Here is a 57,671-nt window from a genome sequence, read left to right on the forward strand (position 1 = left end):
TGGATTCTTTGTCGCACCACTGCCAGCCGATCACATGGGTGCCGTTGTGAGCGATGAGCACGCACCATCCGTTGAAGTAGGTGCCATCAACGATGACTTGCCGGTGAACCTCCCCGGTCGGGTCAGGCTGCGGGACTTCGATATCCCAGCACCATGAGGTTCTGCGTCGGAATGTGCGGGGGCTATAGGTGTGCCGGGGCATCGAGGAGGGGCCCAGTATCCAGCTGATGAAGTCAGTGATCTCAGCCCTGCGGGTCACATCAGTCCGGGACTGAGTGGCCGAGGCACCGCAGTTCTTGCACCGCCACCGCGTCCGCCCAGCGCTGGTCTTGCCGTTCTTAACCAGCTTGGTGCCGTATACACCACAGACCGGCTGATTCGAGGGAGGAGTCACCCCACATGCTTTCAAAGCATGTGCAGGCCCCTACATCCCCGCTATATCAACGATCCCCGGCCGTGCTGTACACACATTCTGGCCTATAACTCTGAGCTACAACAGATAACGAATGTAGTTCATTTATCGGGGAGTGTCCCCGTTCCCAGGAAGGCAGCGCCCCGTATGGTCGAGCTGATCATCCACAATGCCCGCATCCGCACGATGACAGCGGCCAGCGATGCGGCGATCGTCGCCGACACCGCCGTGGCCGTGGCCGACGGCATGATCCACGCCGTGGGAGGCGATGCGGAGATCCTCTCGCACGCCCGTGACGAGACCCGGATCGTCGATGCGGCCGGGGCGACGCTGACTCCCGGCCTCATCGACTCCCACTGCCATCCCGTCCTGGGGTGCTCCGCGACGGTCGGCATCGACTTCGGGGGCATGACGGATCTGGAGTCCGTTCGGGCGGCCATCGCCGAGGAGGCTTCCCGGCTCGGGGCCGGAGAGTGGATCCTCGGCTGGAATCTCGACTACAAGGCCTTCGAGACAGCAGGAATCCGCGGGGATCACTTCGACGGCGTCACCGGCGGGCGCCCGTTGGCCGTGCGCTTCTTCGACATGCACACCGGACTGGCCAACAGCGTGGCGATGGAACGTTCCGGCGTCGACGGAACCGAGACGTTCGCCGACGCCAGCGAGGTCGTGGTGGACGAGGACGGCACGCCCACCGGTGAACTCCGGGAGATTCCGGCGTACTCTCTCGTCTTCGACGCGGTGCCCCAGGGACCAGCTGAGGAGCTGGCCGGCATGGTCCAGACCAAGTTGCTGGAGATGGCGGCCAGCGGGGTCACCGGCGCCACCATCATGGACGGCGATCGGAAGACCCTGACCACGTTGCAGGCGTTGGAGGAGCTTCCCGGTGGACTGCCCGTCCGCCTGCAGGTAGCTCTGTGGCATCACCCCGGTGACGATGACTCCGCCGTCGCGCAGCGGATCGCGCTGCTGAGCAGCTCCGGCCGCCGCTTCCGCGTGAGCATGATCAAGATGTTCATCGACGGGGTCATCGACGGCGGCACCGCCTGGCTCCACCAGCCCGACACCCACGGGGAGTCCGCCGAGCCGTTCTGGCCCAGCGTCGACCGCTACGCCGAGGTCGCCGAGGCCTACCACCGGGCCGGATTCCAGCTGGCCACGCACTCCTGCGGCGATGCCGGCGTCGCCCACGTCACCGAGGTCTACTCCCGACTCGACCCGTCAGCCGGCTCCGGGGCACCGCATCGGATCGAGCACCTGGAGACGATGACGGACCATGACGTCGATTCCCTTGTGGAGGCCGAAGTCGTGGCCTCCATGCAGCCGCTGCACATGCAGTGGCGGGAGGCGCAGGGCACAGACCCGTGGGCGGCCCGGCTGGGGGAGGAACGAGCATCCCGTGCCTGGCGGGTCAAAGACGTCCTCACCGCCGGGGGGCGGATCGCGTTGGGCTCCGACTGGCCGGTGGCCGAGAGCGACGCCCGCCTCGGACTTGCCTGGGCGCGCCTCCGTCGCCGTCCCGGCCACCCCGAGAGCCCGGTCTTCGAGCCTGCTCAGCGGCTCACCGGTGTCGAGGCGCTGCTGGGGTACACCCGGTGGGCCGCCGAGGCCCTGGGTCGTGCCGACCTCGGCACGATCACTCCCGGGTCTCAGGCGGACCTCGCGCTCTGGGTCGCCGACCCGGTCGAGACCGACCCCGACGAACTCATCGCCACCCCGGTGCTCCTGACCACTGTGGCAGGGGAGATCATCCACCATACCCAGGAGGTCACATCATGAGCACAGCATCTACGACGGTCAGCGAGACTCCCGCGCTGAGACGCAGTCTCGGACTGCCCTACGCCGTCCTGTTCGGTCTGGCCTACATGGTGCCGCTGACGGTCTTCACCACCTACGGCATCGTCAGCACCATCACCTCCGGGCACCTTGCACTGGCCTACATCATCACCTTGACCGCCATGCTGGTCACCGCACTCAGCTACGCCCGGATGGTGAAGGCGCTGCCGGTGGCGGGATCGGCCTACACCTACACCCAGCGCTCCTTCGGGCCCAACCTCGGATTCCTCGTGGGCTGGTCGCTGCTGCTCGACTACCTCTTCCTGCCGATGATCAACTTCATGATCATCGGGCTCTACCTCAACGCGGCGATCCCCGCACTGCCGGCCTGGCTGATCATCGTGGCCGCCATCGTGATCGTCACGGCGATGAACGTGCTCGGCATCAAGGTGGCCGCCGGCTTCAACAGCATGCTCGTGGGGATCCAGGTGGTCTTCATCGTGGTCTTCGTGATCATGAGCGTCGTGACCCTCACCGCCCAGGACGCGTCCATCGACCCGCTGGCGCCCTTCGCCAACGAGGAGTTCCAGTTCGCCGCGCTCATCGCCGGCGCCGCGGTGCTGTGCCTCTCGTTCCTCGGGTTCGATGCGGTCTCCACGCTGTCCGAGGAGACCAAAGACCCCACCCGCACCATCCCGCGCGCCATCCTGATCTGCACGTTCAGCGCCGGTCTGATCTTCATCTTCCTCTCCTGGCTGGGGCACCTGGTCTTCCCCGACTGGACGGCCTACAGCTCCGTGGACACCGCGGCCACCGATGTGATGGCGCGCGCCGGAGGGGCGTTCCTGGTGGCGTTCTTCACCGCCGCGTTCATCTCCGGCGGGGCGGCCTCCGCGACGGCCTCCCATGTCTCCGTGACCCGCATCCTCTACACGATGGGCCGCGATGGCGCGATGCCCGGCCGAATCTTTGCCGTGCTGCACCCGAAGTTCCGCACGCCGTACCTGGCGGCGCTGGCCGTCGGGGCCGTCTCACTGCTGGCTCTCGTGCTGCCGTTGGAGCTGGCCGCCGCCATGATCAGTTTCGGAGCGCTCATCGCCTTCACCTTCGTCAACCTCTCCGTGATCAAGTACCACGCGGTCGACAGGGGGCGCCGCCACGGCGGAGACCTCATCCGGTTCGTGGTCCTGCCTGCGATCGGCGTGACGCTGTGCCTGTGGCTGTGGACCTCGCTGTCCCCGGACGCCTTCATGGTCGGTCTCGGATGGGTCGGCGTCGGCCTGGTCTGGTTGCTGGTGATCACACGGGGCCTACGCCGGCCGGCGCCCACGATGGACCTGCAGGAGGTGGAGGACTCGGTCGTCCCCAGCAGCTAGTGCCGCCCCGCACAGAGACGTCCCCTGCGGGCCAGCCGTTCACGCGCTGGCCCGCAGGGGACGTCTCTGTGTGAGGGTGGCTGTCAGTAGCCGCGGTCGACCCACTCCTGGAGGAAGGGCTTCTCCTTGTCGATACGGGTGGACTCGCCGTGTCCGGGGAGCACCTGCGTCTGCTCCGGCAGCTCCGCGAAGATCCGGTCGCTGATCGACTCGATGATCGTCTCGAAGCTGCTGTGGGACCGACCGGTGGCCCCGGGACCGCCCTGGAAGAGCGTGTCGCCGGCGAAGAGCACCGACCCGCGGGACCCGTCGGTGTGGGGGAGGTCCTCCGCATAGAAGCAGGTGGAGCCGGGCGAGTGGCCGGGCGTGTGGACTGCTGTCAGGCGCGTGTCGGAGACGGTGAAGACATCGCCGTCGGAGATCTCCACATCAGGACGGGCATGGGCATGGACCTGCTCCCACAGGACGTGGTCGGCCGGATTCAGGTGGATACGTCCGCCGACCTTGCGCTGGACGTCGAAGACCTCACGGATGTGGTCGTCATGGCCGTGGGTGAGCAGGATGCCCAGGACCTGGCGGTCTCCGACCTGCTCCGCCACAGCCTCGGCGTCATGGGCAGGATCGATGATCAGCACCTCGTCGTCGTCACCGACGAGGTAGACGTTGTTCTCCACCTCCCATGTCCCTCCGTCCAGGGAGAAGGTGCCTGCGGTGATCAGGTGTTCGATGCGTGCCGTGGTGGCCATCGGGTGGGCTCCTCTCAGCCGATCTCGACGACGCTGCGCAGCACGTCGCCCTGGTTCATGGTCTCGAAGGCCTCCTGGACCTGGTCAAGGCGGACCCGCTCGGTGACGAACGCATCGAGGTCCAGGCGCCCCTGGCGGTACAGATCCACCAGGTAGGGGAAGTCTCGACTGGGCAGACAGTCTCCATACCAGGAGGACTTCAGGGAGCCGCCCCGGCCGAAGAGGTCGATCATCGGCAGCTCCACGCTCCACGAGGGATCAGGGACGCCGACCAGGACCACCCGGCCGGCCAGGTCACGTGAGTAGAAGGCCTGCGTATAGGTCTCGGGCCGGGCGACGGCGTCGATGACGACGTCGGCGCCATGGCCTCCGGTGAGCTCACGGATGGCTTCCACCGGATCGGTGCCACCTGCCTCCACGGTGTGGGTGGCGCCGAGCTGCCGGGCCTGCTCCAGCTTCCGCGGGTCGAGGTCCACGGCGATGATGGTGGTGGCTCCGGCCAGTCGCGCCCCCGCGATGGCTGCGGTTCCCACGCCTCCGCAGCCGATGACGGCGACCGACTCCCCGCGGGCCACCTCACCGGTGTTGATGGCCGCCCCGATCCCGGCCATCACCCCGCAGCCGAGCAGCCCTATGGCGGCGTTGTGCTCGTCCTCGGTGTCCTCGACGACGGTGCACTGCCCGGCAGCGACCAGCGTCTTCTCTGCGAACGCTCCGATGCCCAGGGCCGGCTCCAGGGGAGTGCCGTCGGCCAGCGTCATCTTCTGCGTGGCGTTGTGGGTGTTGAAGCAGTACTGGAGCTTGCCGCGGCGGCAGGCACGGCACTCGCCGCAGACGGCGCGCCAGTTCAGGATCACTGTGTCCCCGGGGCTGACCGACGTCACCCCCTCGCCGACGGCGGCGACGCGGCCGGTGGCCTCGTGCCCGAGCAGGTAGGGGTAGTTCTGGCCGATCATGCCCTTCTGGTAGTGCTGATCGGTCTGGCAGACGCCGCAGGTGAGCACATCGACCACGGCCTCCCCGGGGCCCGGATCGGGGACGACGATCTGCTCGACCGTGGCCGGCGCGTCCTGAGCGGTGACGACCACGGCGTTGACGGTATAGGGCATTTCAGGGGCTCCTCTTCAGGCAGGTGACATCGTTGGTGGCAGGTGTGGGCGGCGGATGAGCCATGGTAGGCCCGCCGAGGGGAGAGGGTTCAAGACCTCATGCGCGAGGCGCTGGGGTCGAAGAGGGGCTCCTCGGCCACGCGCGCCCTGAGGCGGCGGCCGAAGTAGGACGCCTCGACCTCGGTGCCCGCGGCAGAGTGCTCCGCGGGCACCCAGGCGTAGGCGATCGACTGTCCGGTGACATACCCCTGGTCCGCGCTGGTGACATAGCCGATCGGTCGGCCGTCGTCGCCCGCCGCATAGACGGGCTCATGACCCATGAGCACCTTCGACGGGTCCTCCAGCAGCAGGCACACCAGCTTGCGGCTGGGCTGGTCGGCGCCGATCGCGGTGAGCTTCTCCGCCGCCGCACCGCGGACCGCGAACTCGATGCCGGCCTCGTGGGGAGTGTGCTCGCGGGTCATGTCGGTGCCCCACAGGCGCATGCCCTTCTCCAGGCGCAGGCTTTCGAAGGCGCGACGCCCCACCGGGAGGATGTCATGGCGGCGCCCGGCGCCGATCAGGACATCCCACAGGTGGCGGCCGAACTCGGCCGGTGCATAGAGCTCCCAGCCCAGCTCCCCGACGTAGCTCAGGCGCATGGCCAGCACTGGAACGCCGGCTACGTGGAGCTCGCGGCTGCGGTAGAAGCGGAACGCCTCATGGGAGAGGTCCTCGTCGACGAGGCCCTGGAGCACCTCGCGGGCCTGAGGTCCCCAGAGCCCCAGCCCGCATGACCCGGAGGAGGCGTCCCTTAGGTGCAGCGCATAGGAGCGTTGCCTCATCATCATCTGGAACCAGGCGGCGTCGAGGTTGCCGTTGACTCCGAGGTGGTAGGTCTCCTCGGCCGTGCGGGCGATCGTGATGTCCGAGAGGATGCCGCCCCGTTCGTCCAGGATGAGCGCGTAGACGATGCTTCCCACCGTGCGTCCGACACGGCGGCTGAGCAGACCGTCGTCGGCCAGGCCGTCGAGGAACTCCGTGGCCCCGGTGCCGGAGAGCTCCCAGCGGGGAAGAGAGGACATGTCCACCAGGCCCACAGACTCGCGCAGGCGCCTGGCCTCGACCGCGACGAGCGGGCTCCAGTACTGCGCCGACCACTGGTCGCGGGTGGGCAGGGTGGCGTCGCCGAGCATGGGGACCGCGGGACGCATGTCCGGAAGGGTCGCATTGGACTCGTACCACAGCGGCCTCTCCCAGCCGTTGGCCGAGCTGAACGACGCCCCGCGCCCCCGCTGCCGCTCGTAGAAGGGGGACGTGCGCAGACCCCGCAGACGCAGAGTCGTCGCGCGGGGGTGGACGATGTCGTAGACCTCGTCATAGGACTCCTCGCCCTGCTCGCGGGCCCAGCGCTGGGATGTCAGAAGCGGGTCGAACCGGGCGACGTCGAGGCCGTGGGTGTCGATGCCGGGATCACCGGTGGTGAGCCATTGGGCCACCACCTCGCCGACGCCGGCGGACTGGGTCACCCACACGGACTGGGCCATCCAGAGGCCCTCGATCCCGGGCACCGGTCCCAGCAGTGGGCCGCCGTCGGGGGTGAAGGAGAAGATGCCGTTGAAGCTGAGCGAGTCGTCCAGCGTGGTCTCGCGCAGCTCGGGGAGCAGACGCTGGGCCTCCACCCATGAGGCCTCGAAGTCCTGTCGCGTGAACGGGTGGATGGAGGCCTGCCCGCCGTGCCGGAGGATCTGCTCGGGGCTTGCGATTTCATGGTCCGCCACCGGAAGGGGGCGGTGCTCGTAGGCGCCGATCGCGATCCTCGAGCCCCATTCGCGCAGGTACATGCCGTGATCCTGGTGCCGGATCATCGGCCGGGCGACCTCGGTGGCGTCGTCGAGCCCCGCGAGGGATTCGATCGGCTGGCTGAAGCCGAATCCGTGCTCGACCGGGAGCATCGGAATGTCCATGCCCAGCAGCTCGCGGGCCAGCTTCGGCCCCCAGAGTCCGGCGCAGGAGATGACGATGTCGGCCTCGATCACCTCTGGTTCGGCGTCGGAGCCGACCGGGACCGTCTCGACGCCGGTGACGCGGGTGCCGGAGCGACGGATTCCGGTCACCTGCGTCTCGCTGACCAGTCGCGCCCCGCCGGCCTGGGCGCGTCGTGCCTGGAACTCGACGGCGCGAACACCCTTGACCACGGCGTCGGTCGGTGTGTGGAGGGCACTGAGCACTGTCGAGGTGTCGATGTCGGGCCACAGGGCGGCGACCTCCTCGGGGGTCAGCAGCTGTGCGGGCACACCCCAGGACTTCGCAAAGTCATGCCGGCGGTGCAGCTCCTCGACACGTTCAGCGGTGGTGGCCAGCTCCAGGCCGCCCACGCGTTTCATCACCCACTGTCCGTCGACCTTCGCGCCGTCCAGCTTGTCCAAGGTGCGCTGGGCCAGCTCACACATGGCCTTGTTGGGCGAGGTCTGGAACACGAAACCTGGGGCGTGGGAGCTTGAGCCGCCGGTCTCGAACAGCGGACCCTGCTCGACGACGGTGACGTCCGTCCAGCCCCGCAGGACCAGTTCGTCGGCGACGGCGGCGCCGACCACTCCCAGGCCGATGATGACCACACGGGAATCGTGCGGAGCAGTGTGGTGCGACATGCATCCTCCAGGCGTTGCATATTAAGAAACGAGATGTTCTGTGCGCAACCAGCCTAGAGGCCGTGTGTTTTATGGCACAAGGGGTTCACCCTGGGTGTTTCCTGAATCGTGGCCAGCTCAGCCTCCGAAGTACCCCATCCTGACCTCCAGGGTGCGAGCCTCCCTCTTGAGCGTCTCGGCGAGCTCGGCGAAACGTGATTCCGGCAGCCGGAAGGACGGGCCGGTGATCGACAGGGCGGCGGCCACCTGGCCGTCCTTGCCGCGGACGGGGACCGCCAGGGCGTTGATGCCCTGTTCCCACTCCGCCACGGCGGAGGCCCAGCTGCGATGCCGGATCGTCTCCAGCTCACTGCGCAGGACTTCCGGGTCGGTCATGGTCATGCCGGTGAAGCTGTCCAGTCCGCGCTCCACGAGTCGGTCGAACTCGTCCTGGTCGGCGTGGGCGAGCAGGATCTTTCCAGTGGATGTGGCATGCAGGGGGCCGCGCTGTCCGACGTACTGATGGCTCACGCTGAGCATCTGGTCGTCCGCGGCCTGGATGATCGTCACGGCGTAGCCGTCGTCCAGGATGGCCACGTTGACCGTCTCCTGAAGCTCCAGGGCCAGGGCGTCGCAGCAGGCCTGGGCGTCCTTGGAGAAATCCATCTGCGCCGCCACTGAGTTGGCCATGTGCAGCAGGGTGATGCCGAGCCTGAAGGCGCCCCGTTCGCGCTCCTGTTCGACGAGCCCGTGGGCCTCCAGCGTGCCGAGCAGTCGGAACGCCGTGGAGCGGTGCACGTCGAGCTCCCGGGCGATCTCCGCGATCGTCAGAAGCGGCGACTCGCTCAGGAGTCGGAGGATCTGAGCGGCGCGGTCGACGGACTGGATGCGAGTCAGGTTCTCGGACGTCATGAAAAAACTCCAGATTCTTCGGATGGCCTCTTGACGCACCCCTCGTGGGCAGTGAAGCATAGGTCACACAACGTGTTGCGCACTATAAATCATGTTGCGCTATTAGCAACACTAGGTGAAACCGGTGGTGATGGCAAATGAGTGTCCGCGTCTGTTCCCTGCAGGACCTGACTCCAGGAGAAGGTCTGCGCATCGATTCTGTGACTCCGCCGATCGCGGTGTTCCTGACCGAGGACGGCCAGGTGCATGCGATCGACGACACCTGCACCCATCAGGAGGCCTCCTTGGCCGCCGGATGGTTGGAGGACTGCCGAGTAGAGTGCCCTCTGCACGAGAGCACGTTCTCCCTGCTGACCGGAGACGTCGACCAGCCGCCCGCCAAGCGCGGTGTGCGGGTCCACCAGGTCGAGGTCCGCGGCGACGACGTGCTCGTCGAGCTGTCCCAAGATGCACCGAATCTTCCCCCGGGGGTGACTGTCTGATGCTGGACTCATCGATGACCATGTACGGAGCGGGACTGCCCGTCGACGGGCACCTGCTGATCGTGGGAGCCGGCCTGGCCGGTTATCACGTGGCGCGCGGAGCCCGGGCCAACGGGCACCAGGGCCCCATCACGGTGCTCGGGGACGAGCTCCACCCGGCCTACGACCGTCCTGCGCTGAGCAAGGCGTTCCTCAGCGGAGCGGCGGGCATCGAGCACCTGGTGCTCGACGACCCGGAGAATCCGCTCGATGTCACTTGGTTCGGCGGAGCCGCCGCCGAGCGCCTCTCCGCGGAGCCCCTGGGAGTCGAGACCTCCGACGGTCGCTTCCATGACGCGGACGCGGTGGTGATCGCCACCGGCGCGCAGGCCTCCCGGCTGCCCCTCTCGGGTCAGGCCACCTTCGTGCTGCGCAACATCGATGACGCCCTCGCGCTGCGCAGCAGGGTCGTCGAGGACCAGCGCATCGCCATCGTGGGCGGCGGGTTCCTGGCGCTGGAGGCCGGAGCCACCTGCGCGGAGCGCGGGGCTGCGTCGGTCACCGTCGCGGCAGGTGAGCACCACCCGGGGGCCGCGCGTCTGGGGGCGCCCGTGGGCGAGGCCGTCCGGCTGCTGCACGAGCGCCGCGGCGTGCACTTCGCGCCGCCGAGCCGTGCGGCCTCGGTCCGCGACGTCCCGGGCGGTCAGGAGCTCGTCCTGGCGGACGGCCACACCGTGGAGGCAGACATCGTAATCTGCGCCATCGGGGCGACCCCCGCGACCGCCTGGCTGCGGGACGGGGTCCTCAGCCTTGACCCCACCAGCGGAGCAGTCCTCTGCGACGACACAGGATTCACCGGGATGCCCGGCATCTGGGCTGCGGGGGACTGCGCGCAGTGGGCCTCCCAGGCCTCGGGCCTGCGCCCCGTGGGCCAGTGGCAGGAGGCGGTCGAGCAGGCAGGCATCCTCTCCGCCTCGCTCACCGGCGCCGCCCCTGCGCCGTTCCAGGAGCCGTACTTCTGGTCCGAGCAGTACGACGTGAAGATTCAGGGAGCCGGTCGGATCAGCCAGGCCGACGAGGTACGGGTGATCGACGGCAGCATCGAAACTGCCGATCTGCTGGTCAGCTATCTCCGTGAGGGCGCCGAGGTGGGGATTCTCGGCTTCAACCGCCTTCGCGAGGTCAAGCGCTGGCGCAAGCAGCGCCAGGTCCGCGCGGCGGACGTGCTGGTGGCCTGACCTCCGACCCGGTCCCGACACCCAGGAAAGAGAGAACACGCACCCATGATCATCGATCACTTGGACGAGCCCCTTCCCGGATCCTCATTGCGGCCGACCCCGCCGGGCGTGGCCTACACCGATCCTGAGATCTTCACCCAGGAGCAGGCGGAGATCTTCGAGAAGCAGTGGAACTGTGTGCTCCGCGCGGACTCCCTGCCGCAGGCCGGCACGTGGAAGACGGTCACCGTCGGCCGCGAGGAGATCATCGTCGTCCGCACCCGGAAGGCCGGCATCGCCGCCTACTACAACGTCTGTCGCCACCGCGGCATGCGCATCTGCACCACGGGTGAAGGACGCAGCAAGACCCTGAAGTGCGGGTACCACGCGTGGACCTACGCCCTCGAGGGGGAGCTGGTCGCCGCACCGAACCTCACCTCGATGCCCGATGTGGACCAGGAGGCCTACGGACTCCGCCCGGTCCACGTCCGGGAGTGGCTGGGCTACGTGTGGGTGTGTCTGGCGGAGGAGCCGCCGAACTTCGATGAGGCCGTCCTCGGTGAGGTCCGCACCAGCTTCGGCGAGGTGGAGTCCATCGACAACTACGGCATCGAGAACCTCGCCTGTGGCGAGACGAAGACCTACGACGTCCAGGCCAACTGGAAGCTCATCATCGAGAACTTCATGGAGTGCTACCACTGCGCGACCATCCACCCGGAGCTCACCGAGGTCATCCCGGAGTTCGCGGACGGCCTGGCGTCCCAGCGGAAGGACGGCGTGGTCCACGGCGCCTCGTTCGGCGACGAGATCACGGGCTTCACCGTCGACGGTTCCTCGGGCGTGGCTGAGATTCCTGCGATCGCGCCCGACCAGGAGCGCAAGTACTACGCGATCACCGTCCGTCCGCAGGTCTTCATCAACACGGTGCCGGACCATGTGATCATCCACCGGATGTTCCCGGTCTCGGAAAGCCGGACGATCGTCGTCTGCGACTGGCTCTTCCTTCCGGAGGTGGTGGAGAAGATCAACGCCGGAACCCTCGACGTCTCCAAGTCGGTGGAGCTGTTCCACCGGGTCAATGAACAGGACTTCGAGGCCTGTGAGTACACCCAGCCCTCGATGTCCTCCAGCGCCTACACCTCCGGGGGAGCACTCGTTCCCAGCGAGCATCACATCAGCGAGTTCCACGACTGGTGGTACGCGGCGCTGGGATGGCGCGCCCCCGAGCAGGTCCGCGACGAGCAGACGACGGCGGCACAGGCCTGAGCATGCCCATCAGTGTGTTTGACCTGTTCAGTGTGGGGATCGGTCCGTCGTCCTCGCATACGGTGGGGCCGATGCGGGCAGCGCGCCGGTTCGTGGTCGAGGAGCTGCCTGCCGGTGACGACCTGGGCGGCTTGGCTGAGGTCCGGGTGGACCTCTATGGCTCCCTGGCCGCCACCGGGCAGGGGCATGGGACCTTCGATGCGGTGCTGCTGGGCCTGGAGGGCTGGGACGCAGAAGCGATCCTGCCCGAACAGGTCGAGGAGCGGCTGGCCGATATGCGGGCCACGGGGACGGTCCAGGTCGGCGCCCAGGTGGGGCGCCGGGTGGATGTGGCCCTGCGGGTGGAGGATTTCGTGCAGCGGCCGTTGACGTTTCTGCCGCAGCATTCCAATGGGATGGTGCTCACCGCGGTCGATGCTGCGGGGGCTCAGCTGGCGGAGCAGACGTATTTCTCCATCGGGGGCGGGTTCGTGGTCACCGCGGCCGAGGCGGAGGCGGCCTCTCTGGGTGAGGTGGTGGAGTCCACGGAGGCGGCGGTGCCGTATCCGTTCACCACGGCTGCGGAGTTGATGGGCCATTGCCGGGATGCTGGGCTCTCGGTCTCGGAGGTGATGATGGCCAATGAGACGGTGGTGCGTTCCGAACAGGAGGTCCGGGCAGGGGTCCTGCATATCTGGGCCGTCATGGAGGACTGTAAGAACTCTGCGCTGGGTCGGTCGGGGGAGCTGCCGGGTGGGTTGAAGGTGCGGCGTCGTGCCCCGGGCTGGCATGCCCGTCTGACCGAGCAGGATCCGGATCGGTCGTATGCCTATTGGCAGGAGTGGGTGAATCTGGTGGCTCTGGCGGTCAATGAGGAGAACGCCTCGGGCGGCCGGGTGGTCACGGCACCGACCAACGGGGCCGCCGGCATCATTCCGGCGGTGGGGTTCTACGCGACCCACTATGGGCCGGGCGGTTCGTTCATCGCGGCGCAGGATCGCCAGGAAGCGGTGGTGCGGTACCTGCTGGCTGCGGCGGCGATCGGGGTGCTGTACAAGGAACAGGCGTCGATCTCTGGTGCTGAGGTGGGGTGTCAGGGGGAGGTCGGTTCGGCGTCTTCGATGGCGGCTGCGGGGCTGTGCGAGGTGCTCGGGGGCAGTCCGGAGCAGGTGGAGAATGCCGCGGAGATCGCGATGGAGCACAATCTCGGGCTGACCTGCGATCCGATCGCGGGGTTGGTCCAGGTGCCCTGCATTGAGCGCAATGCGCTTGCGGCGACCAAGGCGGTCAATGCGGCGCGGATGGCGTTGATGGGTGATGGCCAGCATCGGGTCTCGTTGGACGAGGTGATCGTGACGATGCGTGAGACGGGGGCGGATATGTCCTCGAAGTACAAAGAGACCGCTCAGGGCGGCTTGGCGGTCAACGTCATCGAATGTTGAGACCCACGCAGTGAGCCCCACGCAGTGACATCCCCGACGTGACAGTGACATCTTCCCGGTGACGCGGCAGAGAAGACGCCGCCGGGAGACGACGACAGGTCGGGACGGACCGACCACAGAAGGAGCCGGAGACATGAACGACACCCTCGCCTCGCTCCGTCGAGACGACCCAGACATCGCTGCGGCGATCGACGCGGAGCGGCAGCGGCAGTCCGACACGCTGGAGATGATCGCGTCGGAGAACTTCACCTCACCAGCGGTCATGGAGGCTCAGGGCTCGGTCCTGACCAACAAGTACGCCGAGGGATACCCGGGAGCCCGCTACTACGGCGGCTGTGAGCACGTGGACGTGGTCGAGCAGATCGCTCTGGACCGCGTGCGGCAGCTCTTCGGCGCCGAGGCGGCGAACGTGCAGCCGCACTCGGGAGCCCAAGCCAATGCCGCGGTGTTGGCCGCCCTGCTGCAGCCCGGAGACACGATCCTCGGCCTCGACCTGGCTCATGGTGGTCACCTCACCCATGGCATGCGGCTCAACTTCTCCGGTCGTCTCTATGACGCTGTGGCGTATCAGGTCAGCGAGACCGACCACCTCATCGACATGGAGGAGGTCGCTCGGCTGGCCCGCGAGCACCGGCCGAAGCTCATCATCGCCGGCTGGTCCGCCTACCCTCGACAGCTGGACTTCGAGGCGTTCCGTCGCATCGCCGACGAGGTGGAGGCCTACCTGATGGTGGACATGGCCCACTTCGCGGGCCTTGTGGCCGCAGGGCTCCACCCCAACCCCGTGCCGTACGCAGATGTGGTGACCACCACGACCCACAAGACCCTGGGTGGACCGCGTGGTGGAGTGATCCTCTCCCGGGCGGAGCTGGCCAAGAAGATCAACTCTTCAGTGTTCCCCGGTCAGCAGGGCGGTCCTCTGGAGCACGTCATCGCCGCCAAAGCCGTGGCGTTCAAGGCCGCCGCCGGGGAGGCGTTCCAGGACCGCCAGCGGCGCACCGTGGAAGGTGCCCAGATCCTCGCGGACCGCTTTCTGCAGCCGGACGTGGCGGCCTCAGGCATCACACTCGTCAGCGGAGGCACCGACGTGCATCTGGTGCTGGTGGACCTGCGCCACTCGCAGCTGGACGGCCGGCAGGCGGAGGACCGGCTGCACGAGATCGGCATCACGGTCAATCGGAACGCCGTGCCCTTCGATCCGCGCCCGCCGATGGTGTCCTCCGGGCTGCGCATCGGTACCCCCGCACTGGCGACCCGCGGCTTCGGTGCCGAGGAGTTCCGCGAGGTGGCAGACATCATCGCCTATGCGCTGGCGCCGACCCTCACCGCAGGGGATCGCGTCGAGCTCAGTGCGAGAGTGGCCGCCCTGACGGCCCGGTTCCCGCTCTACCCCCACCTCGAGACCACGATGCAGGAGGTCGTCTGATGGCTGAGATGCTGCCGGAGCACCCGGATTTCCTCTGGAGCAACCCGGAGCCGAAGCGGTCCTATGACGTGGTGATCGTCGGTGGAGGGGGCCATGGGCTGGCCACCGCGTACTATCTGGCGGCTCACCACGGGATCACCAATGTCGCGGTGGTGGAGCGAGGGTGGCTGGCCGGTGGGAACATGGCCCGCAATACGGCGATCATCCGCTCGAACTACCTCTGGGATGAGAGCGCAGCGATCTATGAGCAGTCCCTGAAGCTCTGGGAGCAGCTGCCAGATGAGCTGGACTATGACTTCCTCTTCTCCCAGCGCGGAGTGCTGAATCTGGCGCACACCCTGGAGGACGTCCGGGAGTCGGTGCGGCGCGTGGAGGCCAATAAGCTCAACGGGGTCGACGCCGAGTGGCTGAGCCCGCAGGAGGTCAAAGAGGTCTGCCCGATCCTCAACATCGGTGACGACATCCGATACCCGGTGATGGGGGCGACCTTCCAGCCGCGGGCAGGGATCGCCAAGCATGACCATGTGGCCTGGGCCTTGGCGCGGCGCGCTTCCGAGCTCGGAGTGGATCTGATCCAGAACTGCGAGGTCACCGGGTTCCTCTTCGAGGGGGACCGGGTCACCGGGGTGGAGACCAGTAGAGGCCGGATCCACGCGGGGAAGGTCGCCCTCGCAGCGGCCGGGCATTCTTCGGTGGTCGCCGGGCTGGCCGGCCTGGAGCTGCCGATCCAGTCCCATCCGCTGCAGGCGCTGGTCTCGGAGCTGTTCGAGCCGGTGCACCCCACGGTGGTGATGTCGAACCATGTCCACGTCTACGTCTCTCAGGCGCACAAGGGCGAGCTGGTCATGGGGGCTGGGATCGACCAGTACGTGGGCTACGGGCAGCGCGGGGCGTTCCACGTCATCGAGGAGCAGATGGCTGCCGCAGTGGAGCTGTTCCCGATCTTCGCTCGGGCGCACGTGCTGCGCACCTGGGGCGGGATCGTGGACACCACGTTGGACGCCTCGCCGATCATCTCCAAGACGCCGGTCGACCAGCTCTACGTGAACTGCGGCTGGGGGACCGGCGGCTTCAAGGGGACCCCGGCGTCCGGGTACACCTTCGCCCACACGATCGCCCACGACGAACCCCATCCGCTCAACGCGCCGTTCGCCCTGGACCGGTTCGAGACCGGGCACCTCATCGACGAACACGGTGCCGCCGCCGTCGCCCACTGACCCCCACGTCTTCCCCGAAGAGGTCCTGACATGATGCTCATCCCTTGTCCGCACTGCGGACCCCGCAATGAGAACGAGTTCACCTATGGGGGCCAGGCGGAGGTCTCCTACCCGGAGGACCCGCACGCCCTCGACGACGCCGCATGGGCGCGTTTCCTGTTCTACCGGGACAACACCAAGGGACGATTCGCCGAACGGTGGGTCCACGCCCTGGGGTGCCGGAAATGGTTCGACGCCGTGCGGGACACCGTCACCTATGAGTTCCACGAGACCCGTCCCGTCGGGCGGATGACCGACCTTCCCCAGGGTCCGCAGGAAGGAGCCCACCCATGACCGTGACCTCGCGCCGCCTGCCTGCTGCGGCGGCACCCCATGCCCGTGTGGAGACCACCCGGCCCCGCCGCTTCACCCTCGACGGTGAGACGATCAGCGGGGTGCAGGGTGACATCGTGGCCAGCGCGATGCTCGCCTCCGGGAGGCTGCGGGTGGGTGACTCCATCTACTTGGGTCGCCCCCGGGGCATCTTCGCGGCCGGCGTGGAGGAGCCCAATGCGTTGATCTCCGTGCGCGGCGACCAGCCGGGGGCCGTGACCGAATCGATGCTCTCCGCGCCTGCGGTGGAGCTCACCGAGGGCATGGACGTCCGATTGCTGTCCGGGCTGGGGACTCTGGACCCTGCCGCTGACGAGGCCTACTACGACCACAAGCACGTCCACACCGACGTGCTGGTGGTCGGTGCCGGGGCCGCCGGTCTGGCCGCCGCACGTGAGGCCGCCCGCTCGGGTGCGCGGGTGATGCTGGTGGACGAGCAGGCCGAGGCCGGCGGCGAGCTGTTGGACCGCCGCAGCGCGCGCATCGACGGACAGCCCGCGCGGGCCTGGATCAGCGGTGTGGTCGGAGAACTGGCGGACAGCCCGGAGACCGTGCACCTGCAGCGCACCACGGCCATCGGCAGCTATGACGCGAACTACCTGGTCGCCGTAGAACGCCGGCGCGCCCATCTCTCGGGAGCCGGGGCCGATGGGGTGTCGCGCGAGCGGGTATGGCACATCCGGGCCTCTCAGGTCGTGCTGGCGACCGGCGCCCATGAGAGGCATCTGGTCTTCGCGGACAACGACCGCCCCGGCATCATGCTGGCGGGCGCGGTACGCAGCTACCTCAACCGCTACGGCGTGTTGGCCGGCGAGCGGACCGTCATCGCCACCACCGGCGACTGGGTCTATGACCTGGTGGAGGACCTTCAGCAGGCTGGAGGCGAGGTCGCCGCGGTGGTCGATTCCCGGCCGGAGCTCTCGGACCGTGCCCGCCGCGCCCAGGCCGCAGGCGTGCCCGTGCACGCCGGTTCCGTGGTGGCGGCCACCGACGCCGACGATCAGGGAGACCTGGCCGCTGTGCGCATCAGTGGACTGGCCGAGGACGGCACGCTCACCGGTGCGGTCACGGTGGTCGAGACCGATGTGCTCGCCCTCTCCGGAGGGTTCACCCCGACGATCCACCTGCACACCCAGCGGCAGGGAAGGATCCGCTGGGAAGACTCCCTGGCGGCCTTCGTGCCGGAGAGGCCGGTGGCCGGCCAGCGGACCGCAGGCATGATCAACGGTCGTCTCGACCTTGCTGGGGCGCTGCAGGAAGGTGCCGACGCTGGGGCCGCGGCAGCCGGTGACACAGGCTTCGCCCGCACCCCGCAGGTTCCTCAGGCGGATCCGGAGGCTCTGGCACCCGCCCGTCCGGTATGGCTCGTGCCGGCGCCGGGCCATGATGATCTCGCCGACGCCGAGGCGTACCGGAACCATTTCGTGGACTTTCAGCGGGATCAGACGGTGGCCGATGTGATGCGCGCCGCTGGGGCCGGGATGCGCTCGGTGGAGCACGTCAAGCGGTACACCTCGATCTCCACCGCCCATGACCAGGGCAAGACGAGCAGTGCGGCGCTGATCGGCGCGTTGGCGGTGCTGCTGGGCAAGGAGAACCCGCAGGGAATCGGGATCACTGCCTTCCGGCCCCCGTACACACCGGTGTCCTTCGCCGCACTGGCCGGACGGCGTCGTGGAGATCTCTTCGACCCGGCCCGGATCACGCCGATGCATTCCTGGCACGTGGCCCACGGGGCTGTCTTCGAGGATGTCGGCCAGTGGAAGCGCCCCTGGTACTTCCCCCAGGAGGGTGAGTCGATGGATGAGGCGGTGCTTCGTGAGTGCGCCGCGGTGCGGGAGTCCGTGGGGTTCATGGACGCCACCACCCTGGGCAAGATCGAGATCCGCGGGGCCGACTCCGGAGAGTTCCTCAACCGCATCTACACGAACGCGTTCAAGAAGCTCGCTCCCGGCAAGGCCCGCTACGGGGTGATGTGTGGCGCTGACGGGATGATCTTCGACGACGGTGTGACCCTGCGTCTGGACGAGGACCGGTATCTGATGACCACCACGACCGGTGGGGCGGCCGGTGTCCTGGATTGGCTGGAGGAGTGGCTGCAGACCGAGTGGACGGACCTGGACGTCACGTGCACCTCGGTCACGGAGCAGTACGCCACCGTGGCTGTGGCCGGGCCGAGGTCCCGCGACGTCATCGCTGAGCTGGCCCCCGACCTGGACGTCTCTGCGGAGGCCTTCGAGTTCATGGCCTTCCGGGAGACGACTCTGGCCTCCGGCATCCCCGCCAGGGTCTGCCGGATCTCCTTCTCCGGGGAGCTGGCCTTCGAGGTCAATGTGGCCTCCTGGTACGGGTCACAGGTCTGGGAGGACATCGCCGCGGCGGGGGCTCCCTACGGCATCACCCCCTATGGCACCGAGACCATGCACGTGCTGCGCGCCGAGAAGGGGTACATCATCGTCGGACAGGACACCGACGGCACCGTCACGCCCCAGGACGCCGGCATGGAGTGGGTCGTCTCGACCCGCAAGGACTTCATCGGCAAGCGTTCCTACGCGCGTCCGGACAACCAGCGCGAAGACCGCAAGCAGCTGGTCTCCGTGCTGCCGGCGGACCCGGAGCACCGACTCCTCGAAGGGGCGCAGCTGATCGCCGCCGACACCGACGTCGCCCAGATTCCGGTGCCCATGGAGGGTTGGGTGACCTCGTCGTACCGGTCGGCCGCCCTGGGCCGGACCTTCGGGTTGGCGCTGATCTCCCGGGGCCGAGAGCGCATCGGTGAGACGCTGCGCACCCCGGTGGACGGCCGACTCGTCGACGTCCTCATCCAACCCACCGTCCTCTACGACCCGGAAGGGAGTCGCCGCGATGGCTGAGATCCACACGTCAGGACCCGCCGCGCTCAGACGGTCTCCACTGGCGCATCTGCACCAGACCCTCGCCGCAGGCTCCGCCGCGGCCCCGGAGCGCTTCAGCGTCCGGGAGATCGCATTCACCACACAGATCGGAGTCCGGGCGGCTCCGGGAGGTGCGGCGCACCAGGCGATCTCCGAGGCCCTGGACGCCGGGCTTCCCTCCGGCGTCGGCGAAGTGTGCGGAGACCCCGCCACGACGGCGGCCCTGTGGCTGGCGCCCGACGAGTTCCTCGTCGTCGCCGAGACCGATCGTCACGACCTGCTGGTCGCGCTGACCGACGCGTTGGGGGAGCACCCCGGCCAGGTGGTGGACCTCTCCGCCAACCGGACGATTCTGGAGATCTCCGGGGATCGTGCCCGCGACGTGCTGGAGAAGGGCGTGCCGGTGGACCTGCACCCTCGGGGGCTGCCGCCCGGCTCCGCGGTGGTGACCACGCTGAGCCTGGTGCCGGTGCTGCTGTGGCGCACTGGAACCGGCTCTGGAACCGGCACCGGGAACGGGCATGACGAGGGCCCCGACTCGGATACGTTCCGCGTGATGCCGCGGATCTCCTTCGCCGACCATGTGGCCCGCTGGCTGCTCGACGCCTCACGTGAGCACCGGCCGGCCTCGACCCCGACCGACCAGCCTGAGGAGGCCACATGCCCAGCGACCGTGGGATGATCCTGACCCTGGACTGCCCTTCCACCTTGGGGATCGTCCATGCCGTGAGCGAGGTGCTTCTGGCCCACGGGTGCAACATCATGGAGCTGGCCCAGTTCAATGACCCGCGGGCGGGACGCTTCTTCCTGCGGGCACGGGCCGAGAGTGGGGACCCAGACGACGCTGCCGCCGCCCTGGCCGCTGTGGAGGCGGACCTGGCCCCGGTGGCGGAGCGCTTCGGCATGAACTGGTCGCTGCGGGCCGCTGATGCCAAGCCCCGTGTGCTGGTGATGGTCTCGAAGTTCGAACACTGCCTCAACGACCTGCTCTTCCGCACCCGGAAGGGTGATCTGCCCATCGAGATCGTCGCGGTGGTGTCCAACCATCCGGATCATCAGCGGCTGGTCGAATGGCATGATGTGCCGTTCGTCCATATCCCGGTGACCCCGGAGACGAAGCCGCAGGCCGAGCAGCAGCTGCTGGACCTGGTGGATCGCCTGGAGATCGATCTGGTGGTGCTGGCCCGGTACATGCAGATCCTCAGCGACTCCTTGGCCACTCGCATGGAGGGACGGGTGATCAACATCCACCATTCGTTCCTGCCCAGCTTCAAGGGCGCCAAGCCCTACCACCAGGCCTTCGAGCGCGGTGTGAAGACCGTCGGCGCCACGGCGCACTACGTGAACAGGGAGCTCGATGAGGGTCCCATCATCGCCCAGCAGGTGTTGGATGTGGACCACACCCACGGACCTGAGGACCTGGTGGCCGCCGGACGGGACACCGAATGCAAGGCGCTCTCCGATGCGGTGCGCTGGCACGCCGAAGGCCGGGTCATCCTCCACGGCGGCAAGACCGTCGTGCTCCGCTGAGCTGCGGATCAGCCGCAGAGCATCCGCGCCGGTGAGGGCGGGCCCCTGAACCGCTCAGGTTCAGGGGCCCGTCCTGTCTGAACAGGGCCGCGTGGCCCCCGCGGACGCGGCTGGAGCGGTCACTCGAGCATGGCGTTGACCCGCTCGTTGAGGTCGGCCAGCGTCTCGGCGTCCCGACCACCGATGTAGATCTCGTCCATGGCCGGTGTCATCAGCGCATCGATCGAGCCGAACTGGTCGGTGACCGGGTAGAACATGGTGTGCCCGGCCTCCACCAGGTCCGTGAAGGGGGCGACGTCGATGCCGCGCTCACCGAAGGCCTCGATGGCACGCTCGGTGGACTCGGGTCGAGCCGGGAGTACGACGGCGGCGTCGCCGACGATGTTCTGACAGGTCTCCGAGCCCAGGAAGGCCACGAACCGCGCCGCCTCCTCCGGGTGATCCGTGTCGGCGCTGATGGAGTCGGCCAGTCCGTTGTACATCGACACCGGGTGACCCGCGGGCCCCGCCGGGAGCCGAGCGATGCCGACGTCGACGCCGTCGAGCCGGGTGTAGGAGTTCAGCATCCAGGAACCGTCGGTGGACATGGCGGCCTGTTCGGAGCCGAGCTGCTGCTGGGCGTTGGCATCGCCGCCCACCTCCTCGTAGGAGGCCAGGTACCCCTTGTCCACGAAGCCGAACAGCCACTCCAGAGAGTCATGGAGTCGAGGATCGTCGAAGTTGTACTCCTGGCCCCACACATCGGCGTCGGTGAAGCGCCATCCGGTGGACCCCGCAGTCCAGGACCACATGGTCTGCCCGGAGGTGCCGCCGGAGCCCTGCGAGGCCAGCCCGTAGACGGCGACGTCGTCCGGGTCGAAGTCCTCCTCGTCTCCGCGGTTGCCGTCGGAGTCGACGGTGAGGCGGGCGACGATCTCTTCGAAGGAGCCGCCGTCATCGGGGTTCCAGTCCAGGTCCTCGAGGTCGGCGGGCGTGAGCCCGGCGTCGGCGAGCATCTGCTCGTTGTAGAAGATCGCCACCGTGTCGAAGTCCTTCGGCATGCCGTACCAGCCGCCGTCCTCGCCGACCCAGAGGTCCGCCAGACCGTCGTGGAACTCCTCGGCGTCCACCGCCGCGGTGGCCTCCAGCGCGTCGAGGTCCAGCAGCAGCTCCCGCTGCACGTACTCCGGGTACCGGGAGAGATGATCGGTGAACACGTCCGGGGCGGTGCCGGCGACGAAGCCGGCGGTGAGCTTCATCCAGTAGTCGTCGAAGCCGTACTGGCTGATCCTCACCTCGATGTCCGGGTTCTCCTCCTCGAAGGCGTCGACGCAGTGCTGATACGGCAGCAGCTGGTTCGCGTCCCAGAGCCAGTAGTCCAGGGCGACGGTGTCCTCACCCAGGGCGATCCCGCATCCGGTGGCGGAGGTCGCCGCCAATGCGGCCAGCCCCAGTCCGACGCCGCGGCGTGCGGCACGTGACGAATGTGCGCGTCTCATCTGTGGTCTCCTCATTTGATCCCGCTGAAGCCGATGGAGCTGACGATCCGTCGGGCGAAAAGCATGAACAGCAGCAGCATGGGCAGAGCGGCGACCAGCGTCGCGGCCATCAGTCCGGCCCAGTCCGGCCCGGTCTGCGGGCTCTGCTCCGTGAAGTTGCCCAGTGCGACGGTGAGCACGCGGGAGGCGTCCGTGTAGGAGACCATCAGCGGCCACAGGTAGTCGTTCCAGGCGGTGATGTAGGTCAGGATCGACACGGTCGCGATGGGCCCCGCCGTCATCGGGATGATCAGGGTGAAGAACACCCGGACCCTCCCGGCGCCGTCGATCAGCGCCGCCTCCTCCACCTCGGTGGGGACGTTCATGAAGAACTGTCGGAGGAAGAAGATCGCGAACGGCGTCATGAACATGCTCGGGAGCATGATGCCCAGGAGGGTGTCGATCAGCCCCAGCTCGCGGACCAGGAGGAAGTTCGGCAGCAGGGTGAAGATGACCGGAACCATCAGGGAGAGGAGGAACAGCCCGAAGACGACGTCCCGGCCCTTCCACTGCAGCCGGGAGAACGCGTAGGCGGCCATGGCGGAGAAGAAGACCTGGCCCACGGTGATCCCGGTGGCGACCAGGACGGTATTGACCAGGTAGCGCCAGAAGTCGATCGAGGCGCCGGAGCCGCCTTCCGCGATGGCCTGCTCGGTCTCCTGGAGTCCGAATACCCGCTGGAAGCCTCCCAGGTTGGCGTCGGCCGGCATCAGGGAGACGGCTTCGGCATAGAGCGCGGAGTTGCTGGACAGTGCGGTGCGCAGCATCCAGAAGAAGGGGAACAGCGTGATGATCAGCAGGATGATCATCACCGTCCAAGCCAGGACGCGTCCTGGAGAGAGCCGGCGTCGGGATGTGCCTGACGGCGGCCGTGCGGCGGGGCGCGCCTCCTCGGCGCCGCGGGCGGTGGCGGTGGCTGCGGTGCTCATGATCGTCCCCTTCCTCAGTTCAGGTCCGTCTGGCCGGCCCGGGTCACCCGGTACTGCAGCACGGTGACCACCATGAGGATCACCAGCATCGCCACGCTCAGCGCGGCGGCGTACCCGAAGTTGAACTGGCCGAAGGCGTTGTCATAGATGTAGAGCTGCAGCACGCGGGAGGCGTCGACGGGGCCGCCGCCGGTGGTGACCGCCACGGTGTCGAAGACCTGGAACGAGCCGATCACCGAGATGATGAGCACCAGCCCCAGGATGGGCCGCAGAAGCGGCAGGGTGATGGTGAAGAACTGACGGATCTCGGAGGCGCCGTCCACGCGCGCGGCCTCGTAGAGGTTGCCGGGGATGGCCTGCAGACCGGCGAACAGCAGCAGGGCGGTGTATCCCATGTGGCGCCACACGTTGACCAGCGCGATCGTGGGGATCACCCAAGCCTCGGTGGTGAAGAAGCCGACCCGGCCCACGCCCAGCCATTCCAGGAACTGGTTCCCGATGCCGAGTTGGAAGTCCAGGATCCACAGGAACACCAGGGCGGCGACCACGTTGGAGACCAGGAACGGCGTCAGCACCAGCGAGCGCAGCACGATCGAGCGGCTCAGACGCTGCATCAGCACCGCCAGCACCAGGGCGACCACGGTCTGGATCCCAATGTTGATGACCACGTACAGCAGGGTCACCCGCACCGCGTTCCAGAAGGCGGGGTCGGAGATCATCTCTTGGTAGTTGGCCAGTCCGACGAACCGGGCCGGGGTCAGGATGTCCCAGGAGGTGAAGCTCAGCCAGATGCCGCGGACCAGGGGCCAGAAGTAGAAGAGCAGCAGGCCGACCAGGGCGGGCAGGATGAACAGCAGGGCGAGCCGGGTGTCATCCCGGCGGCCGACGGCGGGTTTCGGTCGGAGTCGGTGGGCGCCGGACGACGTCGGGGCCGGGGCAGGGTTCTCGACAGCACTCATCACGGGTCTCCCTCAGGTCTCCGGACGCCGTTCAGCGGCCGGGTCCGTCGCCGAAGTGCGGGATGTCCATCCGGGTGCCGCCGTCGCGGGCGGAGGCGTGGGCCACGATGCCGGGGGCGGTGAACTTCGCCGCCAGCCAGGCGTTGACCGGGGGGAGCTCTCCGGTGACCACGGCGCGGACGAAGTCGTCCGCGAGGAAGTGGTGCGCGCCCTCGTGACCGTTCGGCGCGCCCTCGAAGGTGTGGGGCAGACGCGACCGGTCATGGACGGGCGCGGTGCCGGAGGTGAAGGCCGCACGCAGCGCGGGGTCGACGTCGCTCAGGTCCGTGTCCCCGCTGCTGTCCCGCACCGGCAGGAAGTCTGCGGAGATGTCGCGGGACTCGGTCTTGTCGTTCCACACCGTCTGGTGGGCGAGCTGCTCGAAGCTGGCCTCGGTGCCGAAGAACCGGAAACGGGATTCACGGATGTGGCAGGGGTAGCCGACCCGACGCATCTCATTGGTGCGCAGGCAGCCACCGTCCGAGAGCTCGAAGAGCGCCGTGGCGTTGGAGACGTCGTTGTCGAACATGCTCACCTCGCGGTCGAAGACCCCGTCGTTCCGGCGGTCCTTCACCCCCAGGCAGCTCACGCTGACGGCGTGGGCGGGGAGCGCGCCGAGGACCCCGCCGAGCGCGTGGGTGGGGTAGAGCATGGGCGGGTAGCTCGCGGTGGCCTTCCAGTTCTCGCCGCCGCTGTACTGATAGGCCGCGTAGAAGCCGAGGTCCATGTCGTGGACGTAGTCTCCTTCGGAGTAGAAGACCTGGCCGAGCTCGCCGGAGCGGATCCTCTCCCTCATATACACGGTGGCGGGGTTGTAGTAGCTGGTCTCGCCCATCATGTAGGTGAGTCCGGTGCGCTCCACGGCGGCGATGATCTGTTCGATCTCGGTGAGCTCCACGGCCATGGGGACGGCGGAGTACACGTGCTTGCCGGCCTCCAGCGCGGCCAGGACGAGCGGGCCGTGGGTCCAGCGCTGGGTGAAGATGGCCACGGCGTCGACGTCGGAGGCCAGCATCTCCTCGAAGCTGCCCACCACGGTGGCGCCGTCGTAGTGGGCTGCGAGCTGTTCGGCGCGCTCGGGCTGCAGGTCCGTGACGGCGAGCTGGGAGACGTTCGGGTGGAGGTCCCAGAGGGTGGCGAAGCTCTTGGAGAACTGGCCGGCGCCGACGATGCCGATGCTCAGGCTCCCGGCCTCGGGGGCGAGGGGAGAGGTGGGCTCAAGGGGCAGCTGGTTCATCAGGGGGTCCTTCCGTCGCGACGAGGTGGGTGGGCATTTGTCAGGATGTCTGAGAGATCGAACATGACTCAACAATTGCGCTCAACTATCAACGAAAAGGAACGGTGTGTCAAGGCTCACCTATCGCCTGATCTGGTAAAACGATTGAATCCATTGATGTCATCATGAACAGGCCGCAGTTCCGTAGATGCCCGCGGTGACCAGAGAGCGGACGAGTGGGGTGGAATGCCTCAGGGGCGGCCGATCACTAGGATCGCCGCCCCTGAGGGGGATGTATCAGTGTTGAGTTGTGTGGGATCGACGATGTGAGGATGTCGCGGTGCCGGTGACTGCTTCAGCGCGCGGCCAGCTCGGCGACCTCCTCCGCGTCGAGTCCTCCGTGAAAGACCTTCAGCTCGTCGATCGCACCGTCGAACGGCGTGTCCCACCAGTTCACGCCGAGGGCGAAGACACCGTCAGAGGTGGTGAACACCTCGGGGAAGCCGTCACCCGAGTGCACGAGGTCGCCGTCGAGGTAGACCTGTGCCTCGCCCTCGGACACCGAGACAGCGATGTGGGTCCACTCGTGCACAGGCAGCTGGGTGCCTGTATCACCGAGGTAAGGGGCCTGGGAGCCCGACCATAGCGCAGTGTTCGATCCGGCGTCCGGACCGGCGTCGGGGACCAGGCTGACCCAGGCGGTGTCCGAGCGGGCGCCGAAGAAGGTCGTCGTGTAGGTGCTCACCGAGTCAGGGTGCACCCAGAAGCTGACCGCGTAGTCCGTGTCAGCGATCAGCCCGTCCGGCAGGCGGACCCCGGAGGTGCCGTCCAAGGCGAGCGCCTCTCCCGCGACGCCGTCGGTGAACTCGGCCGAACCGTCCTCGTGGAGGTCGTCGATCCGCTCGCCGGTGAGCACGCCGTCGGCCAGGCTCGCAGAGGCGCTGGCGGGGCTGAGGTCGCCGTCGAAGGCGTAGTGAGCTACGAGCCCCGGTTCGGGACGGGCCGGCACCATGATCTCGAAGCTCGCCGACTCCTGCCGTTCGCCGAGGCTGACCTCGGCGGTCACGGTGACGTGTGCGTCCTCCTCTCCTGGGCCGGGGCGGGTGACCTGCCCGTCGGCGCCGATGACCGCCTCGTCGCTGCTGGACCAGGAGATCGTCGTCCCGCGGGTGCCGTGCTCCGGGAGATCCAGGTCCGACAGCGCCTCGTCGACGCCGTGCAGCGGCAGATCCGCGACGACGGCGGCCAGGGCGTCGTCGTCGCTCATCGGCTGCAGCTGGCTGCCCCACAGGGAGACGCCTTCCGAGGAGACGACGCTGAAGGTCAGCGCCCAGTCCTCGGCCGGGGCGTCCCATTGGTGGCTGAAGACGCCGGTGAAGATCTGGCCGTCGACGGTCAGTTCGGCGCCATGCTGTCCGGTCAGCTTCCAGCGGCCCGAGATCTCTCCGGAGATCCGGCCGTCCTGTTCCAGGGTGATGTCCACTGCCTCGGTGATCTCGTCGCTGATCGCTCGGCCGTGGTCGATGAGTCGGTAATCGCCGACTACGTCGGGTCGGTGCACCTTCTGCGCCTCAGCCCCGGCGTAGCGATGGGGTGCCACCACGGGCCACCCGTCGGCAGTGAGGTGCATCTCATGGGCGCGCACCTGGTGACGCTCGCCCTGGCCCGGGAATCGGGAATGGAAGATCAAGTGCATCCGCCCGGTCTCCGGATCCAGATGGTGCGTGGTGTGGCCGGGGGAGACGTAGCCGACCCCGTCACCCTCGCCGGGGTCTCCCAGCTCCCGCTGGAAGAGGAAGTTGCCCATCAGTTTGGTGCCGTAGGGCTCGATGCTCTCGTCGTCGAAGATCGGCAGGTCAGGGTCGGCGGACACCTCCCGCATATCGTGGCCCGCGGCGTCGTAGAACGGGCCGGCGGGGCTCTCGGCGCGTGCCACCCGCACGTTGTATCCGCCGAAGGAGTCGAGGCCGCCGAAGGTGGTGAACAGGTAGTAGTGGCCCGAGTCCGGGTCGTACATCATGTCGGGAGCCTCAATGCGGCTGTGATGGCCGCCCATCAGGTGCGTGCCGTACCCCTGATCCGGCTCCGGCAGGCCGGTGCTCTCGTCGAGCTCCAGGACGAAGATGCCGCCGGAATAGGAGCCGTAGACCATCCAGAGCTCGCCGTCCTCGTCGTAGAAGACGGCAGGATCCACCACGTTCGGGTGGACGGTCGCGTCGTACGGGGTGCCGTCTTCGCTGGGCCCCTCGTCCTCGCGGTGCCCGGAGCGCAGGATGATGCCCTGATCCACATAGGGGCCCTCCACCTGCTCGGCGATCGCCACCCCCATAGCGGATCGTGGCGAATCTCCTCGGCACGCGTTGTAGTACATCGCGAACCGCCCGTCCGGCAGCTCGATCACATCCGGAGCCCAGAGCGTGTCCGTCTCGGCCCAGGCGAGGGCGTCAGCGAGCTCCTCGGTCACATCGTCGAACAGCGGGTTCTCGGGGGTGACGTGGTTCGCCTGCTGCTCCCAGTCGACGAAGTCGGTGGTGCTGGCCGCGGCCAAGTGTGAGCCGAACACCCAGTGCTCGCCGCCCGTCGTGACCAGCGCGGGATCATGCACCTCCACCTCGGTGAACGTCGGCGGTTCGGGCAGGTCTGGTCCCGGCGGGCCCGGCGGAGCGTGGGGTGCGGAGGACGCGGTGGGCGTCAGAGTCAGGGTCAGGGCCGCGGCGAGCATGGTCGCCGCGGTGGCCCGGGGGATGCTCCGGATGGTCACGGGGTTCTCCTCAGGGGTCGAGCGGTTGGGCAGGGTGCGACGACGGCGCAGCCGGTGACGCCGCCATCGCGTCGAGGCCGCATCGCCGAGGCGGTGATGCAACGTTGTAATGGGATCGAGGTTACAACGTTGGACATCTGTGTCAAGGGTGAGGGGTGCACCCGCCGTCCGCTCCGGAGCCCGGGCGGGAGCGAGTTGCACCCCTCGCGTGTGAACCCTGCGGTGATGCCGACCGAGGGAGGGAGTCAGCGGGCGGCGAGCACCTCAGATTCGAGTCGGGCATAGCTGGCCTCCATGCCGTCCACCATGCCGGTGCCCAGCACCGTGTCCCGCAGCTCCCGGTCCGGATAGGTGATGACCAGGCTCAGCAGTGTGCCGCCGTCGACCGGGGTCAGGGTGAGCTCGTTGGTCGTGCCGGGGCCGTCCATGCCGATCATCTGCTCGGAGGTCACCTCCCGATGGGGAGGCTGGGCCTCCAGCAGCTCCCCGGTGAAGCCGAAGCGCTGCTGACCGTCCTCCGACTCCCATTCGTAGCGATAGGTGTCTCCGGGCTCCTCGGCGACCTCGCAGACCGGCATGGTCCACCCGTCGGGGCCCAGCAGCCAGCGCTGCAGCAGGTCCGGGCGACGGTGAGCCTCGGAGACGTCCTCCAGGGACCCGGAGACCACCCGGCTGACGCGCACCTGGGTGTCGTTGAGCAGCTGGGAGCGGGCGGGCCGAGATGGCGTGCGGTCGCCCGCATCGTCGAGGACCTCCTCGATCTGGCTCATCGCGGAGACGGTGCCTTCCTCCATGCCCATCCTCAGCAGCTCGTCCAGATCCTCGGCGGAGGTGAACACCGCACGGACGACCAGGCGGGATCCGTGGGCCGTCTCCTCGAAGGTGAATCTCATGCGGGTGGTGGGCATGTCCTGGGCCGGCTGGCCGTCAGGGCCGGCGAATCCGTCCAGGACTTCGAAGGCGTGCGGGGGCTCTACGTCGAGGAACTCCCACCATCCGCCGGCGCTCTCGCCGTCGGGACCGGTCATCACGTAGTGGGAGCGCCCGCCGGGGAACATGTCATGGCGGGTGAAGGTGGCGGGCCATTCGCGCGGCCCCCAGAACCGCTCGAGCTGCCGGGGGTCTGCGTAGGCATCCCAGAGGCGGCGGACCGGCACGGGGAAATCGGCGGTGATGGTCATCGTCAGGGCGTCGAGGTCCTTCTCGACTGCGGTGATGGGCATGGTGCTGCCTTTCAGGCGGGCTCAGTCGTCGGCGAGCAGCTGGTCGAGCCGGTCGATCCGGTCTCGCCAGAGCTGTTCGTACTGCCGCAGCAGGGACTGGGCGTGGCGGATGGTGTCGGGGCGGGCGCGGACCCGGCGCTCCCGGCCGTGGGCGGTCTTGTCCACGAGACCGGCAGAGACCAGGGTGCTGACGTGCTTCTGGACGGCGGCGAAGGACATGTCATAGGTCTCCGCCAGCGATGAGATGGATTCCTCCTCGATGAGTGTGCGGCGGATGATGTCGCGCCGCGTGGCATCCGCCAGGGCGCGGAAGATCCGATCGACGACCTCCGACGAGGGTGGTTCGGCGTCGAGGGCGACCGTGTCGTGAAATACAACCATCAGGTTGCACGTTAGGCGGTAGGGGTGGGTCCGTCAAGAGGTGTTCGCCTCGGGATCCGATGAGAAGGGGGATGAGAGGGAGTGGCCGTCCGGCGCTCGCTTTCTGGCTCGGCCGCCGTCGCCGTAGACTGTCGGGGTGACTCCCGAAGAACTCTCCGCAGCAGTGACCCGTGTGCTCTCCGAGGCCGTCGAGGCCGGCGAGCTGGCCATCGAGATCCCTGAGACGATCATCATCGAGCGACCCAAGAACAGGGAGCACGGCGACTGGGCCTCCACGGTGGCGCTGCAGCTGGCCAAGAAGGCCGGCATGGCGCCGAGGCAGCTCGCCGAGCTTCTCGCCGCCCGCCTGAGGGAGGCCGACGGCGTGGCGGCGGTGGACATCGCCGGTCCCGGGTTCATCAACATCACCCTCGACGCCGCCGCGGCCGGAGAGCTGGCCCGCACCATCGTGGAGACCGGAGACGGTTTCGGCCACAACGAGGCGCTGGCCGGGCACGTGATCAACATGGAGTTCGTCTCCGCCAACCCCACGGGCCCGCTGCACCTCGGCCACACCCGGTGGGCCGCCCTGGGCGATGCCCTGGCCCGCCTGCTGCGGGCTTCCGGCGCCGACGTCACCAGCGAGTACTACATCAACGACGCCGGCAATCAGATGAACGTCTTCGCCTCCTCCGTCCTCGCCCGAGTCCACGGCGAGGACGTGCCCGAGGGCGGCTATCCCGGGGAGTACACCCGGGAGCTCGCCGAGGAGGCGCTGGCCGCGCGCGCCGACCTCCGCGACCTGCCGCGGGAGGATGCGCTGCCCGTCGTCCGGGAGCTCGCCTATCAGGCGCAGCTCGGGCAGATCAAGGACACGCTCGCCGAGTTCGGCGTGCATTTCGACGTCTACTACTCCGAGCAGTCGCTGCACGACGAGGGTCGGATCGCGGCCGCGGTGGACACCCTCAGGGCCCAGGGGCACATCGAGGACCGTGACGGCGCGGTCTGGCTGCGCACCACCGACTTCGGGGACGACAAGGACCGGGTCCTCTTCAAGGCCGACGGCGAGCCCACCTACTTCGCCGCCGACGCGGCCTACTACCTCTCCAAGCGGGAGCGCGGCTTCGAGGAGAAGATCTACCTCCTCGGCGCAGACCACCACGGGTATGTGGCCCGGCTGAAGGCCATCGCCGCCTGTGCGGGAGACGACCCCGAGCGCAACATCGAGATCCTGATCGGTCAGCTGATGAGCGTCAAGGGCGCGAAGCTGTCCAAGCGCGCGGGCAACATCATCGAGCTCGCCGACCTCATCTCCTGGCTCGGCGCTGACGCCCTGCGCTATACGCTGGCCCGGTACCCGGCCGACTCGCCGATCGACATCGACCCGGAGCTGCTGCGCTCGAAGTCCAATGACAATCCCGTCTTCTACGTCCAGTACGCGCACGCCAGGGCGTGTGCGGCGGCCCGCAACGCGGTCGAGGCCGGAGTGGGACGCGACGGCTTCGACGCCTCCCTGCTGACCCATGCCACCGAGGAGGAGCTGCTCGCGCACTTGGGCCGGTTCCCCTCCGTGGTGGCTCGGGCCGCCGAGATGCGGGAGCCGCACCGTGTGGCCCGCCATCTGGAGACGGTGGCCGCGGCGTACCACTCCTGGTACGCGACATGCCGCATGGTGCCCCGCGCTGGCGAGGAGATCACAGACACCAACCGCACGAGGCTGTGGCTCAACGACGCCACCGTGCAGGTGCTGCGCAACGGGCTCGCCCTACTCGGGGTCTCCGCGCCGGAGAGGATGTGAGACCCATGACCGAGACAGTCGCCGGGCCCCACCCGCTGGCCCCGGAGTGGCTCCGGCCGCTCACCGACAGCGCTGCGCTGGAGGACAAGCTGTTCCCGGCTGACGCTCATCGGGACGACCAGGGGCGTCTCGTCCTCGGTGGAGTCGACGTCGAGACGCTGGCGGCACAGCACGGGACGCCGCTGTATGTGATCAGCGAAGACGATTTCCGGAGCCGCGCCCGGGCCTTCGTCGAGGCATTCTCCGAGGCGTTCGCCCCGGAGACCGACGTGGACGTGTTCTATGCGGGCAAGGCCTTTCTGAGCACGCACGCGGCACGCTGGGCTGCCGAGGAGGGCCTGTGCGTGGACACCGCCTCCGGTGGTGAGCTCGCCGTCGCGCTGGCCGCCGAGGTCGAGCCCGCCCGCATCGGCCTGCACGGCAACAACAAGTCCGATGCCGAGATCGTCCGCGCACTGAAGGCCGGCATCGGCCGGATCATCGCTGATTCGCTCGACGAACTGGCGAGGATCGATCAGCTGGCGAGGTCCGCCGGCGTCACCGCCCCGGTGATGCTGCGGCTCACCCCCGGGGTGCACGCCTCGACCCATGAGTACATCGCCACCGCGCATGAGGACCAGAAGTTCGGACTCTCGCTGACCCCGTCCTCCGACGCCGACACCGACCAGGAGAACCCCTACGCCGGCTCGCCGGCCTGGTCCGCAGTCGAGCACGCCCTGGCGGCCGAGCACATCGAGCTGCGCGGACTGCACTGCCACATCGGCTCGCAGATCTTCGAGCCGGAGGGCTTCGAGGTGGCAGCCGCCAAGCTCATCGGCCTGCTCGGTCGGGTGCGGGCCCGGCACGGGGTCGAGCTGCCGGAGCTCGATCTCGGCGGAGGCCATGGCATCGCCTACACCGAGGCCGACTCCCCGCGGCACCCCCGGCAGATCGCCCAGGCCCTGGCCGGTGCGGTACGCACCGCCTGCGACGCCGAGGGGATCGAGGTGCCACGGATCTCCATCGAGCCGGGCCGGGCGATCGTCGGTCCTGCCGGGGTGACCCTGTACCGGGTGGGCGTGCAGAAGGACGTCCAAGTGGACGGGCCTTCCGGCGAGACGCTGTCCCGTCGGTATGTGGCCGTGGACGGCGGGATGAGCGACAACGCCCGTGGGGTGCTCTACGACGCCGACTATTCCGCCGTGCTGGCGGGTCGGAAGGTGACCGGGAACCATGTGCTGTCTCGCATAGTGGGCAAACACTGCGAATCCGGAGACATCGTCGTGCGGGACGTATACTTGCCGACGACGACGGCGCGGGACGACCTCCTCGCGGTCCCCGCGACCGGTGCCTACTGTCATTCGCTCTCGAGCAACTACAACCTCCTGGCCCGTCCCGCTGTGGTCGCGGTGAAGGACGGGGCCTCCCGGGTGCTCATCCGCCGCGAGACCGAGGAGCAGATGCTCCGCCGCGACACCGGCTTCGCCGCGCAGGACTGAGTCCGATCGGCCCAGCAGGCAGGTCGACTCGGCGCTCGAGGCGACGGCAGCCCCAGACGACCTGACCACGACCGCACACAGAACGGGGTGACCATGGCCAGCGCTGCAGAACCGCTGACGATCGGCCTGCTCGGAGCAGGGAACGTCGGTGCCCAGGTGGCACGGACTCTGGTGGAGGAGCGAGAGCTCATCAGCGCTCGCGTGGGAACCCCGGTCCGGCTGATCGGGGTCGCCGTGCGCGACGTCGAGGCGCCCCGTGACTGGCGGATCCCCGGGGAGCTGCTCACCACCGACGCTGAGTCGCTGGTGGACCAGGCTGACCTGGTCATCGAACTGCTGGGCGGGCTGGAACCGGCCGGCAGCCTGATCGAGCGGGCGCTGCGCCGCGGAGCCGCCGTCGTCACGGGGAACAAGGCCCTGCTGGCCACCCGCGGCGGGGAGCTCTCCGCTGTGGCGGCCGAGACCGGCGCTCCGCTGCACTTCGAAGCCTCGGTGGGCGGGGCCATCCCGATCCTGCGTCCCATCCAGGAGTCCCTCTCGGGCGACCGCATCACCAAGGTGATGGGCATCGTCAACGGGACCACCAACTACATCCTGGACCAGATGGACACCACCGGTGCGGCGTTCGACGATGCGCTCACCGAGGCTCAGCGACTGGGCTACGCCGAAGCCGATCCGACCGCTGACGTCGAAGGCCATGACGCCGCCGCCAAGGCCGCGATCCTGGGCACGCTGGCCTTCCATGCCCCGTTCACCATCGATGACGTCCACTGTGAGGGCATCACGGCCGTCTCTGCGGCGGACATCGAGGCCGCCGCCGCCTCCGGCTACGTCATCAAGCTGCTCGCGATCGCCGAGATCTTCGACGGGGAGGGCGCCGTGCTGCGGGTCCACCCGACTCTGCTGCCACGCACCCATCCGCTGGCCAGTGTGCGGGGGGCGTTCAACGCGGTCTTCGTCGTGGCCGAGAACGCCGGGGAGCTCATGTTCTACGGCCAGGGCGCCGGCGGTGTGCCCACCTCGTCTGCTGTGCTCGGGGACCTCGTCTCCGCCGCGCGGCTTCTGCGTCACGGCACCACGGCCCTGGAGCCCTCCGAGCCGACCGAGACCGTGCCGGCGCTGCCCATCGAGAAGGCCCGGACCCAGTACTACATCGACATGGAGGTGGCAGACGAGGAGGGCGTGATCGCGGAGATCGCGCGGGTCTTCGCCGACCACCACGTCTCCATCGAGGCCATGCGCCAGCCGGGCATCGTCTCCGTCGACGGGGAGGTCGACACCGAGCAGGACAACGGCGCTGTGCTGCAGGTGGTCACGCACCCCGCCCAGGAGAAGTCCCTGGCTCAGACCGTGGCCACGCTGAAGGCCCTCGACGTCGTGCGTGCCGTCACCTCGGTGCTGCGCGTCGAGATCGAGCAGTAGCACCTGGGCCGCCCCACCGCGGGCCGCCTGCCCACCCGATAGAACCGCAGGAACAGGAGAGCAACGCTGTGGCGCATCAGTGGCGCGGAGTGATCCGCGAATACGCCGACCGGCTTCCGGTCGACGACGACACCCGCATCATCACCCTGGGGGAGGGCGGCACTCCGCTGGTGCATGCGCCCGCGCTCTCCGAACTGATCGACGGCGACGTGCACCTCAAGGTCGAAGGCATGAACCCCACCGGGTCCTTCAAGGACCGGGGCATGACGATGGCGATCACCGCGGCCGTCGCCCAGGGCGCACAGGCGGTGGTCTGCGCGTCGACCGGCAACACCTCGGCCTCGGCCGCGGCCTACGCCACGCAGGCCGGTCTGACCTGTGCCGTGCTCGTCCCCGCCGGCAAGATCGCCATGGGGAAGCTGAGCCAGGCCGTGGCCCACGGCGCCGAGCTGATCCAGATCGACGGCAACTTCGACGGCTGCCTGGACATCGCCCGCAAGCTTGCCGAGGCCTATCCGGTCTTCCTGGTGAACTCCGTGAACCCCGCGCGCATCGAAGGGCAGAAGACCGGGGCCTTCGAAGTCGTCGATGCTCTCGGTGACGCTCCTGACCTGCACCTTCTGCCCGTGGGCAATGCCGGCAACATCACGGCGTACTGGAAGGGGTATCAGGAGTACGCCGCCACCTGGACCAATCCGCATCAGGGCCAGGCCGCCCAGCCGCTGAGCCCTCGGGCCACGCGCACGCCCGCCATGTGGGGGTTCCAGGCGGCCGGCGCTGCGCCGATCGTGGCGGGCCACCCTATCACCGAGCCGGACACTGTGGCCACCGCGATCCGCATCGGCAACCCGGCCTCCTGGGAGAAGGCCGAAGCCGCCCGCGAGGACTCGGGCGGCGTGATCGAGTCGGTCACGGACGAGGAGATCCTCGCCGCCCATCGGTGGCTCTCCTCCAAGGAGGGCGTCTTCGTGGAGCCGGCCTCGGCGGCCGGTGTCGCCGGGCTGATCCGCAAGCATGCCGCCGGTGAGGTGCCCTCGGGTCTCTCGGTGGTCATCACGGTGACCGGGCATGGGCTGAAGGATCCTGACTGGGCGTTGAAGAACGCCGACGGCAGCGACGTGGAGCCGACGAGGCTGCCGCAGGACGTGGAGACCGTGGCTCGCCAGCTGGGCCTGTGAGCGGCGTCGGCGGAATGCAGGATCCGCGGGAACCGACCGGCGACGACCGCGGCAGGCCTGACGCGCGACTGACAGAGCAGGAGAACATGGGCATCACATTGGGCCAGGGCATCGGCGCCGAGGAGGCGCTCACCGGCGAGTCACGGTCAGCACAGCACCCGGGGTCGCCGGCGGCCCCGTTGACGGCGCCGCTGACGGCGCCGCGCAGCTTCCGCCTGCGTGTGCCCGCGACCTCCGCCAACCTGGGGCCCGGCTATGACTGCATGGGGCTCGCGCTCGATCTGCACGACATCATCGACGTCGTCGCGACTCCGCGCCGGGACGGGGACCGCCCGCAGGTCACCGTCAGTGTGGAGGGTGAGGGCGCGGCGACGCTGCCCCGCGACGCCACCCACCTGGTCGTCTCGCTCATCGAGAGGATCATGGCCCGACACGGCGTCGGGATGCCCGACCTCGAGGTGCGTGCGCACAACCACATTCCGCACAGTCGCGGCCTGGGCTCCTCGGCGGCGGCGGTGGCCTCCGCCGTCATCATCGCCGACGAGCTGCTCCCGGACGGGCTCACTGACGAGGAGAAGCTGCAGATCGGCTCCCGCGTCGAGGGGCACCCGGACAACTATGTGCCCGCCCTGCGCGGAGGAGTGGCCCTGTCCTGGCAGGAGGGGGACCGGTTCCACACCGTACCTCTGATCCCGCACGAGGAGCTGCGCACCGTCCTGGCCGTGCCCGACGTCGAACAGTCGACCGCCGAGGCCCGGGGTGTGCTGCCGGAGGTCGTGCTGCATGCCGATGCCGCGGCGAACTCCGCCCGCACCGGACTGCTGGTCCATGCGCTCACCTCCGCTCCAGAGCTGCTGCTCGCGGCCACCTGCGACCGTCTGCACCAGGAGCAGCGGCGTGCCGCCTTCGCACCGTCCATGGCCCTGGTGGACTCGCTCCGGGAGGCCGGTCACGCCGCCGTGATCTCCGGAGCCGGGCCCTCGGTGCTGGTGCTGGCGGCCGGGGACTCTGCGGCGCGCGCGGCCTGGTCGCACATCGCGGACCATGCCGCCAGGACGGACGACATGTGGACCCCGGCGATCCTGCCGATCAGCCGCGCAGGTGCTACAGTGGAGGAGTACCCGCGGTGATCACCGCGGTGTGCCCCACGGCAGCAGGCCATGCGACGATCGGTCGCATGCGGCTCTCCCGTGCACGGCGCCCCGCATCGTCGCCAGGCCATCATCACCGGTCCTGGAGACGATCACCGCACTTCTTCCGCGCGAGTCGCCTTCTTCTCTGTGCGCATCATGTCCAGACTCCGGGTTTCGGCTCGGAGTGGGACGCGTCTCGCGATGTCATCATGACGTTCCGAAGATGCCAGAGAGGGTCTCTCTCGACTGTGGACGTGCGGAAGAGGACGAACAGACCGACGGCCATCTGACGAGCCGTTGAAGACACGATGCAGGACGACGACGTCGGAACGCGCCCCGAGCAGAGCTGATCTGCCCCGGTTCGCTCCGCGCCGCTCCTGCCTGACGAGGGGGAAGGAATCCTTCGTGACAGACACCACCGCTGAGACCACTCAGGCTCAGGGAGCCGAGACCGCCGTGACCGGCGGCTCGACACAGACCACCGCCGCAGCGGCCGAGGGATCGGCGCCCGCGGAGAAGAAGACGACCCGTCGTCGGGCCACGGCCCCTAAGGCGGCCCCCAAGACGGCGGACCAGGCTCCGGACCAGGCTCCGGCCTCCGGCGACGACGGCAAGGGAGGCGGGCTGGCCGGTCTGAAGCTCGCCCAGCTGCAGGCGCTGGCCCAGCAGCTCGGCATCACGGGCAGCTCGCGGATGCGCAAGTCCGCGCTGGTCGAGGCGATCTCGGCCCATCAGCGCGGCGGCGCCGTCGCTGACCGGGAGGATCGCGCCAAGAAGGACGCCGGCAAGGACACAGACAAGAGCTCCGGCGAGGGCTCCGAGAAGCCTGCCGAGAAGGGCGCTGGCCAGGACACGGCCCAGGGCTCGGAGAAGGGCTCGGAGAAGTCTGAGAAGCAGGGTGGCCGCGGCGGACGCAACGGCCGTGCCGACTCGGATGCCCGCGGCAGCTCGAAGTCCCAGGACAAGGGCCAGGACAAGGGCCAGGACAAGGCTCAGGCGAAGGGCCAGGGTACCGACGCGCAGGACCAGCAGAAGCAGGACCAGCAGAAGGGCCGCGGGCGACGCGGCGACGACCAGTCCCAGAAGGGCGGTCAGGACGGCCAACGTGACCGCCAGAAGGGCGGCCGGGACGGCCAGAAGGACGGTCAGCGCGGCGGTCAGAAGTCCCAGGACGAAGGGCGCGGCGGCCGCGATGGTGGTCGCGACGGCGGTCGTGACGGCCGCGATGGTCGAGACGGTCGCGATGGCGACGGCGGTCGGCGCAACCGTCGCAACCGCAACCGCAACGAGCGCGGGAACCGTCGCCGCGGACGGGGCAACCCGGAGGTCGATGACACCGAGGTCACCGAGGATGACGTCCTGGTGCCGGTCGCCGGCATCCTGGACGTCCTGGACAACTACGCGTTCATCCGGACCTCCGGCTACCTGCCGGGCCAGAACGACGTCTATGTCTCGCTGGCGCAGGTCAAGCGGTACAACCTGCGCAAGGGTGACGCCGTGCACGGCAGCATCCGGGCGCCGCGGGAGGGCGAGAACCAGAACAAGCGTCAGAAGTTCAACGCGCTGGTGAAGCTGGAGGCGGTCAACGGCCGTCCCGCGGAGGCGAACACCGACCGCGTCGACTTCACCAAGCTGGTGCCCCTGTACCCGCAGGAGCGGCTGCGCCTGGAGGGCGACCCGAAGCTGGTCGGTCCCCGGGTGATCGACCTGATCGCCCCTATCGGCAAGGGCCAGCGCGGCCTCATCGTCTCCCCGCCCAAGGCCGGCAAGACGATGATCCTGCAGTCCCTGGCCAAGGCGATCAAGACGAACAACCCTGAGGTCCACCTCATGATGGTGCTCGTCGACGAGCGCCCCGAGGAGGTCACCGATATGCAGCGCACGGTCGACGGCGAGGTCATCGCCTCGACGTTCGACCGTCCGGCCGACGATCACACCACCGTCGCGGAGCTCGCCATCGAGCGTGCCAAGCGGCTCGTGGAGCTGGGCAAGGACGTCGTCGTGCTGCTGGATTCGATGACCCGTCTGGGCCGCGCCTACAACACCGCGGCCCCGGCGTCCGGCCGGATCCTCTCCGGCGGTGTGGACGCGAACGCCCTCTACCCGCCGAAGCGCTTCTTCGGTGCGGCGCGCAACATCGAGAACGGCGGATCCCTCACGATCCTCGCGACCGCCTTGGTCGAGACCGGATCCAAGATGGACGAGGTCATCTTCGAGGAGTTCAAGGGCACCGGCAACATGGAGCTGCGCCTGTCGCGGTACCTGGCCGACCGCCGCATCTTCCCGGCCGTGGACGTCAACGCGTCCTCGACCCGCCGCGAGGAGAACCTGCTCTCTCCCGACGAGATCAAGATCATGTGGAAGCTGCGCCGTGTCCTCTCGGGCCTGGAGCAGCAGCAGGGCCTGGAGCTGCTGATCAACAAGCTCAAGGAGACCGGTTCGAACGCCGAGTTCCTCATGCTGGCCAACAAGACCACGCTGGGGGACAAGAACAAGAAGGACTAGCGTCCCGCCGTCGTCGCATCATGTCCCACGTTCCTGTCGACCCGCAGCAGAAGGCCTTCACCCCATGGCAGCCCCAGACCCCTCTCTCGAGAAGCGCATGTTCGACTCCGTCGACACCCTGTTGGCGGAGCATGTCGAGCTGCAGACGCGGCTCTCGGACCCTGACGTGCACGCCGATCAGGCGCTGGCGCGGCGGCTGGGCCGTCGCTACGCCCGGCTCAACGGCGTCGTCGAGGCCCATCGACGCTGGTCCCGACTCACCGAGGACCTCGACGCCGCCCGGGAGCTGGCGGAGGAGGACTCGGACTTCGCGGAGGAGGCGGAGCAGCTGCGCCTCCAGCTCGACGCCGCGGCGGACCGTCTGCTGCGCATGCTCATCCCACGGGACGAGAACGACGCCCGAGACGTGATCATCGAGGTCAAGGGCGGCGCCGGCGGCGACGAGGCGGCGCTCTTCGCAGGGGATCTGCTGCGGATGTACACCCGCTACGCCGAGTCGAAGGGGTGGAAGACCGAGATCATCTCCGCGACGCCCTCCGACCTGGGCGGATACAAGGACGTCCAGATGTCCGTCCGTGCCGGTGCGACCGACCCGGCCCAGGGGGTCTATGCGCACCTGAAGTTCGAGGGCGGGGTGCACCGCGTCCAGCGCGTCCCCGAGACCGAGTCCCAGGGTCGCATCCACACCTCGGCCGCCGGGGTCCTGGTGCTGCCCGAGGTGGACGAGCCCGAAGAGATCGAGATCCACCAGAACGATCTCAAGATCGACGTCTATCGGTCGTCGGGGCCCGGCGGACAGAGCGTCAACACCACCGACTCGGCGGTCCGCATCACCCATCTGCCCACCGGAATCGTCGTGGCGATGCAGAACGAGAAGTCCCAGCTGCAGAACAAGGACGCCGCCATGCGGGTCCTGCGGTCGCGGCTGCTCGCCCACCAGCAGGAGCAGATCGACGCCGAGAACGCGCAGGCGCGGAAGTCCCAGGTCAGGACGATGGACCGGTCGGAACGCATCCGGACCTACAACTACCCGGAGAACCGCGTCGCCGATCACCGCACCGGATACAAGGCGTACAACCTCGACGCGGTCATGGACGGCGACCTCGAGGCCGTCGTCCAGTCCTGCATCCAGCTCGATGAACAGGAGCGCCTGTCCGCACTGGCGGAGGGTCACGGGGCATGACCGCCGAGGTCTCTCCGACGCAGGTGTCCCTGGAGGACCTCCTGCGGGACGCCGTGGTTCGGCTCCGCGACGCTGGGGTGCCGTCTGCCCGAGTGGACGCCGAGATCCTGCTGGCCCATGTGCTCGGCGAGAGCCGTGGCCGCGCCGCCGCCCTGGCGCTGGCCGGGCGTCGGGCAGATCCCGAGACGGCAGAACGGCTGCGGTCCCTGGTGGACGAACGCGCCCGGCGGGTCCCTCTGCAGCATCTCACCGGCCTCGCTCCCTTCCGCGGACTGGAGCTGCGGATCGGCCCTGGCGCCTTCATCCCCCGTCCGGAGACCGAACAGGTCGCCCAGGCGGCGTTGGACCACCTGCAGTGCGTCAGGGTTTCCCGGCCCCGGGTCATCGACCTGGGCACCGGCTCGGGGGCGCTGGCGGCCGCCATCGCGGCCGAGCATCCCGCTGCAGAGGTCCACGCGGTGGAGCTCAGCGAGCAGGCGGCGGCCTGGGCGCGGGTGAACCTCGAGCCGCACGGGGTCACCCTGCATCGGCAGGACCTGCGCGAGGTGCCGGCAGAATGGGAGGCCGCCTTCGACGTCGTGGTCTCCAACCCGCCCTACATCCCGCCGGGGATGGTGCCCACGGAGGCGGAGGTGCGGGAGCATGATCCGGAGCTGGCCCTCTACGGCGGGGGCCCCGACGGCCTGCAGGTGCCGTGGGCGGTGGTGGACAGTGCCGCGGCTCTGCTGTCCGCCGGCGGCTGGATGATCATGGAGCATGCCGAAGTGCAGGCTGCGACGATCGCGGCGCGGTTGGCCGAGGATCCACGGTTCGCCCAGGTGCGCACCCACCAGGACCTGACCGGACGGGACCGCGCCACGAGTGCTGTGCGCACAGACACAGCTGCTCGCCCGAGTCCGTTCGACGCCATAGACATGGGAGAATGACGCGCGTGACCCAGATTGTCGACTGTCATGAACTCGATGCTCGTTCCGCAGGGATCGCCGCGGCCACGGAGGCCGTGCGGCGCGGAGAGTGCGTGGTCATCCCCACCGACACGGTCTATGGGATCGGTGTGGATGCCTTCTCCCCGCAGGCGGTGAGCATCCTGCTGGCGGCCAAGGGCCGCAACAGGACGATGCCGCCCCCGGTGCTGATCGGGCGACAGGCGGTCATGGACGCCCTCGCCGATGAGGTGCCGGAGGCCGCCCGCGGCCTGGCAGAGGCATTCTGGCCCGGCGCGCTGACACTGATCCTGCAGGCCCAGCCGTCCCTCGCCTGGGACCTGGGGGAGACGCGGGGAACTGTGGCGCTGCGCATGCCTGCCGACGACCTCGCCCTGGAGCTGCTGAACCAGACCGGCCCGATGGCGGTCTCCTCGGCCAACCGCACCGGACTGCCCGCCGCCACGGAGGTCGCCCAGGCCCGCGAGATGCTCGGTGAGGCCGTCAGCGTGTATCTCGACGACGGCGTCCGGGACACCACCAGCCCGTCCACGATCGTGGACTGCACCGTGGAGCCGCCTCGAGTGGTCCGGCACGGGGCGATCAGCCTCGCCGAGCTGCGGGCCGTCGTGCCGGATGTGGCGTCGGACGTGGCTGGCGACGCTGCGGGCGACGCCGTGGACGAGGGCTGAACGGCCGACTGACTGCCCCATGATCTATTTCCTCATCGTGCTCACCATCTCAGCGGTGGTGACCTACGCGATCACGCCCCTGGTCCGCCACGTGGCGCTGACCCTCGGGGTGTACACCCCTGTCCGCGCGCGGGACATGCACCGCCAGACCCTGCCCCGCTGGGGCGGGGCAGGGATGTTCGTCGGCATGGTGGTGGGCCTGGCGGCGGCCGCAGCGGTCCCGTACCTCAGCGGGATCTTCGCGGATCTGACCCCGGTGCGCGGAGTCTTCGCCGCTATGGTGCTGATCCTCATCGTGGGCATGGCGGATGATGCCTGGGACATCCACTGGTTCTTGAAGCTCCTCGGGCAGATCGGTGCCGGCGTGCTGCTCGTCGTGCACGGCGTGCGGCTCGAGGTCATGCCCGTGGGCTGGCTGGGCGTGGGGGACGTCCCCGTGCAGTCGGCGCTCACAGTGTTCCTCGTGGTGCTGACCATCAACGCCTTCAACTTCATCGACGGGCTGGACGGGCTGGCCGCCGGCGTGGCTGCGATCGGCGGCAGCGCCTTCTTCATCTACAGCTACCTGCTGACGCTGTCGATCAACGCCTTCGACGCCTCCAACCTGGTGACCCTGCTCATGGCGGTGATGGTCGGCGCATGCCTGGGCTTCCTGCCGCACAACTTCCATCCGGCCCGCATCATCATGGGGGACACCGGGGCCATGCTGCTGGGGCTGGTCATGGCCGCCGGTGCGGTCGCGGTCACCTCCGACGTCGGACAGCTCACCGAAGGCTGGCGCTTCCGGAACGTGCCCGCCTACATGCCTGTGCTGCTGCCTCTGGCGGTGACCCTGCTGCCGCTGCTGGATCTGGCCCTGGCGGTGATCCGGCGCACCGCCCGAGGAGCCTCGCCGTTCAGCCCGGACCGGGGCCATCTGCACCACAAGCTGGTCGACGGCGGCTACTCCCATCCCCAGGCGGTGCTGCTGCTGTACCTGTGGTCCGGTCTCTTCGCCTTCGGCGCCGTCTCCTTCAGCTTCCTGCCCTGGTGGTTCGTGAGCCTGAGCATGTTCGTCTCCCTCGGGGGAGCCACAGCGTTGACGCTGTGGCCGTCCCTGCGCCGCCGGGCCCGGCGGCTGAATCGTCAGGCGGCCGAACGCGCACTGCGCGCCCGACGCGAGGGCTCGGCATGAGCGGGCGGATCTTCCCCCGTGCCACCGGCTGGCGCCGCGTGCTGTGGCTCGCCCTGACCACCGGCGGGGCGATGATGGCGGCCGCCGTCCTGCTGGCGTTGCCCGTGGCCGGCGTCGACGCCGGGATGAGCGCCGCACTGGGCGGTTCGATGGTGCTGGTCCTCTCGGCGGTGAGCCTCGTGCTGGTCGACGTGGCCGAGCGGGTCATGCCCAGCCAGGCCATCACAGCCTTCATGCTCGGCTTCGCCCTGAAGCTGGCGGTGCTCGCCGTGGTCCTCTCCTCGGTGACGGCCCCTGGGTGGGTGCTGCCGGGGTGGACCGTGGGGGCGGCGGCCGCTGTCGTCATCGCCTGGCAGTCCGGCGAGATCGCCGCCTTCCTGCGCCTGCGCACGCCGATCGACCCGGAGAGTGGCAGGAACGGCTCCGGCTGACGTCTGACGTCATCGACGAGCAGTTTTCTACACGGCGTAGTACAGTGGACTCCGGTGTGAGAGGCATGCCGTGAGTCACGTCGGTCTTTGATAAGCTTGCCAAGGGCCGCATCACGGTGATGGATTCTGTCCATCCACCGCTCCACAGCTTGACCTTGCTCTGAGGTTGAGGGATGTCTCTGTGTGCTTGTCACCGGAGAGAATCCGCCGATTGCGCCTAGAACGACGTAGAGACGGAGACCCTCCGGCTCGATCCATGCCCGGGGCTTCTGGCCCCTTGTGCCCGATGACGGACACCGCAGAGAGGACCAGCGTTGCATTCGCTTGCGCTCGCAGCCGACGACGAGGGTGGTTTCGCCCCGCCCACCATCAGTGAGACCCACCTCCCCGAGATCTTCCCGTGGATGGCGGAATGGGGGAGCGGCTTCGGCAAGAACATGCTGATGGTCGTCCTGGCCGTGCTGGCCATCTGGTGGTTCTTCTCCTTCGCCATCCGCAAGCAGGCGCTCGTGCCGTCACGACTGCAGTTCGTCGCCGAGGGCGGCTATGCCTTCGCGAGGAACACCCTCGGACGGGACATCCTCGGCGAGAAGCACTTCAAGCCCTGGGTCCCGTTCCTGTTCACGGTGTTCTTCTTCGTCCTGTTCAACAACCTGTTCGGAGCCATTCCGTTCCTGCAGATGCCGACCTTCTCCCACGCGGGGTCGGCCTACGCGATCGCGGCCATCATCTGGGTCACCTGGATCTTCATGGGCTTCAAGCTCCACGGAGGCCGCTTCCTCAAGCTGATGACGGTGCCCTCGGGCGTGCCGAAGTGGTTGCTTCCGCTGCTCATCCCGATCGAGTTCCTCTCCAACTTCCTCATCCGCCCGCTGACGCATTCGCTGCGAATCATGGCCGTCATGCTCGCCGGCCACATCATCGTGATGCTCGCCGGTTCAGGTGCGGAGTTCCTCATCGCGCAGCAGGAGGGCATCGGCAATGCCAGCCTCGGCGTCCTGATCCTGCTGGGCTCCATTCCGCTCTACTTCCTCGAGATCATCATGATGGTCCTGCAGGCCTTCGTCTTCGCGCTGCTGACCGCCATCTACATCCAAGGCTCCATCGAGGCCGACGCCCACTGAGCGGAGGCCCTTCCCGAGCGCTCCGGCCTTGCGCCGAGGCGACCGGGAAGGCTACAGACAACTTCACACACCGGGCGCCGCGAGCGTCCGCCGAAGAGAACGAACGTCCGACCGGCTGCGCCGGACGGGCGGACACACAGAGACAGTCCCGGTGAGACGCACCGGGATCGAGACAGAAAGAGAGAAACTCCATGGATGGATCCCTGAACATGCTCGGCATGGGCATCGCCGGCCTCGGTGCTGCCATCGCCATCGGTCTGGTCTTCGCCGCCTACATCAACGGTGTGGCCCGCCAGCCCGAGGCGCAGCGCGTGCTGCAGCCGATCGCCATCCTCGGCTTCGCCCTGGCAGAGGCGGTCTTCGTCCTCGCCATCGTCTTCGCCTTCGTGCTCTGAGGCGGGTCAGAGGCAATCCGTGAACGGGGCACAGCGGCGCTGGGCCCCCTCCAGACCGTCTGACTAGTGAAAATGGGTGAACACATGATCAGCACTTCACTGATCCAGGCAGCCGCCGAGGACGCCAACCCTCTGGTGCCCAACCTGTGGGAGACGCTCGTCGTCATCCTGGGCTTCCTGGTGCTGCTGTTCGTCGTGGTGAAGTTCATCGCTCCGGCCTTCGAGAAGGCCTACCAGGATCGCCGCAACGCGATCGAGGGCGGCCTGAGCCAGGCCGAGGAGGCCAAGGCCGAGGCCGAGGCGATGAAGGCCGAGTACGAGCAGAACCTGGCGGACTCCCGCGCCGAGGCCAGTCGCATCCGCGAGGAGGCCCGCGCCGAGGGTGCCCAGATCGTCGCTGAGCACAAGGAGAAGGCGGCCGCCGAGGCGGCACGCATCACCGAGCAGGCTCAGCAGCAGATCGCCGCCGAGCGCCAGCAGGCCGCGGTGACGCTGCGCCAGGACGTCGGCACGCTGGCCACACAGCTCGCGAGCCGGATCGTCGGCGAGGCGCTGGAGGACGACGCCCGTTCGCAGCGCGTGGTCGACCGCTTCCTGGCCGACCTCGACGCTGAGCAGTCGAACAGGACAGGAGCGGCACAGTAATGGCTGCGGTGACCGGTGAATCCCTCGCCACCCTGCAGGAACAGCTGTCGGAGACTCTCGCGGCCAGCGAACTTCCCGTGGCGGACGAGCTGTTCGGCGCGCTCGACGTGTTGGACTCTTCGGCGGGTCTGCGCCGCAGCCTGACCGACCCTGCCCGTGAGGCGCAGGAGCGGGCAGGCGTCGTGCGCGGCCTCTTCGGAGCCAAGGCGCGTCCGGCCACAGTGACGGTCCTCGAGGCGATCGCTTCGCAGCGCTGGAGCCGGGAGCGTGACCTCGGCGACGCGGTGGAGCGCCTGGCGGTGGCCGTCGTGGCCGCGCAGGCCGAGAAGGACGGGTTGCGGGGCCTCGAGTCGCTGGAGTCGGAGCTGCTGGCGTTCCGCCGGGCGGTGCTGTCCTCCCACGAGGTCCAGCGGGCGCTGACGGACAGCCAGGCTCCGGCCGAGTCGAAGCAGAAGCTGGCGGCGCGCCTCTCACCGGAGGCCGGCGCCGAGGCCCGCCTGCTCATCGACCGCGCGGTCTCGACTCCTCGCGGACTCCGGCCGGAGGCGCTCGTCGAGCGTTTCGCCGAGCGCATCGCGGCACGTCAGCAGCGTTGGATCGCCCAGGTCACCGTCGCCAAGGAGCTCGACGCCGCCCACCGGCAGCGTCTGAGCGCCAGCCTCGACCGGTACTTCGGCCGAGAGCTCAGGCTCGACGTCGTCGTCGACCCCTCTGTTGTCGGTGGGATCCGGGTGCAGGTCGGTGATGAGGTGGTGGACTCCACGGTCGCCACCCGACTCAACGAGCTCCACCGGAGGCTCGCCGGCTGATCCGGGCGACCCGGAGCAGCGCACGCGTCTCGCAGCGCCGTTGACATCCAGCGCTGATGGCGCTGACATACACGTGAATCTTTGAACCAGACGGCCGCAGCTGCGGCCACGACACAGGAGAGCAGGGACTGCAGATGGCCGACTTGACCATCAACGCCGACGACGTCCGCAATGCTTTGAACGAGTTCGCAGCGTCCTACGACCCGGGGCGCACCGAGCGCGTCGAGGTCGGACGGGTGATCTCGGCGGCCGACGGCATCGCCCGCGTCGAGGGACTTCCCTCGACCATGGCGAACGAACTTCTCCGCTTCGAGGACGGGACGCTGGGTCTCGCCCAGAACCTGGACACCCGTGAGATCGGTGTCGTCATCCTCGGCGAGTTCTCCGGGATCGAGGAGGGTCAGGAGGTGCACCGCACCGGCGAGGTCCTCTCGGTGCCGGTGGGCGACAACTTCCTGGGTCGCGTCGTCGACCCGCTGGGCCAGCCGATCGACGACCTCGGCGCCATCGAGCCCGAGGGCCGCCGCGCCCTGGAGCTCCAGGCGCCGTCGGTGGTGCAGCGCAAGTCGGTGCATGAGCCGCTGCAGACCGGCATCAAGGGCATCGACGCCATGATCCCGATCGGCCGCGGCCAGCGCCAGCTGATCATCGGCGACCGCCAGACGGGCAAGACGGCCATCGCGATCGACGCGATCCTGAACCAGAAGGCCAACTGGGAGTCCGGCGACGTCGACAAGCAGGTGCGTTGCATCTACGTGGCCGTCGGACAGAAGGCCTCGACCATTGCGGCGGTGCGCCAGACCCTTGAAGAGCAGGGCGCTCTGGAGTACACCACCATCGTGGCCTCCCCGGCCTCGGACCCGGCGGGCTTCAAGTATCTGGCGCCCTTCGCCGGCTCGGCCATCGGCCAGCACTGGATGTACGGCGGCAAGCACGTGCTCATCGTCTTCGACGACCTCTCCAAGCAGGCCGAGGCCTACCGTGCTGTCTCGCTGCTGCTGCGCCGCCCGCCGGGACGCGAGGCCTTCCCGGGCGACGTGTTCTACCTGCACTCCCGCCTGCTGGAGCGCTGCGCCAAACTCTCCGACGAGATGGGCGCGGGCTCCATGACGGGCCTGCCGATCGTCGAGACCAAGGCGAACGACGTCTCCGCCTACATCCCGACCAACGTCATCTCCATCACCGACGGTCAGATCTTCCTGCAGTCGGACCTCTTCAACGCCAACCAGCGCCCCGCGGTCGACGTCGGCATCTCGGTGTCCCGCGTCGGTGGTGCCGCGCAGGTCAAGGCGATGAAGAAGGTGGCCGGCACGCTGAAGCTGGACCTGGCCCAGTACCGCGACATGCAGGCCTTCGCGATGTTCGCCTCGGACCTGGACCCGGCCACGCGTCAGCAGCTGGTCCGCGGTGAGCGTCAGATGGAGCTGCTCAAGCAGCCGCAGTACACCCCGTACCCGGTCGAGGAGCAGGTCGTCTCCATCTGGGCCGGTTCGAAGGGCCACCTGGACGACGTCGAGATCAACGACGTCGGGCGCTTCGAGCAGGACTGGATCGAGCACCTGCGCCGCAAGACCTCCGTGCTGACCAACATCGCGGCCTCCGGCAAGCTCGAGGACGACACCGTCGCCGCGCTGGAAGAGGCGATCGTCGACTTCAAGCGTTCTTTCCACGCGGAGGGGCCGCAGTCGATCGTCGGCAACGAGCAGGCCGAGGCGCTGTCCGCGGACGATATCGCTCAGGAAGAGATCGTCGCTCAGGACCGCTGAGTCGAGCTGACTCCGACCCCAGCCGCCGACGTCGCCGAGCCTCCGGGCCCGACAACGACCCACCGCTCAGCGACGTCGGCGCTGGAGCCGACCACTTCAGGGAAGGACAAGCATGGGAGCCCAGATCCGGGTCTACCGTCAGAAGATCGCATCGACGTCGTCGATGAAGAAGATCTTCAAGGCGATGGAGCTGATCGCGACCTCGCGGATCGGCAAGGCCCGCCAGCGTGTGCAGGCCTCGCTGCCGTATTCGGAGGCCATCACCCGAGCAGTCTCGGCCGTGGCCTCGCAGGACGACATCGAGCACGTGCTCACGCAGAAGTCGGAGAACCCGACCCGCGCGGCCGTGCTCATCATGACCTCTGACCGCGGCCTCGCCGGCGCCTACTCCACCAATGTGCTCAAGCGCGCGGAGTCGCTCGTCGCCTACCTCCGTGAGGAGGGCAAGGAGGTGCGTCCGTACCTCTACGGCCGCAAGGCTCAGGCGTACTACGACTTCCGTGAGCGGGAGTACGACCAGGTCTGGACCGGCGGAACTGACTCTCCGTCCGTGGAGACGGCCCGGGAGATCGGCGACGCGCTGATCGAACGGTTCGTCCAGGACTCCGCCGACGGCGGGGTCGACGAGCTGTACCTGGTCTACACCGAGTTCAAGTCGATGATCAGCCAGGAGCCGGTGGTCCACCGCATGCTGCCGCTGGCCGTCGTGGAGAAGGAGGTCGAGTCCGAGGACGAGATGCTGCCGCTCTACGAGTTCGAGCCGAACCCGGCCGAGGTGCTGGACGCCCTGCTGCCGCGTTACGTCGAATCGCGCATCTACTCGGCCATGCTCGAGGCCGCGGCCTCCGAGCTGGCGGCGCGTCAGCGGGCGATGAAGTCCGCTGCGGACAACGCCGACGAGCTGATCCGCAAGTACACGCTGCTGCGCAATAATGCCCGCCAGGCCGAGATCACCCAGGAGCTCACCGAGCTCATCGCCGGTGCCGACGCTCTGTCCGCGAGCTGACCGCCACGGGACGGCCGCGACGGCCTCCTGAACAGACCGCTTTGACATCATCCAACATCAAGTGAAGTGAGAGAGATGACTGCCAGTACTGCAGAACAGTCCGCCGTGGCCGTTCCGTCGGGTGCGATCGGTCGTATCGCCCGGGTCATCGGCCCGGTCGTCGACATCGAGTTCCCGGCGGACGGCATGCCGGAGATCTACAACGCGCTGACCACCGAGGTGACCCTCGGCGGCGAGACGAAGAAGATCACCTTCGAGACCGCCCAGCACCTCGGGGACAACCTCGTGCGCGCCATCTCCATGCAGGGTGCTGACGGCCTGGTCCGCGGCCTCCCGGTGCAGGACACCGGCGCCGCGATCTCCGTGCCGGTCGGCGATTCCGTCAAGGGCCACATCTTCAACGTCCTGGGGGAGACCCTGGACATGCCGACCTCGGAGCTCGAGGTGGAGGACCGCTGGCCGATCCACCGCCAGGCCCCGAACTTCGCGGCGCTGGAAGGCTCCACCGAGATGCTGGAGACCGGCATCAAGGTGATCGACCTGCTGACCCCCTACATCCAGGGCGGCAAGATCGGCCTCTTCGGCGGTGCCGGCGTGGGCAAGACGGTGCTCATCCAGGAGATGATCACCCGTGTGGCCCGCAACTTCGGCGGCACCTCCGTGTTCGCCGGCGTCGGCGAGCGCACCCGTGAGGGCAACGACCTCTGGGTGGAGATGGAAGAGGCCGGAGTGCTCAAGGACACCGCCCTGGTGTTCGGCCAGATGGACGAGCCGCCGGGCACGCGTCTGCGCGTGGCCCTGTCGGCGCTGACGATGGCGGAGTACTTCCGTGACGTGAAGAACCAGGACGTGCTGCTCTTCATCGACAACATCTTCCGCTTCTCCCAGGCCGGCATGGAGGTCTCCACCCTGCTGGGCCGCATGCCCTCCGCCGTGGGCTACCAGCCGAACCTGGCCGACGAGATGGGTGTGCTCCAGGAGCGCATCACCTCGACCCGCGGCCACTCCATCACCTCGATGCAGGCCGTCTACGTCCCCGCCGACGACTACACCGACCCGGCGCCGGCGAACGTGTTCGCCCACCTGGACGCGACCACCGAGCTCTCGCGTGCGATCGCCTCGCGTGGTCTGTACCCGGCGGTGGACCCGCTGACGTCGACCTCCCGCATCCTGGACCCGCAGTACATCGGCCGGGAGCACTATGACACCGCGACGCGTGTGAAGCAGATCCTGCAGAAGAACAAGGAGCTGCAGGACATCATCGCGATCCTCGGTGTCGACGAGCTCTCCGAAGAGGACAAGATCGTCGTCTCGCGTGCCCGCCGCATCGAGCAGTTCCTGTCCCAGAACACCTACACCGCGGTGCAGTTCACCGGTGTGGAGGGGTCGACGGTGCCGATCAAGGACACCATCGAGGGCTTCAACGCGATCTGCAACGGCGACCTCGACCACATCCCGGAGCAGGCGTTCTACAACGTCGGCGGCCTGGACGACGTCGAGCAGAAGTACGCCGAGATCCAGAAGAACTCCTGAGTCTGTCGACTCAGGCAGGGAAGGAACAGATCATGGCTGAACTCGACGTCCAGGTGGTCTCTCAGGACCACGCGGTGTGGTCCGGGCCCGCGAAGGCGGTCCGGGGCCGCACCATCGAGGGCGACATGGGCATCCTGCCCGGTCACACCCCGGTGCTCGCACTGCTGGCCTCCGGTGAGCTGCTCATCGAGCCCGTGGACGGGTCTCCGGTCCGGGCGAACGTCAGCGGCGGCTTCTTCTCGGTCGACTCCGACCGGGTGACGATCGTCGCCGACGACGCCCAGCTGGTCACCGACTGACCGGCACTCTCACTTCACACAGCTGAGGCCGCCGTCGAGGTCCCCGTCAGGGGACTCGGCGGCGGCCTTCGGCGTGTCTGGAGAAGCGCGGGGGCACGGGGTCCTGTCCGGGGGCCGGCGTGGTCAGAAGAGGCGGGACTCCGCGTCGTCGAGGCCGCGCATCTCGTCGTAGTCCAGCACCACGCAGCGGATACCACGGTCCTCTGCCAGGGTGCGGGCCTGGGGCTTGATCTGCTGCGCGGCGAAGACGCCTTCGACCGGTGCGAGCAGCGGGTCCCGATTCAGCAGGTCCAGATAGCGGGTGAGCTGCTCCACGCCGTCGATGTCGCCGCGGCGCTTCAGCTCCACGGCGACCGTGCCGTCAGGTCCCTTGGCCAGGATGTCCACCGGGCCGATCGGTGTGGGGTACTCCCGCCGGATGAGGCGGTGTCCTTCTCCGAGCCGATCGATCTGTTCGGAGAGCAGGCGCTGCAGATCGGACTCGACGCCGTCCTTCACCAGGCCGGGGTCCGTACCGAGGTCATGACTGGAGTCGTGGTGGATCTCGGAGAGGGAGATGCGCAAGGTGTCGTCGCTCTTGTCCGCCTTCACGGTCCATATCTCGGTGATGCCGGCCTCGGCCTCCTCGGCGTCGGGCGCGGAGACCCGCAGGGTGGCCGGCGGGGACATCCAGTTCAGCGGCTTGTAGGAGCCGCCGTCGGAGTGCACCAGCACCGCCCCGTCGGCCTTGACCATCAGCAGGCGCGTCGCCTGGGCCAGGTGGGCGTTGAGTCGTCCGGAGTACGTCACGGAGCAGGTCGCAATCACCAATCGCACGGTGGTCGATCCTACCGTCTCCCCGCCTGCGTCGCGCACTGCGCCATGCGGCGATCACGGATCCGTCGCCTCGCCGGGGCCGGAACGGCCAGGCCGCCCGTCCGATGAGGTCCCCGATGCTCGAGACCTGCTGAGCCTCTGGAAGAATGGGAGCTATGGGCAAGGGGTCTCGGGGTTCACGGCGCGGCGGCCGGCGGGGACCCTCCAAATGGCAGCAGGAGCCCCGCCCTCTGGACGAGAGCCTGCTCTCGCCGGGAGGCTTCGCCGCAGGCCGAGTCGCCAAGCGGGACGGCGAATATCACGTCCGCCGCATCACCGCGGCCGGAGCGACGAAGTCCTATGTCTGCCCCGGATGCCACCATCGCATCGAACCGGGAACTCCCCATGTGGTGGCCTGGCGGGCGGACTCGATCTTCGGCGACGAGCGTGCCGCCGCGGAGCGTCGCCACTGGCACAGCCACTGCTGGCGCATCGGCTGAGGTCGACGGTCGGACCCGGCGCGAGGGTTCAGCGACTGTCCTGGTGCGTGATGAGCACTTCCCGGATGAGAAGCATGAGGGCGGCCGCCGTCGGAATGGCCATGAGCGCTCCGAGGACGCCCAGCAGCGTGCCACCCGCGATGACAGAGATCACGGCCACCGCGGCGGGGATCCTCACGGCGCGAGCCATGATGCGCGGGGACACCAGATAGGCCTCGATCTGCAGATAGACGAAGTAGATGGCCGCGAACGTCACGGCCGTCTGCCAGTCGACGGTGAGCGCCATGAGCGTCACCAGAGAGCCGCCGGTGACCGGACCGACCAGCGGGATGAAGGCCAGCACCCCGACGACGACGGCGAACAGCGCCCCGAAGGGCACGCCGGCGATGGTGATCGCGATGTAGGCGACCACCCCGTTGAGGAAGGCCACACAGGCCTGACCGATGACGTAGTAGCCGACCCCGTTGAGGATGCGATCGCCCAGATGCTGGATCCTGGGCCGTCGGGAGCGGGGGACCAGCCGGTAGCCCCAGGCCTTCATCGTGGGCAGGGAGGCGAGGAAGTAGAGCGCGAGCACCGCCACCACGAGCATCCCGAAGCCGGTGGTGAGCACGGCGGCCCCGACGCCGAAGAGGCCGCCCAGCGCGTTGGTGATGTTCGACGGATCGGCGACGAAGCGGGCAACCTCGTTGTCGATGATGTCTTGGACCTGGAAGTCCTCGTCGAGCCGCCGGAACCAGGGGGAACGGGAGATGTCGTAGACGATCTGCGGGATCGAGGTCACGAAGTTCGACATCTGCTGCGTGACGGCTGGGGCGAGCCAGGCGATGAAGGTGGACACGGTCGTGACGAAGGCCAGCATGGTGGCCAGCACCCCGGCGGGCCGGGGCAGGCCCAACCGCTCGAGCGCCCGGACGACGGGGTCGAGACCGAGGGCGATGAACAGCGCGGCACCGATCCAGATCAGCAGCTGCGTGTTGGTCTGGCCGATGTAGAAGATCAGCAGCGCCAGGCCGACGCCGACGGTGAACATGAAGCCCGTGTACACCGGTCGGGTGATCTGGGTGACCTGCTGCAGCGTACGGGACGGCGTCGGCTCCTGGAAGTGTGCCGTCTCGCGGGACGCGCCCTCCTGGTCCCCTGCGGCGGATGTGGGCCCGGGCCCGGCGACGTCGGCCGCGGCCTCGTCCGTCCTGGGCTCCTGCGGGTCCTGGGGCGGTCTCGTCTCCGGGCCGGATTCGGGCGGAAGCCCGTAGGCGTCATAGCGGAGGACCGGCTCGTCGGGGTCGACGATGATGGGCTGCAGGGCCCGGCGCAGACCGGAGAACCGTCGACGACGGGGCGCTGGCTCTGACGCGGACGGAGCTCCTCTCTCGGTGGGGCCCGGGTCCTGGGGACCCGGCACGCTGCGGCGCGGCTCGGACACTCCACGGCCTCGACCACGGGAGGCCAGCCGTCTCAGGCGGCGCTGCAGGAAGCTCACATGACCACCCTAGCGGCGACCTGATGATCTGCGCGTGAGGCTGGAGACGCTCCACGTGAGGGTGGCGGGGCCGGATCGGGGGTGAGTCAGGGTACGCCGGGTCGCCCGGGGCAGGCGGAGGACGATCCGGAATGCCGGTCGGTGCGTGACGCCTCGCGGCGTGACCGTATCGTTATCGTGGGCTAATCTAGAGAGTCGGGCCGTCTGTCGTCGGCCTGCCCGTCATCGTGCCCCCGCCTCAAAGGACACTCCGCCTGTGCGCTTCCTGTCTTCGCTCCTCGCCTTCCTGTTCGGACTGGCCGCTCTGGCGATCGGCATCGGCCAGCTGACCGTCTGGGCGCCTCAGGAGACCGTGACGGCGCACTCTCCTGAGCTCGAGGACGCCCCGCTGACCGTGATCACCGACGGGGTCGTCGACCTGGACGACGGCCGCGAGGAGTTCACCCTCGAGGCCGAGGGGGAGTACACGATCGCCCTGGCACGTCTGGACGACATCGAGGCGTGGGTGGACGACGCCGCCCATGTGCAGATCTCAGGCGTCGACGAGCCGTCTCCCGAGCAGGACGCGCAGGTCGTGGCGGAGCACGTCGCGGGTGAGTCCGAGGTGCCGGACCCCTCCGATTCGGACCTGTGGGTGGCCACCGAGACCGCTGAGGGGCCGCTGGTCTACCGCTGGGTGGCCCCGGATGACAGCGGCGACTGGGCACTGATGATCTTCCGTGACGGCGAGGAGCCCGCCCCGTCGGCCGTCGCCGTGGAGGTCGAGCAGCCCGTGGACAGCACGTGGGGGATCGCCCTGATCATCGTCGGCGGACTGCTGATCCTTCTGGCGCTGGTGCTGTTCTACCGGGCGTTGGCGGCTCGGCGGAAGGAGCGGGATGTGCTCGCCGCCGCCTATGACGGGGAAGTCGTGGCCGACGACGACGTGCCTGTCGCGGCGGGCACCGATTCCGCCGCCGAGACCGAGACGACGGCCTCTGCGGAGGCGCTCGATGACGAGGCGCCCGAGGGCATGGCGCTCGAGGACACCGCACCCGAGGACACTGCACCCGAGGGCTCAGCTCCCGAGGGCAACGCGTCCGAGGGCGAAGCCACTGAGGTCGATGAGCCCGAGGCCGATGAGCCCGGCGTTGAGGAACCCGGCGTTGATGAACCCGGGGCCGAGGAGCCCACCACCGTGGTGCCGGCCGTGGAGGCGCCCTCCACCGACGTCGCCGACGACGAGGCCGCAGACACCGCCGCAGACACCGCCCCAGAGACCGATCCCGCCCTGGCGGATGCCGAGGTCGATCCTTCGCCTCGGGAAGCGGACGAGGGTGCCGACGCTGAAGGTGCCACGTCTGCCGACGAGCCTTCGGAGACCGAGACCGACGAACCAGCCGACGCGCACCCTGAGGGCGACGAGGACGACGAGGAGGTCCAGGTGACCGAGCCCACCGCTGAGTCCCCGGAGCCCCGCCGGCGATCCTTCTGGTGGCGCAGCTCGTCGGTCGCCCTGCTGGCCGCCGTCGCCGTCCCGGCGGTGCCGGGGGTCGACATCGCCGCTGATCTGCAGGCCGCGCCGGAGGAGGAGCAGGCGGAGGACGAGGCCGCAGAGGATGCGGCCGCTGACGATGAGGACGCTGACGACTCTGACGGCGCTGACGACGGCGAGGCTGCCGAGGAGGACGCCGAGGAGGGCGCCGAGGAGGGCGGCACCTCCGGCACCGGAGAGGCCGGCGACCTGCCGGAGGCCGGGGAGTACTCCGTGCTGCTCGAGAGTCAGCTGCAGCGCATCGTCGACGACATCGCGGAGGTGGTCGAGGCCGGCGACGAGGAGCAGGACGTCGACGTCCTGCAGGAGCGCGTGGCGGGCAATGCCTTCGAAGTCCGTGAGCTGACCTACCGGAACCAGGAGATCGCTGACGGCTCAGCGCCGGAGCCCGTCGGCTCCGAGGTGCTGGCCGCCGCCGTGACCTCCTCCGGTGAGTTCCCGCGTCAGGCAGTCGTGATCACCCGGCACGAGGATTCGGAGATCCCGCAGGTGCTGGTCATCGAACAGGAGTCCGCGCGGGACAACTACCGCCTGACCCAGGCGGTGATGATGATGCCTGGCACGGAGTTCCCGGCGATCTCCGCTGAGGAGGGCGGTGTGGTGCCGGTGGACCCCGATGCGGAGGTGGCGCGGTTCGCCCCCGACTTCGCCATGGTGCGCACGGCGGTGTTCCTGAACAACCGGGACTACTACTTCGGCATGCACGTCGAGGACAACCCCTACATCGAAGACCTGCAGTCCTACCAGGAAGAGGTGCAGGAGTCCGCGGCAGACATCGACATCTCCTACACCCGGCCCCTGGCCGAGGAGGGCACCACGGCTCTCCGGCTCCCGGACGGCTCCGTGCTGGCCGTCGGGTCCTTCGACTCGACGATGCAGCTGCGCCCGCACGAGCCGGGGGACCAGATCATCTTCGAGGACGAGACGCTCGCCGAGCTCGCAGGCACGAGCTCCACCACCGCCGACGCCGACGTCGTCAGCCGGGAATCGATGATCCTCCACATCCCCGCCGAGGACGAGGACCCGGTCGTTCTGCTGGGCGTGCACGATATCGTGAATGACGTGCACATCCTCGACTGAGGCGGCCGTGGGCCCGCGCACGGCCGGGCTCCGGTCATGAGGAGCAGCAACCGATGAGCAGCACTGATGGAGGAGTGAGCGCTGTGACCCAGCCAGGACCCGAATCCCAGACCGAGGCGCACGCGTCGGTGAACACGCGCGGCGCCGTCGACCTCTCCCAGCTGGGCGGCGGCGGACCGCAGCCCGATCCCGGCCAGCCCGGCGGCGAGCACGCGGCCGGCGCCGACAGCTGGGTCGTGCCGATCCGGCCCGAGCAGCTGCAGCAGATCGTCCAGCTCTCCGCACAGGCCCCGGTCCTCGTCCTCATCCATGGTGCGGACGAGGCCTCGGCGACGATGCGCACGACGCTCGCCGACCATGTGGATGCCCAGCAGGGCCGCGTGCTGCTGGCCGAGGTGGACGCCTCGACCAGCCCTGAGCTCGCCCAGGCCCAGGGTGCAGACCAGATCCCGGTGGCCACCGCCTTCATCGGCGGACGCCCGGTGGGAGAGTTCGACTCCACCGTGCCGGCGGATCAGCTCGGCGAGGTCGTGACCCAGATGGTCCAGCTGGCCACCCAGAACGGCATGACACAGAAGCTGCCCCCGCAGAGCCGCCGTGCGGGAACTGCCGGCGAGGAGCCCGAGCTGCCGCCCCTGCATCAGGAGGCGCACGACGCCCTGGAGCGTGGGGACCTCGAGGCCGCTGTCGCCGCCTATGAGAAGGCGCTGCGGGAGAAGCCGGATGACTCCCAGGCTTCGCTGGGACTGGCCCAGGTGAAGCTCATGCGGCGCACCCAGGACCTGGACGTGCAGCAGACGCGCACTGGGGCCGCCGAGAACCCGGACGACGTCGACGCGCAGATCGCCGTGGCCGACGTGGACGTCCTGGGCGGCCATGTGGAGGACGCCTTCGCACGGCTCATCGGCTTCATCCGGGCGCACACCGGTGATGACCGAGAGAAGGCCCGAGCGCATCTGGTCGAGCTCTACTCGATCGTCGGAGACACCGATCCGCGGGTGAACAGGTCCCGCCAGCAGCTCGCCCGCGCTCTCTTC

At 68.5% G+C, this 57,671-nt stretch carries 48 protein-coding genes (1 of these 48 running past the window's edge); 34 read left to right on the forward strand and 14 right to left on the reverse strand.

Annotated elements, in window-relative coordinates; translation table 11 throughout:
• Positions 1-394, reverse strand: a 394-nt coding sequence (locus ABD658_RS09960; RefSeq protein WP_425574503.1) for an IS1/IS1595 family N-terminal zinc-binding domain-containing protein, incomplete at its 3' end; no start/stop codon positions are given.
• Between the two features lie 165 nt (positions 395-559).
• Here ABD658_RS09960 and ABD658_RS09965 point away from each other — a divergent pair.
• Positions 560-2,191 carry an amidohydrolase gene (locus tag ABD658_RS09965; RefSeq protein ID WP_344681908.1) on the forward strand — a complete coding sequence of 544 codons (1,632 nt, stop codon included), beginning with the start codon at positions 560-562 and terminating at the stop codon, positions 2,189-2,191.
• The gene (locus ABD658_RS09970; RefSeq protein ID WP_344681906.1) at positions 2,188-3,564 is read left to right on the forward strand and encodes an APC family permease; all 1,377 of its coding nucleotides are present in this window, start codon (positions 2,188-2,190) and stop codon (positions 3,562-3,564) included. The genes ABD658_RS09965 and ABD658_RS09970 overlap by 4 nt, the downstream gene beginning before the upstream one ends.
• 83 nt (positions 3,565-3,647) lie before the next feature.
• On the opposite strand, the gene ABD658_RS09975 is transcribed toward ABD658_RS09970, so the two are convergent.
• The 4 genes from ABD658_RS09975 to ABD658_RS09990 all read right to left on the reverse strand — a co-directional run bounded on the left by ABD658_RS09975 (position 3,648) and on the right by ABD658_RS09990 (position 8,940).
• On the reverse strand, positions 3,648-4,310 hold the full coding sequence (locus tag ABD658_RS09975; protein WP_070160578.1) for an MBL fold metallo-hydrolase: 663 nt from the start codon (positions 4,308-4,310) through the stop codon (positions 3,648-3,650).
• Between the two features lie 14 nt (positions 4,311-4,324).
• Positions 4,325-5,419, reverse strand: coding sequence for an S-(hydroxymethyl)mycothiol dehydrogenase (locus ABD658_RS09980; RefSeq protein ID WP_070160580.1), 1,095 nt, complete (start codon positions 5,417-5,419; stop codon positions 4,325-4,327).
• 89 nt (positions 5,420-5,508) lie between these two features.
• Positions 5,509-8,049, reverse strand: a complete 2,541-nt coding sequence (locus ABD658_RS09985; RefSeq protein WP_344681903.1) for a GcvT family protein — start codon at positions 8,047-8,049, stop codon at positions 5,509-5,511.
• Positions 8,050-8,166: 117 nt separating this feature from the next.
• Positions 8,167-8,940, reverse strand: a complete 774-nt coding sequence (locus ABD658_RS09990) for an IclR family transcriptional regulator (RefSeq protein WP_311024879.1) — start codon at positions 8,938-8,940, stop codon at positions 8,167-8,169.
• Positions 8,941-9,077: 137 nt separating this feature from the next.
• Between ABD658_RS09990 and ABD658_RS09995 the strand changes: the two genes are divergently transcribed.
• From ABD658_RS09995 to purU, 10 genes are all read left to right on the forward strand, one after another.
• The gene (locus ABD658_RS09995) at positions 9,078-9,422 is read left to right on the forward strand and encodes a bifunctional 3-phenylpropionate/cinnamic acid dioxygenase ferredoxin subunit (RefSeq protein ID WP_070160584.1); all 345 of its coding nucleotides are present in this window, start codon (positions 9,078-9,080) and stop codon (positions 9,420-9,422) included.
• Complete coding sequence (locus tag ABD658_RS10000; RefSeq protein ID WP_344681898.1) at positions 9,422-10,639, forward strand: NAD(P)/FAD-dependent oxidoreductase; 1,218 nt, start codon at positions 9,422-9,424, stop codon at positions 10,637-10,639. The genes ABD658_RS09995 and ABD658_RS10000 overlap by 1 nt, the downstream gene beginning before the upstream one ends.
• Positions 10,640-10,684: 45 nt before the next feature.
• Positions 10,685-11,884: an aromatic ring-hydroxylating oxygenase subunit alpha gene (locus ABD658_RS10005; RefSeq protein ID WP_085437199.1), complete on the forward strand. Its 1,200-nt coding sequence runs from the start codon at positions 10,685-10,687 to the stop codon at positions 11,882-11,884.
• Between the two features lie 2 nt (positions 11,885-11,886).
• The gene (locus ABD658_RS10010) at positions 11,887-13,305 is read left to right on the forward strand and encodes an L-serine ammonia-lyase (protein WP_344681895.1); all 1,419 of its coding nucleotides are present in this window, start codon (positions 11,887-11,889) and stop codon (positions 13,303-13,305) included.
• 133 nt (positions 13,306-13,438) lie between these two features.
• Positions 13,439-14,731, forward strand: a complete 1,293-nt coding sequence (glyA, locus tag ABD658_RS10015; RefSeq protein WP_344681893.1) for a serine hydroxymethyltransferase — start codon at positions 13,439-13,441, stop codon at positions 14,729-14,731.
• Positions 14,731-15,948, forward strand: a complete 1,218-nt coding sequence (locus ABD658_RS10020) for a sarcosine oxidase subunit beta family protein (protein ID WP_311024874.1) — start codon at positions 14,731-14,733, stop codon at positions 15,946-15,948. The genes glyA and ABD658_RS10020 overlap by 1 nt, the downstream gene beginning before the upstream one ends.
• Positions 15,949-15,978: 30 nt before the next feature.
• Positions 15,979-16,281 (forward strand): sarcosine oxidase subunit delta, encoded by a 303-nt coding sequence (locus tag ABD658_RS10025; RefSeq protein WP_070162146.1) that lies wholly within the window; start codon positions 15,979-15,981, stop codon positions 16,279-16,281.
• A complete protein-coding gene (locus ABD658_RS10030; RefSeq protein WP_344681890.1) occupies positions 16,278-19,193 on the forward strand; it encodes a sarcosine oxidase subunit alpha family protein in 2,916 nt (971 codons plus the stop codon). The genes ABD658_RS10025 and ABD658_RS10030 overlap by 4 nt, the downstream gene beginning before the upstream one ends.
• Positions 19,186-19,896, forward strand: a complete 711-nt coding sequence (locus ABD658_RS10035; RefSeq protein WP_344681888.1) for a sarcosine oxidase subunit gamma — start codon at positions 19,186-19,188, stop codon at positions 19,894-19,896. Before ABD658_RS10030 ends, ABD658_RS10035 begins: the two co-directional genes overlap by 8 nt.
• Positions 19,875-20,744: a formyltetrahydrofolate deformylase gene (gene purU, locus ABD658_RS10040; RefSeq protein ID WP_344681886.1), complete on the forward strand. Its 870-nt coding sequence runs from the start codon at positions 19,875-19,877 to the stop codon at positions 20,742-20,744. Before ABD658_RS10035 ends, purU begins: the two co-directional genes overlap by 22 nt.
• A gap of 119 nt (positions 20,745-20,863) precedes the next feature.
• On the opposite strand, the gene ABD658_RS10045 is transcribed toward purU, so the two are convergent.
• The 7 genes from ABD658_RS10045 to ABD658_RS10075 form a co-directional block, all read right to left on the reverse strand.
• Entirely contained in the window at positions 20,864-22,222 is a 1,359-nt protein-coding gene (locus ABD658_RS10045; protein WP_311024871.1) for an ABC transporter substrate-binding protein, read from the reverse strand.
• Positions 22,223-22,233: 11 nt separating this feature from the next.
• Positions 22,234-23,190 (reverse strand): carbohydrate ABC transporter permease, encoded by a 957-nt coding sequence (locus ABD658_RS10050; RefSeq protein WP_344681883.1) that lies wholly within the window; start codon positions 23,188-23,190, stop codon positions 22,234-22,236.
• A 14-nt stretch (positions 23,191-23,204) separates the two neighbouring features.
• Positions 23,205-24,149 (reverse strand): carbohydrate ABC transporter permease, encoded by a 945-nt coding sequence (locus ABD658_RS10055; RefSeq protein WP_344681880.1) that lies wholly within the window; start codon positions 24,147-24,149, stop codon positions 23,205-23,207.
• A gap of 31 nt (positions 24,150-24,180) precedes the next feature.
• The gene (locus tag ABD658_RS10060; protein WP_344681878.1) at positions 24,181-25,425 is read right to left on the reverse strand and encodes a Gfo/Idh/MocA family protein; all 1,245 of its coding nucleotides are present in this window, start codon (positions 25,423-25,425) and stop codon (positions 24,181-24,183) included.
• Between the two features lie 334 nt (positions 25,426-25,759).
• The gene (locus ABD658_RS10065) at positions 25,760-28,165 is read right to left on the reverse strand and encodes a LamG-like jellyroll fold domain-containing protein (RefSeq protein ID WP_344681876.1); all 2,406 of its coding nucleotides are present in this window, start codon (positions 28,163-28,165) and stop codon (positions 25,760-25,762) included.
• Positions 28,166-28,410: 245 nt separating this feature from the next.
• Entirely contained in the window at positions 28,411-29,388 is a 978-nt protein-coding gene (locus ABD658_RS10070; protein ID WP_344681874.1) for an SRPBCC family protein, read from the reverse strand.
• Between the two features lie 21 nt (positions 29,389-29,409).
• On the reverse strand, positions 29,410-29,769 hold the full coding sequence (locus tag ABD658_RS10075) for an ArsR/SmtB family transcription factor (protein WP_070162130.1): 360 nt from the start codon (positions 29,767-29,769) through the stop codon (positions 29,410-29,412).
• A 136-nt stretch (positions 29,770-29,905) separates the two neighbouring features.
• On the opposite strand from ABD658_RS10075, the gene argS reads away from it, so the two are divergent.
• The 19 genes from argS to ABD658_RS10170 all read left to right on the forward strand — a co-directional run bounded on the left by argS (position 29,906) and on the right by ABD658_RS10170 (position 51,242).
• A complete protein-coding gene (gene argS / locus ABD658_RS10080; protein WP_344681872.1) occupies positions 29,906-31,546 on the forward strand; it encodes an arginine--tRNA ligase in 1,641 nt (546 codons plus the stop codon).
• Positions 31,547-31,551: 5 nt separating this feature from the next.
• A complete protein-coding gene (lysA, locus tag ABD658_RS10085) occupies positions 31,552-33,024 on the forward strand; it encodes a diaminopimelate decarboxylase (RefSeq protein WP_344681870.1) in 1,473 nt (490 codons plus the stop codon).
• A gap of 93 nt (positions 33,025-33,117) precedes the next feature.
• The gene (locus ABD658_RS10090) at positions 33,118-34,446 is read left to right on the forward strand and encodes a homoserine dehydrogenase (protein ID WP_344681868.1); all 1,329 of its coding nucleotides are present in this window, start codon (positions 33,118-33,120) and stop codon (positions 34,444-34,446) included.
• 68 nt (positions 34,447-34,514) lie between these two features.
• Positions 34,515-35,624 carry a threonine synthase gene (thrC, locus tag ABD658_RS10095; protein WP_344681866.1) on the forward strand — a complete coding sequence of 370 codons (1,110 nt, stop codon included), beginning with the start codon at positions 34,515-34,517 and terminating at the stop codon, positions 35,622-35,624.
• 86 nt (positions 35,625-35,710) lie between these two features.
• A complete protein-coding gene (thrB, locus tag ABD658_RS10100) occupies positions 35,711-36,754 on the forward strand; it encodes a homoserine kinase (protein WP_344681864.1) in 1,044 nt (347 codons plus the stop codon).
• Positions 36,755-37,381: 627 nt separating this feature from the next.
• Complete coding sequence (gene rho / locus ABD658_RS10105; protein WP_344744490.1) at positions 37,382-39,262, forward strand: transcription termination factor Rho; 1,881 nt, start codon at positions 37,382-37,384, stop codon at positions 39,260-39,262.
• A 97-nt stretch (positions 39,263-39,359) separates the two neighbouring features.
• Positions 39,360-40,445 carry a peptide chain release factor 1 gene (gene prfA / locus ABD658_RS10110; protein WP_344744492.1) on the forward strand — a complete coding sequence of 362 codons (1,086 nt, stop codon included), beginning with the start codon at positions 39,360-39,362 and terminating at the stop codon, positions 40,443-40,445.
• Complete coding sequence (prmC, locus tag ABD658_RS10115; RefSeq protein ID WP_344681858.1) at positions 40,442-41,371, forward strand: peptide chain release factor N(5)-glutamine methyltransferase; 930 nt, start codon at positions 40,442-40,444, stop codon at positions 41,369-41,371. The genes prfA and prmC overlap by 4 nt, the downstream gene beginning before the upstream one ends.
• Positions 41,368-42,060 carry an L-threonylcarbamoyladenylate synthase gene (locus ABD658_RS10120; RefSeq protein WP_344744462.1) on the forward strand — a complete coding sequence of 231 codons (693 nt, stop codon included), beginning with the start codon at positions 41,368-41,370 and terminating at the stop codon, positions 42,058-42,060. Before prmC ends, ABD658_RS10120 begins: the two co-directional genes overlap by 4 nt.
• A 19-nt stretch (positions 42,061-42,079) precedes the next feature.
• A complete protein-coding gene (locus ABD658_RS10125) occupies positions 42,080-43,234 on the forward strand; it encodes an MraY family glycosyltransferase (protein ID WP_344681854.1) in 1,155 nt (384 codons plus the stop codon).
• Positions 43,231-43,665 carry a hypothetical protein gene (locus tag ABD658_RS10130; RefSeq protein WP_344681852.1) on the forward strand — a complete coding sequence of 145 codons (435 nt, stop codon included), beginning with the start codon at positions 43,231-43,233 and terminating at the stop codon, positions 43,663-43,665. The genes ABD658_RS10125 and ABD658_RS10130 overlap by 4 nt, the downstream gene beginning before the upstream one ends.
• Before the next feature lie 314 nt (positions 43,666-43,979).
• Entirely contained in the window at positions 43,980-44,789 is an 810-nt protein-coding gene (atpB, locus tag ABD658_RS10135) for a F0F1 ATP synthase subunit A (protein WP_170922575.1), read from the forward strand.
• Between the two features lie 191 nt (positions 44,790-44,980).
• On the forward strand, positions 44,981-45,184 hold the full coding sequence (locus ABD658_RS10140) for an ATP synthase F0 subunit C (protein ID WP_070162116.1): 204 nt from the start codon (positions 44,981-44,983) through the stop codon (positions 45,182-45,184).
• 84 nt (positions 45,185-45,268) lie between these two features.
• A complete protein-coding gene (locus tag ABD658_RS10145) occupies positions 45,269-45,829 on the forward strand; it encodes a F0F1 ATP synthase subunit B (protein WP_085437205.1) in 561 nt (186 codons plus the stop codon).
• On the forward strand, positions 45,829-46,638 hold the full coding sequence (locus tag ABD658_RS10150) for a F0F1 ATP synthase subunit delta (RefSeq protein ID WP_344681848.1): 810 nt from the start codon (positions 45,829-45,831) through the stop codon (positions 46,636-46,638). Before ABD658_RS10145 ends, ABD658_RS10150 begins: the two co-directional genes overlap by 1 nt.
• A 134-nt stretch (positions 46,639-46,772) precedes the next feature.
• Positions 46,773-48,404, forward strand: a complete 1,632-nt coding sequence (gene atpA / locus ABD658_RS10155; RefSeq protein WP_070162112.1) for a F0F1 ATP synthase subunit alpha — start codon at positions 46,773-46,775, stop codon at positions 48,402-48,404.
• A 112-nt stretch (positions 48,405-48,516) separates the two neighbouring features.
• Positions 48,517-49,410 (forward strand): F0F1 ATP synthase subunit gamma, encoded by an 894-nt coding sequence (locus ABD658_RS10160; protein ID WP_311024858.1) that lies wholly within the window; start codon positions 48,517-48,519, stop codon positions 49,408-49,410.
• A 75-nt stretch (positions 49,411-49,485) separates the two neighbouring features.
• A complete protein-coding gene (gene atpD, locus ABD658_RS10165; RefSeq protein WP_070162110.1) occupies positions 49,486-50,943 on the forward strand; it encodes a F0F1 ATP synthase subunit beta in 1,458 nt (485 codons plus the stop codon).
• A 32-nt stretch (positions 50,944-50,975) separates the two neighbouring features.
• On the forward strand, positions 50,976-51,242 hold the full coding sequence (locus tag ABD658_RS10170) for a F0F1 ATP synthase subunit epsilon (RefSeq protein ID WP_070162108.1): 267 nt from the start codon (positions 50,976-50,978) through the stop codon (positions 51,240-51,242).
• Positions 51,243-51,365: 123 nt separating this feature from the next.
• On the opposite strand, the gene nucS is transcribed toward ABD658_RS10170, so the two are convergent.
• Entirely contained in the window at positions 51,366-52,058 is a 693-nt protein-coding gene (nucS, locus tag ABD658_RS10175) for an endonuclease NucS (protein WP_070162158.1), read from the reverse strand.
• A 155-nt stretch (positions 52,059-52,213) separates the two neighbouring features.
• On the opposite strand from nucS, the gene ABD658_RS10180 reads away from it, so the two are divergent.
• Entirely contained in the window at positions 52,214-52,537 is a 324-nt protein-coding gene (locus ABD658_RS10180) for a hypothetical protein (RefSeq protein WP_070162106.1), read from the forward strand.
• 28 nt (positions 52,538-52,565) lie between these two features.
• Here ABD658_RS10180 and ABD658_RS10185 read toward each other — a convergent pair whose 3' ends face one another.
• Positions 52,566-54,020 (reverse strand): AI-2E family transporter, encoded by a 1,455-nt coding sequence (locus ABD658_RS10185; protein WP_344681843.1) that lies wholly within the window; start codon positions 54,018-54,020, stop codon positions 52,566-52,568.
• Positions 54,021-54,276: 256 nt separating this feature from the next.
• On the opposite strand from ABD658_RS10185, the gene ABD658_RS10190 reads away from it, so the two are divergent.
• Together ABD658_RS10190 and ABD658_RS10195 are read left to right on the forward strand one after the other, a co-directional pair.
• Positions 54,277-56,634, forward strand: coding sequence for an ICP22 family protein (locus ABD658_RS10190; protein WP_344681841.1), 2,358 nt, complete (start codon positions 54,277-54,279; stop codon positions 56,632-56,634).
• Positions 56,635-56,687: 53 nt separating this feature from the next.
• On the forward strand, positions 56,688-57,671 hold the 5' portion of the coding sequence (locus ABD658_RS10195) for a tetratricopeptide repeat protein (RefSeq protein ID WP_311024855.1). It continues 3 nt past the right edge of the window; the window shows 984 of its 987 coding nt (coding positions 1-984); the start codon lies at positions 56,688-56,690; the stop codon falls past the right edge of the window.

Source organism: Nesterenkonia aethiopica (assembly GCF_039534665.1).
Lineage (GTDB): Bacteria > Actinomycetota > Actinomycetes > Actinomycetales > Micrococcaceae > Nesterenkonia > Nesterenkonia aethiopica.

Coding starts and splice junctions, on each gene's coding strand:
- ABD658_RS09965 (WP_344681908.1), top strand. CDS start 560: ATGGTCGAGCTGATCATCCACAATGCCCGCATCCGCACGATGACAGCG.
- ABD658_RS09970 (WP_344681906.1), top strand. CDS start 2,188: ATGAGCACAGCATCTACGACGGTCAGCGAGACTCCCGCGCTGAGACGC.
- ABD658_RS09975 (WP_070160578.1), bottom strand. CDS start 4,310: ATGGCCACCACGGCACGCATCGAACACCTGATCACCGCAGGCACCTTC.
- ABD658_RS09980 (WP_070160580.1), bottom strand. CDS start 5,419: ATGCCCTATACCGTCAACGCCGTGGTCGTCACCGCTCAGGACGCGCCG.
- ABD658_RS09985 (WP_344681903.1), bottom strand. CDS start 8,049: ATGTCGCACCACACTGCTCCGCACGATTCCCGTGTGGTCATCATCGGC.
- ABD658_RS09990 (WP_311024879.1), bottom strand. CDS start 8,940: ATGACGTCCGAGAACCTGACTCGCATCCAGTCCGTCGACCGCGCCGCT.
- ABD658_RS09995 (WP_070160584.1), top strand. CDS start 9,078: ATGAGTGTCCGCGTCTGTTCCCTGCAGGACCTGACTCCAGGAGAAGGT.
- ABD658_RS10000 (WP_344681898.1), top strand. CDS start 9,422: ATGCTGGACTCATCGATGACCATGTACGGAGCGGGACTGCCCGTCGAC.
- ABD658_RS10005 (WP_085437199.1), top strand. CDS start 10,685: ATGATCATCGATCACTTGGACGAGCCCCTTCCCGGATCCTCATTGCGG.
- ABD658_RS10010 (WP_344681895.1), top strand. CDS start 11,887: ATGCCCATCAGTGTGTTTGACCTGTTCAGTGTGGGGATCGGTCCGTCG.
- glyA (WP_344681893.1), top strand. CDS start 13,439: ATGAACGACACCCTCGCCTCGCTCCGTCGAGACGACCCAGACATCGCT.
- ABD658_RS10020 (WP_311024874.1), top strand. CDS start 14,731: ATGGCTGAGATGCTGCCGGAGCACCCGGATTTCCTCTGGAGCAACCCG.
- ABD658_RS10025 (WP_070162146.1), top strand. CDS start 15,979: ATGATGCTCATCCCTTGTCCGCACTGCGGACCCCGCAATGAGAACGAG.
- ABD658_RS10030 (WP_344681890.1), top strand. CDS start 16,278: ATGACCGTGACCTCGCGCCGCCTGCCTGCTGCGGCGGCACCCCATGCC.
- ABD658_RS10035 (WP_344681888.1), top strand. CDS start 19,186: ATGGCTGAGATCCACACGTCAGGACCCGCCGCGCTCAGACGGTCTCCA.
- purU (WP_344681886.1), top strand. CDS start 19,875: ATGCCCAGCGACCGTGGGATGATCCTGACCCTGGACTGCCCTTCCACC.
- ABD658_RS10045 (WP_311024871.1), bottom strand. CDS start 22,222: ATGAGACGCGCACATTCGTCACGTGCCGCACGCCGCGGCGTCGGACTG.
- ABD658_RS10050 (WP_344681883.1), bottom strand. CDS start 23,190: ATGAGCACCGCAGCCACCGCCACCGCCCGCGGCGCCGAGGAGGCGCGC.
- ABD658_RS10055 (WP_344681880.1), bottom strand. CDS start 24,149: ATGAGTGCTGTCGAGAACCCTGCCCCGGCCCCGACGTCGTCCGGCGCC.
- ABD658_RS10060 (WP_344681878.1), bottom strand. CDS start 25,425: ATGAACCAGCTGCCCCTTGAGCCCACCTCTCCCCTCGCCCCCGAGGCC.
- ABD658_RS10070 (WP_344681874.1), bottom strand. CDS start 29,388: ATGCCCATCACCGCAGTCGAGAAGGACCTCGACGCCCTGACGATGACC.
- ABD658_RS10075 (WP_070162130.1), bottom strand. CDS start 29,769: ATGGTTGTATTTCACGACACGGTCGCCCTCGACGCCGAACCACCCTCG.
- lysA (WP_344681870.1), top strand. CDS start 31,552: ATGACCGAGACAGTCGCCGGGCCCCACCCGCTGGCCCCGGAGTGGCTC.
- ABD658_RS10090 (WP_344681868.1), top strand. CDS start 33,118: ATGGCCAGCGCTGCAGAACCGCTGACGATCGGCCTGCTCGGAGCAGGG.
- thrB (WP_344681864.1), top strand. CDS start 35,711: ATGGGCATCACATTGGGCCAGGGCATCGGCGCCGAGGAGGCGCTCACC.
- prfA (WP_344744492.1), top strand. CDS start 39,360: ATGTTCGACTCCGTCGACACCCTGTTGGCGGAGCATGTCGAGCTGCAG.
- prmC (WP_344681858.1), top strand. CDS start 40,442: ATGACCGCCGAGGTCTCTCCGACGCAGGTGTCCCTGGAGGACCTCCTG.
- ABD658_RS10120 (WP_344744462.1), top strand. CDS start 41,368: ATGACGCGCGTGACCCAGATTGTCGACTGTCATGAACTCGATGCTCGT.
- ABD658_RS10125 (WP_344681854.1), top strand. CDS start 42,080: ATGATCTATTTCCTCATCGTGCTCACCATCTCAGCGGTGGTGACCTAC.
- ABD658_RS10130 (WP_344681852.1), top strand. CDS start 43,231: ATGAGCGGGCGGATCTTCCCCCGTGCCACCGGCTGGCGCCGCGTGCTG.
- ABD658_RS10140 (WP_070162116.1), top strand. CDS start 44,981: ATGGATGGATCCCTGAACATGCTCGGCATGGGCATCGCCGGCCTCGGT.
- ABD658_RS10145 (WP_085437205.1), top strand. CDS start 45,269: ATGATCAGCACTTCACTGATCCAGGCAGCCGCCGAGGACGCCAACCCT.
- ABD658_RS10150 (WP_344681848.1), top strand. CDS start 45,829: ATGGCTGCGGTGACCGGTGAATCCCTCGCCACCCTGCAGGAACAGCTG.
- atpA (WP_070162112.1), top strand. CDS start 46,773: ATGGCCGACTTGACCATCAACGCCGACGACGTCCGCAATGCTTTGAAC.
- ABD658_RS10160 (WP_311024858.1), top strand. CDS start 48,517: ATGGGAGCCCAGATCCGGGTCTACCGTCAGAAGATCGCATCGACGTCG.
- atpD (WP_070162110.1), top strand. CDS start 49,486: ATGACTGCCAGTACTGCAGAACAGTCCGCCGTGGCCGTTCCGTCGGGT.
- ABD658_RS10170 (WP_070162108.1), top strand. CDS start 50,976: ATGGCTGAACTCGACGTCCAGGTGGTCTCTCAGGACCACGCGGTGTGG.
- ABD658_RS10180 (WP_070162106.1), top strand. CDS start 52,214: ATGGGCAAGGGGTCTCGGGGTTCACGGCGCGGCGGCCGGCGGGGACCC.